60 protein-coding genes (1 of these 60 cut by a window edge) are annotated in these 55710 nt (G+C 55.6%); 29 read left to right on the forward strand and 31 right to left on the reverse strand.

What is annotated here, in order from left to right; genetic code table 11:
- The first annotated feature begins 26 nt into the window (after window positions 1-26).
- The 3 genes from VQ830_RS01360 to ubiA all read left to right on the forward strand — a co-directional run bounded on the left by VQ830_RS01360 (window position 27) and on the right by ubiA (window position 2985).
- Entirely contained in the window at window positions 27-1286 is a 1260-nt protein-coding gene (locus VQ830_RS01360; RefSeq protein WP_337266258.1) for a cyclopropane fatty acid synthase, read from the forward strand.
- An 87-nt stretch (window positions 1287-1373) separates the two neighbouring features.
- Entirely contained in the window at window positions 1374-1955 is a 582-nt protein-coding gene (locus VQ830_RS01365) for a histidine phosphatase family protein (protein ID WP_337266259.1), read from the forward strand.
- Window positions 1956-2028: 73 nt separating this feature from the next.
- Window positions 2029-2985, forward strand: a complete 957-nt coding sequence (ubiA, locus tag VQ830_RS01370; protein ID WP_337266260.1) for a 4-hydroxybenzoate octaprenyltransferase — start codon at window positions 2029-2031, stop codon at window positions 2983-2985.
- A 190-nt stretch (window positions 2986-3175) separates the two neighbouring features.
- Here the strand turns inward: ubiA and VQ830_RS01375 are convergent, their stop codons facing one another.
- A complete protein-coding gene (locus VQ830_RS01375; protein WP_337266261.1) occupies window positions 3176-3742 on the reverse strand; it encodes a DUF6101 family protein in 567 nt (188 codons plus the stop codon).
- Window positions 3743-4036: 294 nt separating this feature from the next.
- Between VQ830_RS01375 and VQ830_RS01380 the strand changes: the two genes are divergently transcribed.
- Window positions 4037-6256: a DUF1217 domain-containing protein gene (locus VQ830_RS01380; RefSeq protein ID WP_337266262.1), complete on the forward strand. Its 2220-nt coding sequence runs from the start codon at window positions 4037-4039 to the stop codon at window positions 6254-6256.
- Here the strand turns inward: VQ830_RS01380 and VQ830_RS01385 are convergent, their stop codons facing one another.
- Genes VQ830_RS01385 through VQ830_RS01395 form a run of 3 tightly spaced genes read right to left on the reverse strand, consistent with a single transcriptional unit; the run spans window position 6257 to window position 9350 of the window.
- Complete coding sequence (locus tag VQ830_RS01385; RefSeq protein WP_337266263.1) at window positions 6257-7687, reverse strand: FAD-binding oxidoreductase; 1431 nt, start codon at window positions 7685-7687, stop codon at window positions 6257-6259.
- Between the two features lie 18 nt (window positions 7688-7705).
- Window positions 7706-8677: an L-threonylcarbamoyladenylate synthase gene (locus VQ830_RS01390; protein WP_337266264.1), complete on the reverse strand. Its 972-nt coding sequence runs from the start codon at window positions 8675-8677 to the stop codon at window positions 7706-7708.
- Between the two features lie 46 nt (window positions 8678-8723).
- Entirely contained in the window at window positions 8724-9350 is a 627-nt protein-coding gene (locus VQ830_RS01395) for a DUF6656 family protein (protein WP_337266265.1), read from the reverse strand.
- Between the two features lie 311 nt (window positions 9351-9661).
- Between VQ830_RS01395 and VQ830_RS01400 the strand changes: the two genes are divergently transcribed.
- On the forward strand, window positions 9662-10906 hold the full coding sequence (locus tag VQ830_RS01400) for an aromatic ring-hydroxylating oxygenase subunit alpha (protein WP_337266609.1): 1245 nt from the start codon (window positions 9662-9664) through the stop codon (window positions 10904-10906).
- Between the two features lie 44 nt (window positions 10907-10950).
- Here VQ830_RS01400 and VQ830_RS01405 read toward each other — a convergent pair whose 3' ends face one another.
- Entirely contained in the window at window positions 10951-11979 is a 1029-nt protein-coding gene (locus VQ830_RS01405) for a glycoside hydrolase family 25 protein (protein WP_438617138.1), read from the reverse strand.
- Window positions 11980-12063: 84 nt separating this feature from the next.
- Between VQ830_RS01405 and VQ830_RS01410 the strand changes: the two genes are divergently transcribed.
- Window positions 12064-12795, forward strand: a complete 732-nt coding sequence (locus tag VQ830_RS01410) for a metallophosphoesterase (protein WP_337266267.1) — start codon at window positions 12064-12066, stop codon at window positions 12793-12795.
- A gap of 68 nt (window positions 12796-12863) precedes the next feature.
- Complete coding sequence (locus VQ830_RS01415) at window positions 12864-13343, forward strand: BA14K family protein (RefSeq protein ID WP_337266268.1); 480 nt, start codon at window positions 12864-12866, stop codon at window positions 13341-13343.
- 130 nt (window positions 13344-13473) lie between these two features.
- Here VQ830_RS01415 and VQ830_RS01420 read toward each other — a convergent pair whose 3' ends face one another.
- Entirely contained in the window at window positions 13474-14469 is a 996-nt protein-coding gene (locus tag VQ830_RS01420) for a transporter (protein ID WP_337266269.1), read from the reverse strand.
- Between the two features lie 352 nt (window positions 14470-14821).
- On the opposite strand from VQ830_RS01420, the gene VQ830_RS01425 reads away from it, so the two are divergent.
- Both VQ830_RS01425 and VQ830_RS01430 read left to right on the forward strand, forming a co-directional pair.
- Window positions 14822-16600 (forward strand): acyl-CoA dehydrogenase family protein, encoded by a 1779-nt coding sequence (locus VQ830_RS01425; RefSeq protein WP_337266270.1) that lies wholly within the window; start codon window positions 14822-14824, stop codon window positions 16598-16600.
- A 9-nt stretch (window positions 16601-16609) separates the two neighbouring features.
- Window positions 16610-17371, forward strand: coding sequence for a crotonase/enoyl-CoA hydratase family protein (locus VQ830_RS01430; RefSeq protein ID WP_337266271.1), 762 nt, complete (start codon window positions 16610-16612; stop codon window positions 17369-17371).
- 15 nt (window positions 17372-17386) lie between these two features.
- Here VQ830_RS01430 and VQ830_RS01435 read toward each other — a convergent pair whose 3' ends face one another.
- From VQ830_RS01435 to VQ830_RS01465, 7 genes are all read right to left on the reverse strand, one after another.
- Entirely contained in the window at window positions 17387-18646 is a 1260-nt protein-coding gene (locus VQ830_RS01435) for a class I SAM-dependent RNA methyltransferase (protein ID WP_337266272.1), read from the reverse strand.
- Complete coding sequence (locus VQ830_RS01440) at window positions 18643-19386, reverse strand: TlyA family RNA methyltransferase (RefSeq protein WP_337266273.1); 744 nt, start codon at window positions 19384-19386, stop codon at window positions 18643-18645. The genes VQ830_RS01435 and VQ830_RS01440 overlap by 4 nt, the downstream gene beginning before the upstream one ends.
- Before the next feature lie 98 nt (window positions 19387-19484).
- Window positions 19485-21401 (reverse strand): 1-deoxy-D-xylulose-5-phosphate synthase, encoded by a 1917-nt coding sequence (dxs, locus tag VQ830_RS01445; RefSeq protein ID WP_337266274.1) that lies wholly within the window; start codon window positions 21399-21401, stop codon window positions 19485-19487.
- Window positions 21402-21534: 133 nt separating this feature from the next.
- Complete coding sequence (locus VQ830_RS01450) at window positions 21535-22455, reverse strand: pirin family protein (protein WP_337266275.1); 921 nt, start codon at window positions 22453-22455, stop codon at window positions 21535-21537.
- A gap of 176 nt (window positions 22456-22631) precedes the next feature.
- Window positions 22632-22760: a hypothetical protein gene (locus tag VQ830_RS01455; protein ID WP_337266276.1), complete on the reverse strand. Its 129-nt coding sequence runs from the start codon at window positions 22758-22760 to the stop codon at window positions 22632-22634.
- Window positions 22761-22803: 43 nt separating this feature from the next.
- The gene (locus VQ830_RS01460) at window positions 22804-23055 is read right to left on the reverse strand and encodes an exodeoxyribonuclease VII small subunit (RefSeq protein ID WP_337266277.1); all 252 of its coding nucleotides are present in this window, start codon (window positions 23053-23055) and stop codon (window positions 22804-22806) included.
- A gap of 2 nt (window positions 23056-23057) precedes the next feature.
- A complete protein-coding gene (locus tag VQ830_RS01465) occupies window positions 23058-23993 on the reverse strand; it encodes a histone deacetylase family protein (RefSeq protein ID WP_337266278.1) in 936 nt (311 codons plus the stop codon).
- 193 nt (window positions 23994-24186) lie between these two features.
- Between VQ830_RS01465 and VQ830_RS01470 the strand changes: the two genes are divergently transcribed.
- A complete protein-coding gene (locus VQ830_RS01470) occupies window positions 24187-24588 on the forward strand; it encodes an acyl-CoA thioesterase (RefSeq protein ID WP_337266279.1) in 402 nt (133 codons plus the stop codon).
- A 97-nt stretch (window positions 24589-24685) separates the two neighbouring features.
- Here the strand turns inward: VQ830_RS01470 and VQ830_RS01475 are convergent, their stop codons facing one another.
- The 3 genes from VQ830_RS01475 to VQ830_RS01485 are packed head-to-tail and all read right to left on the reverse strand — an operon-like array spanning window position 24686 to window position 26562.
- Window positions 24686-25252 (reverse strand): biotin transporter BioY, encoded by a 567-nt coding sequence (locus tag VQ830_RS01475; protein ID WP_337266610.1) that lies wholly within the window; start codon window positions 25250-25252, stop codon window positions 24686-24688.
- Window positions 25253-25258: 6 nt separating this feature from the next.
- A complete protein-coding gene (locus VQ830_RS01480) occupies window positions 25259-25888 on the reverse strand; it encodes an energy-coupling factor transporter transmembrane component T family protein (RefSeq protein WP_337266280.1) in 630 nt (209 codons plus the stop codon).
- Window positions 25885-26562, reverse strand: coding sequence for an energy-coupling factor ABC transporter ATP-binding protein (locus tag VQ830_RS01485; RefSeq protein WP_337266611.1), 678 nt, complete (start codon window positions 26560-26562; stop codon window positions 25885-25887). The genes VQ830_RS01480 and VQ830_RS01485 overlap by 4 nt, the downstream gene beginning before the upstream one ends.
- 155 nt (window positions 26563-26717) lie before the next feature.
- On the opposite strand from VQ830_RS01485, the gene VQ830_RS01490 reads away from it, so the two are divergent.
- A complete protein-coding gene (locus VQ830_RS01490; RefSeq protein ID WP_337266281.1) occupies window positions 26718-27908 on the forward strand; it encodes a winged helix-turn-helix domain-containing protein in 1191 nt (396 codons plus the stop codon).
- A 36-nt stretch (window positions 27909-27944) separates the two neighbouring features.
- On the opposite strand, the gene ribB is transcribed toward VQ830_RS01490, so the two are convergent.
- Together ribB and aroC are read right to left on the reverse strand one after the other, a co-directional pair.
- Window positions 27945-29048, reverse strand: coding sequence for a 3,4-dihydroxy-2-butanone-4-phosphate synthase (gene ribB / locus VQ830_RS01495; protein ID WP_337266282.1), 1104 nt, complete (start codon window positions 29046-29048; stop codon window positions 27945-27947).
- On the reverse strand, window positions 29038-30156 hold the full coding sequence (gene aroC, locus VQ830_RS01500; RefSeq protein ID WP_337266283.1) for a chorismate synthase: 1119 nt from the start codon (window positions 30154-30156) through the stop codon (window positions 29038-29040). Before aroC ends, ribB begins: the two co-directional genes overlap by 11 nt.
- Before the next feature lie 250 nt (window positions 30157-30406).
- On the opposite strand from aroC, the gene VQ830_RS01505 reads away from it, so the two are divergent.
- Window positions 30407-30667: a DUF1344 domain-containing protein gene (locus tag VQ830_RS01505; RefSeq protein WP_337266284.1), complete on the forward strand. Its 261-nt coding sequence runs from the start codon at window positions 30407-30409 to the stop codon at window positions 30665-30667.
- A 45-nt stretch (window positions 30668-30712) separates the two neighbouring features.
- Here the strand turns inward: VQ830_RS01505 and VQ830_RS01510 are convergent, their stop codons facing one another.
- The 4 genes from VQ830_RS01510 to VQ830_RS01525 all read right to left on the reverse strand — a co-directional run bounded on the left by VQ830_RS01510 (window position 30713) and on the right by VQ830_RS01525 (window position 34239).
- Window positions 30713-31303, reverse strand: coding sequence for a histidine phosphatase family protein (locus tag VQ830_RS01510; RefSeq protein WP_337266285.1), 591 nt, complete (start codon window positions 31301-31303; stop codon window positions 30713-30715).
- Window positions 31304-31331: 28 nt separating this feature from the next.
- Entirely contained in the window at window positions 31332-32150 is an 819-nt protein-coding gene (gene fabI, locus VQ830_RS01515; RefSeq protein ID WP_337266286.1) for an enoyl-ACP reductase FabI, read from the reverse strand.
- 227 nt (window positions 32151-32377) lie between these two features.
- Window positions 32378-33529, reverse strand: a complete 1152-nt coding sequence (locus VQ830_RS01520; RefSeq protein ID WP_337266287.1) for a DnaJ C-terminal domain-containing protein — start codon at window positions 33527-33529, stop codon at window positions 32378-32380.
- A gap of 245 nt (window positions 33530-33774) precedes the next feature.
- Complete coding sequence (locus tag VQ830_RS01525; protein WP_438617149.1) at window positions 33775-34239, reverse strand: RT0821/Lpp0805 family surface protein; 465 nt, start codon at window positions 34237-34239, stop codon at window positions 33775-33777.
- A 59-nt stretch (window positions 34240-34298) separates the two neighbouring features.
- Here VQ830_RS01525 and pdxH point away from each other — a divergent pair, with 59 nt between their 5' ends.
- Window positions 34299-34922, forward strand: coding sequence for a pyridoxamine 5'-phosphate oxidase (gene pdxH / locus VQ830_RS01530; protein ID WP_337266288.1), 624 nt, complete (start codon window positions 34299-34301; stop codon window positions 34920-34922).
- 43 nt (window positions 34923-34965) lie between these two features.
- Here the strand turns inward: pdxH and VQ830_RS01535 are convergent, their stop codons facing one another.
- Window positions 34966-36000 carry a polysaccharide deacetylase family protein gene (locus VQ830_RS01535; protein WP_337266289.1) on the reverse strand — a complete coding sequence of 345 codons (1035 nt, stop codon included), beginning with the start codon at window positions 35998-36000 and terminating at the stop codon, window positions 34966-34968.
- 309 nt (window positions 36001-36309) lie between these two features.
- Between VQ830_RS01535 and VQ830_RS01540 the strand changes: the two genes are divergently transcribed.
- Both VQ830_RS01540 and VQ830_RS01545 read left to right on the forward strand, forming a co-directional pair.
- Window positions 36310-37626, forward strand: coding sequence for a serine hydrolase (locus VQ830_RS01540; RefSeq protein WP_337266290.1), 1317 nt, complete (start codon window positions 36310-36312; stop codon window positions 37624-37626).
- Between the two features lie 120 nt (window positions 37627-37746).
- Entirely contained in the window at window positions 37747-38052 is a 306-nt protein-coding gene (locus VQ830_RS01545) for a nucleoside triphosphate pyrophosphohydrolase family protein (protein WP_337266291.1), read from the forward strand.
- Window positions 38053-38080: 28 nt separating this feature from the next.
- On the opposite strand, the gene VQ830_RS01550 is transcribed toward VQ830_RS01545, so the two are convergent.
- The 3 genes from VQ830_RS01550 to VQ830_RS01560 all read right to left on the reverse strand — a co-directional run bounded on the left by VQ830_RS01550 (window position 38081) and on the right by VQ830_RS01560 (window position 40777).
- Window positions 38081-38575: a GNAT family N-acetyltransferase gene (locus tag VQ830_RS01550; protein WP_337266292.1), complete on the reverse strand. Its 495-nt coding sequence runs from the start codon at window positions 38573-38575 to the stop codon at window positions 38081-38083.
- A 9-nt stretch (window positions 38576-38584) separates the two neighbouring features.
- A complete protein-coding gene (gene tldD / locus VQ830_RS01555; protein ID WP_337266293.1) occupies window positions 38585-40000 on the reverse strand; it encodes a metalloprotease TldD in 1416 nt (471 codons plus the stop codon).
- Window positions 40001-40177: 177 nt separating this feature from the next.
- The gene (locus tag VQ830_RS01560) at window positions 40178-40777 is read right to left on the reverse strand and encodes an invasion associated locus B family protein (RefSeq protein ID WP_337266294.1); all 600 of its coding nucleotides are present in this window, start codon (window positions 40775-40777) and stop codon (window positions 40178-40180) included.
- Here VQ830_RS01560 and VQ830_RS01565 point away from each other — a divergent pair.
- The 8 genes from VQ830_RS01565 to VQ830_RS01600 all read left to right on the forward strand — a co-directional run bounded on the left by VQ830_RS01565 (window position 40776) and on the right by VQ830_RS01600 (window position 47499).
- Window positions 40776-41006, forward strand: coding sequence for a hypothetical protein (locus VQ830_RS01565; protein ID WP_337266295.1), 231 nt, complete (start codon window positions 40776-40778; stop codon window positions 41004-41006). The two genes, VQ830_RS01560 and VQ830_RS01565, sit on opposite strands and share 2 nt — an antisense overlap.
- Window positions 41007-41077: 71 nt before the next feature.
- A complete protein-coding gene (coxB, locus tag VQ830_RS01570) occupies window positions 41078-41971 on the forward strand; it encodes a cytochrome c oxidase subunit II (protein WP_337266296.1) in 894 nt (297 codons plus the stop codon).
- 14 nt (window positions 41972-41985) lie between these two features.
- Window positions 41986-43683, forward strand: a complete 1698-nt coding sequence (gene ctaD, locus VQ830_RS01575) for a cytochrome c oxidase subunit I (RefSeq protein ID WP_337266297.1) — start codon at window positions 41986-41988, stop codon at window positions 43681-43683.
- A gap of 58 nt (window positions 43684-43741) precedes the next feature.
- Window positions 43742-44695, forward strand: coding sequence for a heme o synthase (locus VQ830_RS01580; RefSeq protein ID WP_337266298.1), 954 nt, complete (start codon window positions 43742-43744; stop codon window positions 44693-44695).
- Window positions 44695-44832 (forward strand): cytochrome c oxidase system small membrane protein, encoded by a 138-nt coding sequence (locus VQ830_RS01585; protein WP_497812702.1) that lies wholly within the window; start codon window positions 44695-44697, stop codon window positions 44830-44832. The genes VQ830_RS01580 and VQ830_RS01585 overlap by 1 nt, the downstream gene beginning before the upstream one ends.
- A gap of 11 nt (window positions 44833-44843) precedes the next feature.
- On the forward strand, window positions 44844-45440 hold the full coding sequence (locus VQ830_RS01590; protein WP_337266299.1) for a cytochrome c oxidase assembly protein: 597 nt from the start codon (window positions 44844-44846) through the stop codon (window positions 45438-45440).
- Window positions 45441-45500: 60 nt separating this feature from the next.
- Window positions 45501-46379 carry a cytochrome c oxidase subunit 3 gene (locus VQ830_RS01595; protein ID WP_337266300.1) on the forward strand — a complete coding sequence of 293 codons (879 nt, stop codon included), beginning with the start codon at window positions 45501-45503 and terminating at the stop codon, window positions 46377-46379.
- A gap of 88 nt (window positions 46380-46467) precedes the next feature.
- Window positions 46468-47499 carry a glycosyltransferase family 4 protein gene (locus VQ830_RS01600; RefSeq protein ID WP_337266301.1) on the forward strand — a complete coding sequence of 344 codons (1032 nt, stop codon included), beginning with the start codon at window positions 46468-46470 and terminating at the stop codon, window positions 47497-47499.
- A 33-nt stretch (window positions 47500-47532) separates the two neighbouring features.
- Here the strand turns inward: VQ830_RS01600 and VQ830_RS01605 are convergent, their stop codons facing one another.
- Window positions 47533-48183: a chloramphenicol phosphotransferase CPT family protein gene (locus tag VQ830_RS01605; protein ID WP_337266302.1), complete on the reverse strand. Its 651-nt coding sequence runs from the start codon at window positions 48181-48183 to the stop codon at window positions 47533-47535.
- Window positions 48184-48315: 132 nt separating this feature from the next.
- Between VQ830_RS01605 and VQ830_RS01610 the strand changes: the two genes are divergently transcribed.
- The 6 genes from VQ830_RS01610 to VQ830_RS01635 all read left to right on the forward strand — a co-directional run bounded on the left by VQ830_RS01610 (window position 48316) and on the right by VQ830_RS01635 (window position 52509).
- Entirely contained in the window at window positions 48316-48699 is a 384-nt protein-coding gene (locus VQ830_RS01610; protein ID WP_337266303.1) for a DUF983 domain-containing protein, read from the forward strand.
- Window positions 48692-49462, forward strand: a complete 771-nt coding sequence (locus tag VQ830_RS01615; RefSeq protein WP_438617139.1) for an SURF1 family protein — start codon at window positions 48692-48694, stop codon at window positions 49460-49462. The genes VQ830_RS01610 and VQ830_RS01615 overlap by 8 nt, the downstream gene beginning before the upstream one ends.
- 69 nt (window positions 49463-49531) lie before the next feature.
- A complete protein-coding gene (ispH, locus tag VQ830_RS01620) occupies window positions 49532-50533 on the forward strand; it encodes a 4-hydroxy-3-methylbut-2-enyl diphosphate reductase (RefSeq protein ID WP_337266304.1) in 1002 nt (333 codons plus the stop codon).
- 134 nt (window positions 50534-50667) lie between these two features.
- Complete coding sequence (locus VQ830_RS01625; RefSeq protein ID WP_337266305.1) at window positions 50668-51633, forward strand: homoserine kinase; 966 nt, start codon at window positions 50668-50670, stop codon at window positions 51631-51633.
- Window positions 51630-52070, forward strand: a complete 441-nt coding sequence (gene rnhA, locus VQ830_RS01630; protein ID WP_337266306.1) for a ribonuclease HI — start codon at window positions 51630-51632, stop codon at window positions 52068-52070. The genes VQ830_RS01625 and rnhA overlap by 4 nt, the downstream gene beginning before the upstream one ends.
- A 130-nt stretch (window positions 52071-52200) precedes the next feature.
- On the forward strand, window positions 52201-52509 hold the full coding sequence (locus VQ830_RS01635) for a Dabb family protein (RefSeq protein ID WP_337266307.1): 309 nt from the start codon (window positions 52201-52203) through the stop codon (window positions 52507-52509).
- A 56-nt stretch (window positions 52510-52565) separates the two neighbouring features.
- Here VQ830_RS01635 and VQ830_RS01640 read toward each other — a convergent pair whose 3' ends face one another.
- The 4 genes from VQ830_RS01640 to VQ830_RS01655 all read right to left on the reverse strand — a co-directional run.
- Window positions 52566-53468, reverse strand: coding sequence for a metal ABC transporter solute-binding protein, Zn/Mn family (locus VQ830_RS01640; RefSeq protein ID WP_337266614.1), 903 nt, complete (start codon window positions 53466-53468; stop codon window positions 52566-52568).
- Window positions 53469-53479: 11 nt separating this feature from the next.
- On the reverse strand, window positions 53480-54352 hold the full coding sequence (locus VQ830_RS01645; RefSeq protein ID WP_337266308.1) for a metal ABC transporter permease: 873 nt from the start codon (window positions 54350-54352) through the stop codon (window positions 53480-53482).
- Window positions 54349-55086: a metal ABC transporter ATP-binding protein gene (locus tag VQ830_RS01650; protein ID WP_337266309.1), complete on the reverse strand. Its 738-nt coding sequence runs from the start codon at window positions 55084-55086 to the stop codon at window positions 54349-54351. Before VQ830_RS01650 ends, VQ830_RS01645 begins: the two co-directional genes overlap by 4 nt.
- A gap of 441 nt (window positions 55087-55527) precedes the next feature.
- A protein-coding gene (locus VQ830_RS01655) for an inorganic phosphate transporter (protein ID WP_337266310.1) crosses the window boundary here: on the reverse strand, window positions 55528-55710 show its end. It continues 1407 nt past the right edge of the window; only the last 183 of its 1590 coding nucleotides appear in the window; its start codon lies off the right edge, out of view; its stop codon occupies window positions 55528-55530.

Genomic DNA, 55710 nt, shown 5'->3' on the forward strand with positions numbered 1-55710 from the left:
TGTCACATACATGCGAGGCCTCCCCCATGGCGTCGGGATTTCTTGGACTTATTCGGAAGCTGGTTCGCAAGGGTAATCTTAAAGTCACCCTTGCTGATGGTGAAACACATGTCATCGGCGACGGGAGCGGCAAGCCTGTTGCCGTCCGGTTCGCCGATGAAGAAGCCGAAAGAATGATCCGAAGGGATCCGACTTTGAAGCTCGGCGAAATGTATATGGATGGCCGTTTCATCCTTGAGGAAGGAGACATCTATGACTTCCTCGAAACGGTAAAGCAGAACACCATCGATGAGATATTCGATATTCCAATGGCCGCTCTGCTGATCGGGCGTATTGCCATTCAGCAGGTGAAAAGTCGCGTTCCTATCAATCGCAATAAGCGGAACGTCGCTCATCACTACGATTTGTCGGAGCGCCTGTTCGAACTTTTCCTCGATGAGGATTGGCAATATTCTTGTGCCTACTTCGATCCGCCAGGCATCTCGCTCGAGGAAGCGCAGGTGGCCAAGAAGCGCCATATCGCGGCGAAACTTCTCCTCAAGCCTGAACATCGCGTTCTGGAAATCGGCTCGGGTTGGGGCGGCATGGCAATGTATCTTGCCGAGGCCTATCCGGGGCTTGATGTCACCGGTATCACCTTGAGCGAGGAGCAACTGAAAATCTCGCGTGATCGCGTGATTGGTCGCGGCCTGTCAGACAAAGTCCGGTTTGAACTTCAAGATTATCGAACGATGATCGGTCGCAAATTCGACCGCATCGTGTCTGTCGGTATGTTCGAGCATGTTGGTATCGGCCATTACGGACAGTTTTTCCGAAAGGTCCGTGAGTTCCTCGCCGACGACGGCGTCATGCTTTTGCATTCGATCGCGCGTCCGAAACCGAGCTTGGGAACGAATGCCTTCATCGAGAAGTACATCTTCCCCCAAGGCTATGTGCCTTCGATCGCTGAAACGCTACCGTTCATCGAAAAGAATGGTCTGCTGATCCGCGACGTCGAGGTTCTGCCGCTACATTATGCCTATACTCTGCGTCACTGGCGAGAACGCTTCGTTGCAAACAAGGCCGCGGCGGTGGCACTTTACGACGAACGCTTTTTCCGGATGTGGGAATTCTACCTCGCCGGTTCGGAAATCGGTTTCCGCTGGGATGAACTTTTCATCATGCAGATCCAGATTTCCAAAAACCAGTTCGCCACACCGCAAACTCGCAACTATATTGCGGAGAACGAAGCGGCACTCAAGGCGTTTGAAGCAACGCGTCGTCCGCTTCAAAAGGTCATTTTATAGGCAGAGCAAGACAAGCTCTGTCTGAACCTGGCGTCTCTGATCGGCGTTTAGGGCGATTAGACAGAGCCAGTATGCAAGGAGCCGCTCATGGCCAAGAACTACCCGACGATTCATCTCGTTCGTCACGGGGAGACAGAGTGGACTTTATCCGGTCGGCACACAGGTCGCAGCGATATTCCGTTGACGGCACATGGAGAAGAGGTTGCACGGGCGCTTGCCGGTCGGCTGGATGGCTTGGACGTGACCACAGTTTGGAGCAGCCCTTCGCAAAGGGCGCGTCGTACGGCCGAGCTTGCTGGCTTCGGCGAACAAGCTCAGATAAAGGCGGATCTCGCAGAATGGGATTACGGCGCCTACGAGGGGATCACGACAAAGCAGATTCTGTCGAACCGTCCGGATTGGCAGCTATTCCGCGATGGATGTCCCGACGGAGAAGCGGCAGCCGATGTGGGCGCACGCGCCGACCGGATCATCACCGAAATCCGGCTGGCCGATTCACCGGTGCTGATTTTTTCAAGCGCGCATTTTCTCAGAGTCCTCACAGCCAGATGGCTGGGCTTACCTCCGGAAGGAGGGCAGTACTTCGTCCTCGATACCGCCAGCATCAGCATTCTAGGCTATGAGCACGACCTCAACGAGCCGGTCGTCCGACGCTGGAACAGCGTTTAAAATGATACCGGGAAATGGTCGCTGGCAACCGAGCCGCCTTGACCCGCAGCGAACCTGATCACATAGATACGCCATGCAAGAGATCGGCGGAATAAACGGGCGCGTCGCGGATGCGCCATCCGACAATTGGGTCTACAGGGCGCTGCCGCCTTGGCTGTGGCCGCATGCGCAACTGGCGCGTTGGGACCGGCCAATCGGCTGGCAGCTTTTGCTCTGGCCTTGTCTGTGGTCACTCACTCTGGCGGCCAATGTCGCGGCCGAGCAGCAGTCGTTTGTCGGTTGGACCTATGTCTACCATCTTTTTCTTTATTTTATCGGCTCTGTCGCAATGCGCGGCGCCGGCTGTACGTACAACGATTTGGTCGATCATAAGATCGATATGGCCGTTGCGCGCACACGATCTCGCCCACTGCCGTCAGGTCGCATCTCGCGTGCGCAGACGAAGGTTTTCATTGTTATACAGGCTTTGATCGGCCTTGTGGTGCTTTTGCAGTTCAACTGGTTTGCCGTCGGACTGGGTATCCTTTCACTGGTAATTGTTGCCTTTTATCCCTTTGCCAAGCGCTTTACAGACTGGCCTCAGTTTTTCCTGGGATTGGCTTTTTCATGGGGTGCGTTGATGGGATGGGCCGGCTGGTTCGGTTCTTTGTCCTTATCCAGCCTTTGCCTTTATGTTGCATCCGTGCTCTGGACGATCGGCTACGACACCATTTACGCGCATCAGGACCGTGAAGATGATGAGCTTGTCGGCGTGCGCTCGACAGCGAGGTTGTTCGGGGAAAAGACACGTCAATGGCTGATCGGGCTCTACGGCGCGACCCTTGTCCTGATGTTGCTGTCTTTTGTGCTGGCTGGTGTGAACATCGTCGCCTATGCAGGTCTGCTGCTCGCCGCTCTTCTGTTCGGCCGACAAATTACTCGTCTTGATATCAATGACCCGGACGAATGCTTGACCCTTTTTAGGTCAAATAACAGGGTCGGGCTTGTTCTTTTCCTTGGCTTGTTCGCAGCGTTGGTCGTTTCTCTTTAACGCCGTCGAACAAAGCCTGAGACGGATCGGCGCGTCTCTCCATCAAACGTGAGATTTGGCAGGCGAGGCTTGATCGGTGTGAGCCTCTGCAACTGCTATCGCGCCCGAATGTGATCATTCGAGCGCGATAGAAATCAATAGCCTTGAAAACAAGTGTCGCTTGTGCAGGAAGGTCGCCGGCACATGGAGATCAGCTTCTTGCGATGATCTCGCGTCCTTCGATCTTCATGCTGACGCCGAGCTTCCCCGTGCGACGACGCACCAGGAACCGTGGTCGCCGGTTTGCAAAGTAGGAGTGCCGACGTCTTGGCTGAACACGCGCTGTGCGAAGGTCCCCGATATGATCTTCTAGCGGCCTTGCGACACCGTCCGCTTCGATCATGAGCATCGGAATATGGAAGGCCTCCGACCAGCCGCGCCAGTCCGCAGCGATATCGGCGAGATCATGGGCCACGAGCAGCGGGATACACAGCTCGGGATCATCGTGATGCAGTTCGAGAGTAACCGTAACTGCCCCATTGCCGTGATCGATCGCTCTGGCGGCCACGCCCTTGAATGCGCGTTTGGGCAGAGCAATGGAAAGAGGAAGCCCACTCGACGGAAGGATTTTGCGGAGAACTGCACCGCGTTCGTCGATTGTTATGCTCACATCGCCGGCTGAGCCCTGAATGGCGTAGCTCACCTGCTGGGGAAAGCGCAGTGGATCGAGACGGAATTTCGTACGCGCCCATACGGGCTTCATAACGCTATTTGTCATGTTCATTCTACCCTTGTCTTACCTGAGAGCCGTGTCCGGTCTTCTCCTGGGGCTTTGCGCCCTCTATGGCCTCACATTACGCACCGCCTCTTCCGTACCGCTTAAAAATTGCAGTTAAGAAAGGCTTGCCTGGATGGATGGTTATCAAAACCCAATCCGGCAGGGTTTCCGGAAGGTGAAGATGTTGTTGCGGCAAGAAGAGCTAATATTGGTAAGCCAGAAGTAAGCTTTCCTTGGCAAAATAGGACAGATTCAGCCCGCGCGGGCGCAAGGAACAGACGCAGGAACACCGCCATGATTTCGGCCTCCATGGGCTACAACATCTTGACGTCCAATATGAAGCAGAGCCTTGATCGCGTGGCCGATCAAGCGTCTGTCAAGCGCGAAGCCGATTACTACAAAGCCAACATCAACAATGTGAAAACCGTTGATGACTTTCTCGGTAATTACCGGCTCTACAGCTATGCGATGAAGGCCTATGGCCTTGAAGGCATGACCTACGGCAAAGCTTTCATGAAAAAGGTGCTGGAGAGCGACCTTACTGATTCAACCAGCTTCGCAAACCGACTGAACGATCCGCGCTATAAGCAGTTTGCGGCAGCGTTCAACTTCGTGAGCAATACCACGACACCGCAAAGCGACAGCCAGGAAGAAGATCTCACCGATCTTTACACGCAGTCGTTTGCCAATGATGCAAAAGCCGCGGACACCGAAACCACCTATTACGACAACAATATCTCCGACGTGAAAAACGTATCGGACCTGATCGGGGACGATCGCCTGCGTACCTACGTCTTGAAGGCGTACAACATCGACCCGACCTATGCCTCGAATGACTTTTTGACCAATGTGCTCACCAGCGACGTCAACGATCCAAATAGCTTCGTCAATGTCAACGGCGACGACAAGTACAAGGCGCTTGCCAAGCAGTTCAACTTCAAGGCGGATGGAACGGTTAATGGAGCTGCACAGACCTCGGATCAGCAGGCAGCGGTAGAGGAACAGTACAACCTGACTGTGCCTGCGGCACTGATCACGAGTTCCGATAGTTCGAGCGAAGTGCGCTACACCAGTGCAACGGCCGCCGATTACAATAAAACCTACTATCAAAAGACCATTGCCGGCGTCACAACTGTCGATGACCTTGTCGCCGATGATCGGCTCACGTCGTATATCAAGACTGCCTATAGCCTTGGTCAGGACTTTAGCAATGCCGCTCTCAAAAGCGCTCTCACGGACCCGACCTACGCGAGGCTGCTAGGTGTGTCGGACCTAAACCAGGCGTTCAATTTCGGATCCGACGGCAAACTAGAGTCAGGAGCGACTGCTGCTCAGACCACAGACCAGGCAACGGGAACATCTGACAACTACATGGCCCGTTATGATGATTTGCAGCAGGAGGAGATCAGCGCCGCCGTTGCCAATTACAAGAAACGGATGACCTCGACAAACGTCAAGAACATCAACGATTTCATGCAGAGCAACGCCGCCTTCGTCGCAACGCAAGCTGCCGGTCAGACGGTCAACGGCGCTGCAGATATGCCAAGCCCTTACGAAATGGCGCTACGTGCCTATGGTCTCACGCAGGATGACGTTCCCCGCTCGATGATGCGCAAGCTTCTTCAAAGCGATCCATATGACCCCAAGGGCTATGTGGCTTCTTTGAAGGATGATCGCATTACCAACATGGTTCGTGACTTTAACTTTGGCTCCGACGGCAAGATTTCGTCCGAACTGCAGCCTATCGCGCCGGCAACGATTGCGAGCTATATCAGCAGCTACAGTTCGCGCACGACGATGGGCATCGATAACTCCGCGTTGCAAGACAAGGCGACGAAGGACGCAAAAACAGCTGCGACCGAGTTCTCCAAGGACATCGGTGCCGTTAAGTCGTTGAGCGACTTCCTCGCAAATAGCAAGTTGACCGATTTCGTGCTTAAGGCGAACGGTCTGGATCCCAAGGCCTACAACGCGGACACTTTGAAAAAGATCTTCACCTCGGATCCAAGCGACTCTAAGAGCTACTTAAACACGAAGGCTGACGCAAAGTTCAAGGATATCGTTGCGGACTTCAACTTCGATACATCCGGTAATCTAACGCGTGCCAAAACGGGCACGGTGCAAAACAGCGGTGCGCTCGACCGCACCCAGCAGAACTATTTAGAGCAGACTCTCGAAAGCCAGCAGGGCGATACCAACGATGGCATCCGCCTGGCGCTCTATTTCAGCAGGCAGGCTCCGAACGTCACGTCCTACTATTCGATCCTCGGTGATTCGGCCCTCTACAAAGTGGTTCAGACGGCCTTTAACTTACCCGCCGCGATGTCAAACATGGATACGGACCAGCAGGTTTCCACGTTGAAGAAGTTCTTCAGTATCGATGACCTTCAGAACCCGACGAAACTGGACAAATTGGTCAAACGCTTCACCGCAATGTACGACTTGCAGAACAGCACAAACAACTCATCCGCGCTGACGATCCTGCAGTCCTCCTCCGTCGGCTCGACGTCATAGTCAAGAAATAGCAAGAACCTTTCCGGGGTTCATTATGTTGGCCGGGTCGAAACTGGTTTTGATCCGGCGCATCAGATCGATTTCGATCGGCGAGCGGATCGAGGCCAGTTCATCGCGCTTCAATTGACCTATTCCGTGTTCGGCTGAAATCGATCCGCCATACTCGAGCACGATGGCGTGGACGATTGTGTTGATTTCTCGCCAGCGCCCGATGAATGCGGCCTTATCGGCACCGATCGGCTGCGAGATGTTGTAATGAATATTTCCGTCACCCATGTGGCCGAAGGCGCAGATGCGTGCATCAGGAATTGCTGCAAGAACGGCTGCGTCAGCTCTGTGCATGAAAGCCGGTATCTTTGAAATAGGCACCGAAACATCGTGCTTGATTGACCCTCCCTCTGGCTTTTGTGCGTCCGACATGCTCTCGCGCATATGCCAAAGAGCCTTTTGCTGTTGGACGGAGGCAGCGATCGCAGCGTCTTCAATCAATCCTGCTTCAAAACCTTGTTCGAGCAGAGACGTCATCATGCGTTCGGCGCTGTCCGCCGAGTCGGAGGTGGAGATGTCGATCAATGTGTACCACTGATGCTGTCCTGCAAGCGGATCGCGTACTCCCTCGATGTTACGGGCGGTGATTTCGACGCCGAAGCGCGGCATCAATTCGAAGCCGGTCAGGCAGGTGCCGCAAAGGCGCGCAGCAAGTTCGAAAAGTGCGAGTGCGTCTTCGACCGATGCAAGGCCGGCAAAAGCCACCTGATGACCGAGGGGCTGCGGGAAGAGGCGCAGGACTGCCCCCGTAATGATGCCGAGCGTACCTTCCGCGCCGATGAAGAGGTCACGCAGATCGTATCCGGTATTGTCTTTTTTCAATCGTCTTAACCCGTTCCAGATTTCTCCGGTAGGCAGCACAACCTCAAGACCGAGACAAAGCTGGCGCATATTGCCGTAAGCCAGAACGGCCGTGCCGCCGGCATTCGTCGCCAAGTTCCCGCCGATCCGGCAGGAGCCTTCCGAGCCGAGAGACAGCGGGAATAAGCGTTGTTGGGCTTCGGCTGCCTTTTGGACATCAGCAAGAATAGCGCCGCCATCGGCGATCAAAACATTCGCGACCGGGTCGATGTCGCGGATCTTATTCATTCGCTCCAGAGACACGATGACGTCTCCACCGGTTTCACGCGGTGTCTGACCACCGACGAGGCCGGTATTGCCCGTCTGCGGTACGATTGGTGTCCTCGTTTCAGTAGCCAGCTTCATGATTGCCGACACTTCATCGACGCTGCCTGGTTTGAGCAGGAGAGAAGAACGGCCTTTGTAAAGCCCGCGGTTTTCGGCGAGATGCGGTGCAAGATCCGCTTCTGCCTGAATGGCATTTTTCTCGCCCACAAGCTGAGTAAAGCGATGAATAAGATCAGGGGCTAAGGTCCCGCTCATGACGCAAATCCTTCTTGTTCAGCGAGGGGCGGCAGCTCTTCTCAGCCGGTCGTTGATCGCTTCGCCAAGGCCGTGATCTGGAATAGGCGCAACAGCGATCCCTCGAGCCTTGCTAGCGTCCGCTTGCTTCATCATGGAAAATAGGTTGGCGGCAGCCTCGGCGAGGTTTCCCGACGGACTGAGATTGAGAACGACAAGGGCTGAATCGCGATTTTTTATCTCGCTCTGCCCAAAGTCGATAAGAGCTTCCTGCGTGCCGATTTCGCGCGCATCCAGGCGAATGTCGCTCTCGGGCGCATAATGAGAGGCAAGCATTCCGGGTGCTTCGATGGTGGCAGATGCACCAGCATTGCGCGTGACGGAAATTCCGGTCAGACGTTCTATCTCGTCGACAGCAAGTCCGCCTGGCCTTAACAACCGGATCGTTTCGCCCTCGACCTTGATGATCGTCGATTCCACGCCGACCGACGCCATCCCCCCATCCAGGATCAGCTCGATCTTGTCGCCGAGATCGGCCTCGACATGATCTGCTGTTGTCGGACTGATCTTACCCGACGTGTTGGCACTTGGCGCTGCGAGCGGTCGGCCATAGGCTCGGATCAATTCACCGGCGAACCCCTTCGGCACACGAAGCCCAACGGTGTCGAGGCCTGCGGTCGCGAGCGGGTGAATGCCGCTGTCTTCTTTGAGAGGCAACACGAGGGTGAGGGGCCCCGGCCAGAAAGCCGAGGCCAGTTTCCGGCTCAAGGGATCGAAAACGGCATAGCGTTCCGCCATCGTAATATCGGCCATATGGCAGATCAGCGGGTTGAAGCGTGGCCGGCCCTTCGTCGTATAGATGTTCGTTATTGCCGCTGGATCCGTGGCATCAGCCGCAAGACCATAGACAGTTTCCGTGGGCATCGCGACGGGACGTTTAGCCGCGAGCACGCTGCACGCCGCCGTGATCGCGTCTTGTCGCTGACCTTTTATGTCAATCCTTTGTGCCATGGCCCATTCCTTTGAGGATTGTCCATAGGCCTTTGAAAGGATGGGATCAATATCGCATCTGGCGGATGATCGCGCGCATCTGCTCGTTTCGCGCACCGAGCATCAGCACGTTTTTGATTGCCGTGGAGGGATCGTGCGTTCGAAACAGCAGGCCATTGCCCCGTATCGAACGGTCGATCGTCATCCGGGGCCTTTCTTCATCCTGCTGCTGCGTCGCCTTCATCGCAATCGCGAAATACATGCGCGAATAATGCAGATCTATGTCCTTGAAGAAGTGCTCTTCGTGATCGCCAAGCTCGGCATAGAAATTGGCAATGTAAAAGGCCCAGCCCACATCGTCATATTGCGCGAAGCGAGATCTGGCAGCTGTCACATGGCAGTAACCCAGATGCGGACTACCATCCAGAACATGGGGAAGGATGAATTTCGGAAAGCGGATGGCTTGGTGGAAGCTGTTGATGTTTTCGTAGGTCTTCACGCCGGCTGCTTCGAGCCGCTTGCCCGTCTTTTCAGCCACCTCTTCATAGGTGAGATAACGTCGCTCCTCGGTATTCCAGTGCCGCTTGTGGCGGTCGATCCGGCCTGTGCGTAGAAATTCGGAATGCACCGCTTTGGGAGCAGATACGTTCTGCCGATTCACTTCATTCATAGCGAAGTAGCGTAGCTTTGCCATCGCTTGGTTCCTTTGCCGCCCAGAAATGCTAAGATATGCATTCTTGCTTAAGGTGCTGTTAATTTGTCCCCTCTGCCAAATGTCGCAAATGCGACGGTCATGCAGGATGTGGGTGAACCGGGCGGTTGCGTTCAGGTCCGGAAAGAGAGGGATTGACGTGCTCATATATCTTGTCGTCAATGTCGAAGCCGATGTCGCAGAGCAGCAATGTGGCCGACGCAGCCTCGGGTAATAATTTTAACCAGAGAGCGCCTGTATGAGAGGCGGCCGCGTTCGGTGAGGGGGCGGCGATGTGGCAGAAGGACAAGGCAATGGATATTCGCAACAACGTCCTGCGGCAGCTGAAAAATCGCCGACCGGAAATGAGCCTGGAAAGGCCGTTCTATGTCGATGAGGACTATTTCAAGCTCGACATGGAGATGATCTGGTATCGCGATTGGCTTTTCATGGGCCATGATTGCGAACTGCCCAAGCCTGGTGCCTATTTTACGGTTCAGATCGGCGACTATCCCATCGTTATCGTGCGTGGGCGCGATAATGTCATTCGCGCATTTCATAATTCCTGCCGGCACCGTGGCTCACGCGTTTGCACGAAGGATCACGGTTCGGCCACGCGGCTTGTCTGTCCTTACCACCAATGGACCTACGATCTCGATGGCAAGCTGGCCTTTGCCCGTCATATGGGCGACGACTTCGATAAAAGCGGTTACGGGTTGAAGCCTGTCCATTGCGAGAGCTTGGCAGGTTACATCTTTATCTGCCTTGCAGATAAGGCCCCTGATATCCAGCCGCTTCGCGAGCTGGCTTCGCCCTACATGCTCCCGCATAGGCTCAGCGAGGCGAAGATCGCCTATGAAAGCACCATCATTGAAAAGGGCAACTGGAAGCTCGTTTGGGAGAACAACCGCGAGTGCTATCACTGCGCAGCGAACCATCCAGAACTATGCCGGACCTATCCCGAAGCGCCAAGCGTAACCGGGACAGATGGCGGCGCGGACGTTCCTGAAATTGCCGATCACTGGTCGCGCTGCGAGGCCACCGGCTTGCCGAGTCGTTTCCAGATCTCTCCGGACGGTCAGTTCCGCGCGGCACGCATGCCGCTTCTTGAAGATGCGGAAAGCTACACGATGTCCGGCCGTCCTGCGGTCAAGCGTGGCCTCTCGGACAGCGTGACACTCGATCACATCGGAACCATGCTGTTGTTCCACTATCCCACGACGTGGAACCATCTGTTGGGCGATCATGCCATCTCGTTCCGCGTTCTGCCGATCAGCGCCAACGAGACTGCAGTAACGACGAAGTGGCTCGTTCATAAGGATGCGGTCGAAGGTGTCGATTACACGATCGAAGACCTGACCCATGTGTGGACAGAGACAAACGATCAGGACCGGCGCATTGTGGAAGAGAACGCGTTCGGGATCCATTCACCGGCTTATGAGCCTGGACCTTATTCAGAGGTGCATGAAGGTGGCGTGATGCAGTTTCTGGAATGGTACACGCTGTTCATGACGACGCGGCTGCAGGGTGATCAGGCCAAGCTTTCCGTGGTCGCCTAATCAAGTCAGAGGGCGGGCGGTTGATCTCCGCAAGGAGAGACGCTCTAACGCCCAACATCCTGTAACATGAGATCTCTGCTCCCTGGCAGCGGTTGCGGCGGATTAACCGCCGCGACCGGAGGCGTCAACGCGGAGATGGAGGCTGTCTTGATGGTGTCGTCTGTCAGCGAACAAAGGGCTGGCGCGGTTTGCGGCTGGTCCTTCTCGCGGTCGGCCAGCAGAAGGTCATCCTTGGGCGGCAGTAAATCGCCCTGCGGCCAGAGCCGAGCCAATTCTTCGCGACTGACGTTGGCAACACTGACATCGATATCCGGTAAGGTGCCGGGAACGCGATAAAGGCACTTTTGCTTGTCGCAATTTGCGCCTGCCGAAAATTGCCAGAGGAAATAATTATCCCAATTGCCTGAAGGAAATGCGCCGCCGGGATCCGGCCGGTAGCGGGCGTACCAAAGCGGCAGCCGCGCAAGCAGCGGATACTGCCGCGCTGCATCCGAGATCGCCTTGGCCGTTTTGTGGTTGGTGTAGAGGATCGGATAGCGGCCGGTTCTTGTCTTGATATGATTGACGAAGATCTCTGCGTCTTCAAAGGACATGAATTTGTCCGGATCGATGCCCTCGATATCGAGAACCATCAGTTCGTCGGGGCGCGGGTCGGCGTAATCCAGGTAGTGATTGGCCTGCTCGATCGGATTTCCCGGTCGGCCCAGATGATAGGCACCCCAGAGCAGCCCCAGACTGCGAGCTAAAAGGCGACGCGTCTGATAAAGTTCGCGGCTGATTGCGTATTTGCGCCAAATGGTGCGGCAGTGGGCCGGCGTGTCGCCATTAAACTTGCCCTTGCAGCTGAAGCTTTCGGGAAGTCCGTCGGATGCCTTTGAAATGAAACCAGCAATCCGCTTGTCGGTCACCATTGCTGTCCAATCGACAATGTTCAACTCGTAGGCGTCGATGATCAAGGCTTTGGAGGGGTCTTGCCAAGCAAGTGATGGCCCAGCGGCGAGGCTCTGCATCGGCGCCGCCAAAAGCAACGCTGCAGCCTGTAAGAGAAAATTTCCTATCCAAGATCGCCCCATTGAAAGAGCGTGCCTATTCTTGGTTAATTCACCGTTAATTGCGACAAAATCTAGAAGTAGAGCGCGACAGGAAGGAAGCAGGAAATGATCATTGCACAGGTGAGCGACATCCATGCCAACCCTTCTGGAGGCGAGATTGCGCGCTTCTCTCGCGCGGTTGATTGGCTGTGCCAGACGAAACCGGATCTTGTGGTTTTGAGCGGCGATCTTGTCGACGAGGGGTGGAACGAAGGCTATCGGCTTATAGGGACCATTGCTGCAAAGCTCCCGTGTGAAGTGGTGTGTATGCCAGGGAATGCAGACGATAAGCGACAGGTCGCGCTTCTCTCTGCTGGCAACGGTTGGCAGAAACATGGTGCAGGGTTCAACATTGCAAAGACTGTTGGTGAGGCCTTAATTGTGTGTCTCGATACCTGCGTTGATACGCATGCTCATGGCGATCTTACGCCGCATCTGGCCTGGCTGCGCTCAACACTGGACGGTGATTTGGAAGGTACGCCACTGATCTTCACACATCACCATCTTTTCCCATGCGGTATTGATCGCTTAGACGATGCAATATGTCTTGGCATCGACCGACTGAAGCTGTTGATGCGAGAAACCGCAAGGCGGCCACTGGCATTCTGCAGCGGGCATGTCCATCAAACGATGACAAGCTGTGTTGAAGGGATACAAGCCTATATCTGTGGATCGATCTGTCACGCCAATCCACTTCTTTGGTCCGAGGTGCAGAATACACCCTCAATCGATCCGCCTATGCTCATGATGTACCGGCTTCAGGATCAAAACCTTGTGAGCGCAGCGATCGCTGTCTGAGAATCTGGAACCTTCTTCAAGAAGGCACGTTCCTGCGCTTATTCAAGTTCTTGCCTAGGGAGATCAAGATGTTTCGGGCATTGAAAAAGACATTTGTTGTTGCGTTGTCCATTGCCACGTTTGCCACCGGTGTCGTTCCCGCGATGGCGATGCCGCTGCCTTCAGGTCCTAAACTTGAAGTGAATGCGGCGGATCAGAATGTCCAGAACGTCCAGTATCGCCGTTATTATCGCCCAGGCTGGTACCATGGTTATCGCGGGTATCGTTACGAAAGATACGGCTACCGCCGTCATGACGACGGATATTGGTATCCCTTTGCAGCCTTCGGCGCAGGTGCGTTGCTTGGCGGCGCGCTAGCAGCCCCTCGATACTACGAGCCGGCACCTCGTTACTATACGCCGGCGCCGCGCACTTATGTACCTGCCGGCGGTATCAATCCGCGGCACGTTGCTTGGTGTGAATCGCGCTATCGGTCATATCGCGCCTATGACAATACCTTCCAGCCTAACTCCGGTCCCCGGCGTCAGTGCTATTCGCCGTACTTCTAAGGAGCCGGCCATCGCGGCCGTAGGGTGGCTATAGCCTCATCCTTCTGCTTTGGAAGAACAGAGCGCACAGATGAAAAGAAGCGCAGCGCGTCCCACGGAGGCGTTGCGCTTTCGTCTTTTGGCTGTTCGTTCACAGAATGCGCACGCGCCGCAAAAGCCACCAGGCGAAAAGAATAGAAGCGACAATCAAACCAACGGCATAGCTCGTCCCGTGCGGAGAGTCCGCAAAGGGGAGATGAGCCGTGTTCATACCGAAGAAGCCGGTCACGAGGGTGGGTGGAAGCAAAAAAGCCGTCATTAGCGATAAAATATAAAGATGCCGGTTTGTTTCCGAGGACAGCTTTGAATCGATTTCTTCGTGCAGCAATCGGGCACGGTCCTGCAGCGCATAAATATCGTGATCGACGGATTCGAGCCGCCCTGTCAGTCGGCCAGCCACGTCTTCAAAGCCAAACGGCATTTCGTCCTCATCGGAGGCGGCAGCCCTGCGCATCAAGGAGAGCACGGTGCGCAAATGCCTGTGAATGCGTACGACCGTCCGACGCAATGGCGCGAGACGCCGTCGCTCATCGCGCGGCGTTGCGTCATAAACATAGTCCTCGATTACATTCAGTTCGTCTGTGAGTTCGATAACGATGGAGATCAAAGTTCGCTGAAATTCGATGACGAGGGCTTCGAAGACGTCGACGGGTCGTTCGAATTTAGCGGGATATTTCTCGATCAGCACACGCGCACTATCGACACTGCGCAGCGGCTGTACGCGGCTCGTGATAATAAACCGGTCAGAAAGTGCGAAGTGAAGCGCGCCGAGGTCGGCGGTATCGCGGTCAAATTCACGCTGGCAATCAATTAGCGTTCCATAAAGAAGTTGTTCGTCCACCGTCAACTGCGCATGCCGGTCACGTGTTGTCAGTGTACTGCGTGCGTCCTCGTTCAACCCTTCAATCAAATTAAGAAGTGCTGGCACCCGTACATCGGTCAAGTTGAGATGCAGCCAGTAAAAGCCTTCCGATTGCTGAAGTTCACTAAGGCTGGCACTGTTTGGAAGACGGACGGCGCCGAATTTATTGGGTCGAAATTGATAGGCCCAGACGAGACCGGGTATCGCGACGGGTATTGTGTCCATGGACGCAGTGTTCCTGGGCTGGGCATTAGACATATGATCCAACATTGCGACTTTCCCTCCCAAAAGCAAACTGACATCCTTTGTGACAGCTCTTCTTAGCTTGCTTATGTCAATTCGCTGGACCTTTCCTCCTCTGCTGGGCGGGGACAGAAGCTTATAAAAATTTGACGTTTACGTAAAAATCAATTAGCTCTCCAGATGGAGGATCAGGCAGCGCAGAGGCGCGGCCGAAAGGCATCGGCGCCGCAATCCTGAAGGACTGATGGAAAGCTGATGCTGGTATCAAAAGATTTAGGGCACCCTATGTGCATCTCGTTAGATGTACAGCGCGCTAAGGAACGAGGAGACGTTGATGTATCGGGCCCCAGTCGAGGAAATCGCCTTTACTTTGAAGCATGTTGCAGGTCTTGGGGATGGGCTCGCTCAGGGCGTGTTCGGTGATCTCTCCGAGGATCTGGTCGATGCTATCCTGACGGAAGCAGGCCGTTTTGCGAGCGACGAGATCACGCCGCTGGCTGAGGTTGGGGATCGCCAGGGCGCCCGTCTGCAAGATGGAAAAGTGGTTCTGCCAGACGGCTGGGGAAAGCTCTATCAGGATTGGGCAGCCGGCGGCTGGAATGGCCTGACGGCATCTGAGGAGTTCGGTGGCCAAGCTTTGCCGCATATGCTCAATGTCGCCGCTCTCGAAATGTGGAACAGCGCATCCATGGCCTTCGCGCTTTGCCCGACCCTGACGATGGGCGCGGCCGAAGCGCTTGCCACTCATGGCAGTGAAGCTCTTAAAACTATCTACCTTCCCAAGATGGTGTCGGGAGAGTGGACCGGCACGATGAACTTGACGGAACCACATGCCGGATCAGATCTGGGCGTTCTCAAGACACGTGCTGAGCGTCGCGATGATGGCAGCTACCGTATTTTCGGGCAGAAGATTTATATCACTTGGGGCGAGCACGAAGCTACAGAGAACATCATTCATCTTGTTCTTGCGCGCCTGCCGGATGCACGGGCCGGAACCCGCGGCATCTCTCTTTTCCTCGTGCCGAAATTCCTCGTCAGCGAGGACGGTTCACTTGCAGAGCGGAACGATCTCTTCTGTCACTCGATTGAGCATAAGGTCGGGATCCACGGTTCGCCAACATGTACGATGATTTATGGCGACGGTCGCTTCGGCTCTGAGAAGGGCGCGAAAGGCTGGCTGATTGGCGAGGAGAACAAAGGCTTGGCATGCATGTTCACCATGATGAACAATGCACGCCTTGCGGTCGGCATGCAGGGCGTTGCCATTTGCGAAGCCGCGACACAAAAAGCGATTGCCTATGCCAAGGAACGGACGCAGGGCAAGGCTCCAGGTTGGAGCGGTTCCGGAATGAGCCCGATCATCGAGCATCCGGATGTCGCCCGCATGCTGCTGACGATGAAGGCCTTGACGCAAGGCGCGCGCGCCATCAGTTACGCTTGCGCGCATGCTATCGACATGTCGCATCGAGCTTTCGACGATCGGCGTAAATGGCAGGAAAGGGCGGCGCTCCTGACGCCAATTGCAAAGTCGTTCTCGACCGATGCAGGGGTGGATGTCGCCTCTCTCGGCATTCAAGTCCATGGCGGTATGGGGTTCATCGAAGAGACGGGTGCGGCGCGTTACTGGCGCGATTCGCGTATTGCGCCGATATACGAAGGCACGAACGGTATCCAGGCGATCGATCTTGTCACGCGCAAGCTGCCTTTGTCCGACGGCGAAGCTGTGCGCAGCCTGATCATGGAGATGCGCGCTGTCGCAGAGGCCGTGAAGGGCAGCAATGAAATCTCTTTGGGCAACACAGCCGAAAGATTGGAGGCGTCGATCGACGACCTGCAGGCATCGACTGAATGGCTGCTGGCCCAACTCGCTGAGGGTAAGCCGAGCGAAGCTCTTGCCGGTGCCACGCCTTACCAGCGCCTATTCGGCCTTGCTCTGACCGGTTCATATCTTGCCAAAGGCGCACTGGCTGATGACGGTGAGGGCAGGAATGAAAAACGTGCCGCCCTCTGCCGTTTTGCTGCCGATAATCTTCTTCCGGAAACGACAGCCTTGCGGGAAACGGTGACAAAAGGTGCAGTCAGCCTCGCAGCGGCTCGCGCGGTTCTCGCCTGAGGAGAAAAAATGAGCGCTCCAATTCTTATTGAGAAACCCTCTCGTCAACCTGGTGTCTTGTGCATCCGCTTCAATCGACCAGAGAAAAAGAATGCCATCACGGCGGCGATGTATCGCGCCATGGTCGATGCTCTCCAGGCTGCCGAAAACGAACAGGAAATTCGCGCCGTTGTCTTTCTTGGCTCCGAGAATTGCTTTTCTGCGGGCAATGACATCGGAGATTTTCTGGCTGCTGCCGCGGGCGGGAAACTCGGTCAGGACATCCTCGATTTCCTGCATGCGCTGGTCGACTGCAAAAAGCCACTCGTCTCCGGTGTCGATGGCTTGGCCATCGGTATCGGCACGACCTTGCATCTCCACTGCGACCTGACGATTGCGTCTTCGCGCAGCCGCTTCCAGACGCCTTTCGTCGATTTGGCCCTCGTGCCGGAAGCAGCCTCAAGCCTGATCGCGCCGCGCGTGATGGGTAACCAGCGTGCCTTCGCACTGCTTGCTCTGGGTGAGGCGTTTTCTGCCGAGGAAGCCAAAGACGCAGCTATTGTGTGGAAGGTCGTGGAGCCTGATGAGGTCGAGCGCGAGGCACTCGACGTTGCGATGCGCCTTGCGTCAAAACCGCCGGAAGCTTTAGCCATTGCCCGACAGCTTCTCCGTGGCAACGCGGGTGAAATTCATCAGCGCATCGATGATGAGGCTATGCATTTCAGCGCACGACTGACGAGCACTGAGGCGCGCGCTGCCTTCGAGGCGTTCATGCGCAAATCGCGCCGCTGACGGGATGGCCCTTTTTTAGCTTGCGTTCTTTTCCAGTAGAGCAACCACTTCGACATGCGGGCTCCAAAGGAACTGGTCGATTGGCGTCACGCTTTTGATGCGATAGCCGCCCTCGATCAGGATCGAAAGATCGCGCGCCAATGTCAAAGGGTTGCAGCTTACGGCTGCGACGGTTTTGACCTTCGAGCGCGCCAACTCCCGGCATTGTGCCTCCGCACCTGCTCTCGGCGGGTCGAATACGACGGCATCGAAAATCTTCAATTCCGATGCTGTTATCGGTCGACGAAACAGATCGCGGCGTTCGGCCTTGACGGGCTTTAAGCCCTGCGTGTTGCGCGCGGCAAAATCGAGCGCTGCAAGGGCGCCAGCTTCGCTCTCGACGGCATGCACCATGGCGCGCTTCGCCAGCCGCAACGCAAACGTTCCTGCACCCGAAAAAAGATCTGCCACCTTCTTCGACTTGCCGCCATGCGCCATCACGAGATCGGCCATTGCATCTTCTGCGGGTTTGGTGGCTTGCACGAAGCCGCCAGCCATCGGTGCAACGGTAACGCCGCCGAAATCAACCTGCGGCTTTACCGGCTCGACAAGTATTTCTGTACCCAGGGAAAGGCGTGCAATTCCCCGCAACGCAAGAACGGTTTCTACAGCCTTACGTCTCTGCGCATCCGTCAGTTTAGCAATCCCGTCTACCGAAAGATCAAGGCCTGACTGTGTTTCAAGGACGGCAATCTTGAACGGCTCAGCATTGACGGCCAGTGCCGCTGCAATGGCCCGGATCGCGGGAAGCTGCGCCACGATGCCGGGCACAGCGATGGGACATTCTACGATCGAAACGATGTGATGGCTTTGAGCTTGGTTGAACCCCAGCAAAATGCCCTTTTCAGTTTTGCGCGCAGCCATGACCAGACGCCGGCGTTCGCCCGGTCGGGCGATGACAATCTCCGATACGTCCGTGGTTATCCCTTTGCTTTTGAGCGCGTCGATAACCAGCTGGCGCTTGAATGCATGGTAGGGAGCATCTTTAAGATGTTGAAGACTGCATCCCCCGCAGGCGCCTCCCTCGCCATCTGGACCGAAGTGCCGGCAGGCAGGTTCGCGCCGGTCCGGCGAGGCATGCGCGATCGACATGAGCGTGCCTTGATTGCCGACTCGTGCGATCGCGACTTCTTCTCCAGGCAAGGCAAAGGGAATGTAGACAGGGCCATTGTCTTGCACGGCGATACCGTCTCCGTGCTGGCCAAATCGCTGGATCTTAACTGTTTCGGTGCTCAAGGCTTTGTTCCCGCAAGTAGAAATTCATGATTGCCGTCGCCACCAACTATCGGGGACGGCGCAAGTCCAAGGCTTTGCCATCCCATTACGTCTGTAAACCAGCTTTCAAGGCCGCTCGCGACGATTGGGCCGCTCGACGGATCTTTCAAAAGGCCGCCTTTCCCGATGGCTTCCCGACCAGCTTCAAACTGCGGTTTGACAAGCAAAACGGCGACTGCGCCGGAAAGGGCAAAGGACAAGGCTGGCGCCGTAGCAAGTTTCAAGGAAATAAAGGATACATCCGAAACAATGAACTCAGGAGACTCTGGCAAATCTTCCGGAGCGAGCGCACGGGCATTGAAGCCTTCAATATTCGTGACACGCGGATCATTGGCAATGCTGGGATGCATTTGTCCATGCCCGACGTCAATGGCGGTGACATGGGCGGCGCCGTATTCGAGAAGAACCTGTGTAAACCCGCCCGTCGAAGCGCCGATATCCAGACAGTGCCGCCCTTTTGGATCAAGGTTGAAGTGATCAAGCGCGGTTTTAAGCTTAAGCGCAGCCCGCGATACATAGCCGAGAGCCGGATCTTCGATGCCGACTTCGACATCCTCAGGAACGAGCTGTCCAGCTTTGCTCGCAACTATGCCGGCAACTTTAACGGTTCCCCGTTCAATCGCATCGCGAGCGCGTGAGCGACTGGAAAAAATCCCGCGCTGCACGAGCAACTGATCAAGACGAATGTTGTGTGTGGACATGCGCTGTCCATGACGGGCAAATGGCTCGGATGCAAGCCTTTATTCTTGAGGGGGACCGAATCAGCGACGAACGGCGGAGCAGCCGTTCATTACGACAGTTATCCTGCCGCTCCGATTTTCCGATCCTGACCGAGCGCCTTGAACACGGTGGCGACGATCCCAGCGCGATCAAGCCCTGCCTTCGCATACATGACTTCAGGCTTTGCTTGCTCCATCCACAGATCCGGCAGCACCAGAGAGCGGATCTTCAAACCAGCGTCCAGAAGTCCCTCAGAGGCGAGAAACTGCATGACATGGCTGCCAAAGCCACCGATCGAACCTTCCTCAATCGTCAAAACGATCTCGTGGTGGCGCGCCAACTGGCGGATCAGATCGTGGTCGAGCGGCTTCGCAAATCGCGCGTCGGCCACTGTCGTGGAAAGGCCGGCGGCATCAAGATCTTCTGCAGCAAGCAGAACATCGGCGAGGCGCGTTCCGAATGAAAGGATCGCGACCTTTGCGCCTTCCTTCATGATGCGACCCTTTCCGATCTCCAGAATTTCGCCGCGTTCAGGCAGGTCGACACCAACGCCTTCTCCGCGAGGATAACGAAACGAGATTGGCCCGGCATCGTAGGCTGCTGCCGTGCGCACCATATGTTTAAGCTCGGCTTCGTCTGCCGCAGCCATCACGACCATTCCCGGCAAGGCCGCCAGAAAAGTTGTGTCAAACGAACCTGCATGCGTCGGGCCATCGGCACCGACAAAGCCGGCGCGATCGATCGGAAAGCGAACAGGCAAACCTTGGATTGCCACATCGTGAACGACCTGATCGTAGCCTCGCTGCAAGAAAGTCGAGTAGAGCGCACAGAAAGGTTTGAAGCCCTCCGATGCAAGACCGGCCGCGAAGGTCACGGCATGTTGCTCCGCGATGCCAACGTCGAAGGTTCGCTCCGGAAAAACCTGCTGGAGTTTGTCGAGCCCGGTACCGGAAGGCATGGCAGCGGTGATTCCAACGATCTTGTCGTCGCGCCGCGCTTCTTCTACCAACGCTTCCCCGAAAACAGCAGTATAGCTTGGCGCATTCGGCTTGGCCTTCGCCTGTGCGCCGGTGATGACATCGAACTTGTTGACGCCGTGATATTTATCGGCAGCCGCTTCGGCAGGCGGATAACCCTTGCCCTTCTGCGTCACGACATGAATCAGAACCGGGCCGCGGGCATTGTCTCGGACATTCCGCAGCACAGGCAAGAGGTGATCGAACGAATGCCCATCGATCGGTCCGATATGATAAAAGCCCATTTCTTCGAACATCGTGCCGCCGGTCACATAGCCGCGCGCATGTTCGACGGCGCGCGTGATGGCGCGATCAATCGACTTGCCAAGATAGGCCGTGAGCTTCTTGCCGAACTCACGGATTCCCATATAGCTGCGGCCCGAGGCGAGGCGAGCGAGATAGGCACTCATCGCGCCAGTGGGCGGGGCGATGGACATGTCGTTGTCGTTGAGAATAACGATCAGCCTGGCGTCCAGTGCGCCGGCATTGTTGAGTGCCTCATAGGCCATACCTGCGGACATTGCGCCGTCGCCGATGATGGCAATGACACGGCGCTCGCTTTTCGCAAGATCGGCTGCGACTGCCATGCCAAGGCCGGCAGAGATCGATGTCGAAGAATGGGCCGCGCCGAAAGGATCATATTCGCTTTCTGCGCGTCGCGTGAAGCCAGAAAGGCCGCCTTCCTGCCGCAATGTCTGAATGCGATCCCGTCGGCCCGTGAGGATCTTATGCGGGTAACATTGATGTCCTACGTCAAAAATCAGCCGGTCGTCAGGCGTGTTGAAAACTTTGTGGACAGCAATCGTCAATTCGACCACGCCAAGTCCGGCTCCAAGGTGTCCACCAGTCTTGGAGACCGCGTCGATCATCTCGTCGCGGACCTCCCGTGCCAATTGCGGCAGATCGCGATCTTCGATCTTCTTCAGGTCGGCAGGAATGGAAACAGTGTCCAGAAGCGGTGTCTTGTACGATTGTGTCACGGGCGAACGCCCTTCCTTTTTGTCATTCTTATCTCGGTTTATGCGATCAGATTGCTGTGAAACAAGCCTATTTCAAGAACCGCCTGGAGTTTCTTTTTTGTGTACGAATACAAGACGGGGGAGTTTTCGTCGATCATTCTGGCAGAGGGATGAATTCTTCCTCATCGCCAGGCACGATATCAAAGCGCGCTGTGCGCCACTCTTCTTTCGCCTGTTCGATCCTTTCCTTTGATGACGAAACGAAATTCCACCAGATGTAGCGTCGAGAGGCAAGTGGAGCACCACCGAACAGCATGATGTGGCAACCGGTTTCATTGCTTTTGATCGTCACATCGTCTCCTGGCCTTACAACCAACAGACGGTCGGCATCGAAGTTGTCTCCCGCAATGGTCAACGAGCCTTCGAGGATATAGATCGCACGCTCTTCATAGCCAGCCGAAAATTGAAATTTCGAAAGGGGATCCAACCTCAGGTCGACATACAGTGTATCGCTTAGCGTCGAGACCGGAGATACAAGACCTTCAAATTCGCCGATGATCAGTCTTCCTTGTGCGCCTCCAGCAGCGAAGACGGGCATGTCATCTCGATCCGTATGTGAAAAGCTAGGATCGATTTCTTCGCGTCCGTCGGGCAACGCAAGCCAGGTTTGTACGCCGGAAATTGAAAGAGGTTGTCCACGCGAATTCTCGGGCGTTCGTTCAGAATGAACGATACCCCGGCCAGCCGTCATCAGATTGAGATCACCGGGTCGAACAACGCGTTCCGTGCCGAGACTGTCGCGATGCTTAATCTCGCCGTCAAAGAGGTAGGTGACGGTCGAGAGGCCAATATGCGGATGCGGGCGCACGTCGAGAGCGCTACCCGCTTTCAAAAGTGCCGGCCCCATTCGGTCAAAGAATATGAAAGGGCCGACCAACCGACGCCGGCTGCTTGGCAAAGCACGACGAACCTCGAACCCGCCTATATCGCTCGTGCGCGGGATGATGAGCTTCTCGATGGCATCGGATGAAAGGGCATCGCCAGCTGTGGGATCTTCACCGGGAAAGAAAGACATAGACCGTGCCCCGTCTCGCGACCACAGATTGCTGCGCCTGCAGCCCGAACATTCGAGCTTGCTCATGCAAAGTGCTTAGACGAAAACAACCTTCCGCACAAATGTGAAGAAGGAACTCTACTCTAAGCGGCCTGATAAAGGTCTCTTCAGGATGGTGATGGCGACGATGCCCTCTTTTACGAGGTGGTCTCGCCCGGCGTGAAGCCAAGCAGATAAACAGCTGCAAGCAGAACTGCGATAATGAAGATGACAATGACGAAGGTCGTCATGCCACGGCGAGCTTTGGGAGAGGTGTCTTTAGGCATGCGCGGTTAATGCCGCGACATGCCTTTTGTTCCCTTCGGATCGTTATTCTCCGTCCAGTGGCTCGACGCTTTGTGGCTTTCCGGAGCGATCGAGGCGTATCTTTTCGATTCGATTTTCGGCGGACGTGAGCAGCATTTCGCAATGCTTCTTCAGCGCTTCGCCACGCTCATAGATCGAGATGGATTCGTCGAGCGCCACGTCTCCGCGCTCCAGACGCGCAACGATGCTTTCCAGTTCGGCAACTGCCTTTTCAAAGGACAGTTCCGTGACGTCGGTTCCGACGCTGCCAGTCATACTCAACCTTTCATCATTCGTAAAATATGCAATCCCGCCGATTCGGCGAGGCCTTCAAGATCATAGCCGCCTTCAAGCAGGCTGACGACCCGGTTGGAGGCACTTTGATCGGCGATCTCCAGAAGACGTCCTGTTGCCCAGTCAAAGTCCTCACCGACGAGATTGATCTGCGCAAGCGGGTCCCGATGATGCGCATCGAACCCGGCCGAAACGAGCAGAAAATCGGGCCGGAAATTTTGAAGCGCGCTGAGCACGCGAGATTTAAAGGCCTCTCTGAAGTGCTCGCTGCCCGTGTTTGGAGATAAAGGCGCATTGACGATATTGCCGTGGGTGCCCGTTTCGTCCTTTGCGCCAGAGCCTGGGTAAAGCGGTATCTGGTGTGTCGAGCAAAACAGAACCGAGGGATCGTCCCAGAAAATGTCTTGGGTTCCATTGCCATGATGAACATCCCAGTCAACGATGGCGACACGCTCCACCCCATAGGTTTTTTGGGCATGGCGGGCCGCAATCGCAACATTATTGAAAAAGCAAAAGCCCATTGCCTTTGTTTTTTCAGCGTGGTGTCCTGGCGGACGTGACGCCACGAAGACATTGTCCGCAGCTCCTGAAAACACGTCGTCGACGGCAGCAATGGCTCCGCCCACACCAGTCAAAGCCGCTTGCAGGCTCTTTGGCCCAGCATAAGTGTCGGCCTCAAGTTGATGAATTTCGCCCTCTTCCTCGGGAATTTGCCGCATGACGGCGAAGAGATGCTCTTCCGGGTGGGCCAAAAGGACGGCATCTTCGTTCGATTGCGGTGCTTGCTTTCGATCCAAGCGCGCGAAATTCGGATGTTGGAGAGCAACCTCCAAAGCGCGCAAACGGTCAGCGCGTTCCGGATGGCCGGCCGGAGTGGTGTGTTCCAGAAAGACCGGATGTTCGTAAAAGCGTGTGGTCATTGCTGCAATTTATCCTCACCCTGCGTCATCATCCATTCCACATGTTGTCGATATCAAGGATTTCAACAGCTACAAGCAGGTCTGCTTTATTTACCTAATCAGAAGAAGACGTCGTCCCAGTAGAAGGCTTCGATTTACAACATATCACTTGCCCGCTAAGCCTAAGATGCGGCTTTTTGTTGGGGCTTATTCAATGGCCGAAGAGAGATATTTGCCTTTATCCGAAATGGCTGTTCCCTTTCATGATGTCGACATGAACGGGAGCATGTTTCTGGCCTCCTATATCACCTATGCAGAGGCCGCCCTGGAAGCATTCTGGTCGCGTCGTCCTACGAGTGGCGTCGAGCCACATTACACCGTCAGCAAAGTCTCGCTTACGATTAGAAGGCCATTGGCTCATCGCGATCCGGTACGCTTCGTACCTTCCGTCGATAAGATCGGCATACATTCAGTCGGCTTCATGGTGGTCGCGGAAAGCAGGCAAGAAACGGCAGCCGAGATCGAAATCATCTGGCAATCCCGAGACCCCGACGACGGCAGCTTCATGGCTCTGCCAGAGGAGACGCGGGACTGGCTCTACGGTTTTCTCGTCTGACCGGCGGTGTCCCCTAACTCAAGGTTCGGGACACAAGCTGGAGTGATGTCCCGATCTTAGTTGATCTTCGCGAGCTTTATGGGAGCCAAGCGCTCAATCAAGCTTTGCTGCGCGGCAGCAGGGGATAGCCAGCAAGAACGGCGCGTCCCGCCAGCGCGGCGATGAACGCTTTAACGACATCGACCGGGATAAAAATCATGGAGCTCTTGAAGGCGGCGACAAAGCCCATCTTCGCTGCAATCGAAAGATACACGATGCCGCAGCCGTAAAGCACGAGGATGCAGCCAAGGACACTTGCAAGGAAGAAGCTCATAAGCTGCTTCATATCCGAGGTCGCAGGATCAACGAGGCTTTCGGAGGCAAGGCCGGTCAAGTAGGCCGCTGGCAGCCATCCGAGCAGAAAGCCGGCGGTCGGTCCCGCAAAAACGGCCAAGCCACCGCGTCCGCCTGCAAGCACCGGCAGGCCGATCAGGACAAGAAGCAGAACAATCAGCACGGCAATTGCCGCGCGCTTACCGCCGAGGATGACACCCGCCAGCATAACGCCGAGCGACTGCGCCGTGATTGGAACGGGGAAAAAGCCAAGTTCGATTTTCGGTACGAGCCCAAGTGCCACGATGATGGCGGCGAAAAGGGCCGCGAGAACGAGATCACGGGTGTTCAGCATTGGCTAGTTCTCCTCTTTGTTTTTCGTTACCGCATGCCGTCTAATTCGTCTCGCGTCAATCGCGGAAGCGACATTATCTGCGTCCTTGAGGGTCAAGATGATGAGCGGTACGAGAAGGCTGAGAGGGCGAAGCCGCAGGCCGCGCGCCGTATGGGCGTCGCGAATGGCCTCATACCGTGTGAGAATATCGGGCACGAAGCGTATGACGAGACCAATTGCCAGCCCTACGTCACTCGCACGCAGTAGACCAATCTTTTCAAGAGGATAAGCCAGTCGCGTTATCTCATCGATGAAATCCGTCACCTTGGTTGTCGCTGTCACGGCAGCGGCAAATACCATTAGCGTCGTCAGCCGCAGTAGCGTCATCAATGCTTCTTGCCACGGATTGAAGGCGAGGCTGAAGATGGCAACGATCAAGATTGTGATGAAAACCGGGCGCAACATCGCCAAGGCCGCGCGAAGGGGAAGGCCAATGCTCGCAAAAATCAGAACTGCGACTGCGCCAAAGGCGACAAGTACCAGAAGATCGTCCGTCAGGAAAATCCCAACGCCAAGAATGGCGAGAACGAACAGCTTGAGGCGAGCAGGTAGCCGGTGAAGCCGGCTATGACCTTCGACATAAAGAGACTTCATGCCAATGCGATATCCCGGTAGCGGTTCACCGCATCCCGACCTGGCGCATCGGCGGCAAGCCGCCCTTGGTCAAACACCAGCACACGATCGAAATCGGCAACTAGGTCAAGATCATGGCTGATGACGATAATGTTCTCTGGAAGGTTGGAGATGATGCTGGCGACCTTCTGTCGGTTTTTCAAGTCGAGCTGATTCGTCGGTTCGTCGAGGATGAGAAGGGCGGGTTCGGTCGCGAGGACTGAGCAGAGCGCCGCAATCTGCAACTCGCCGCCTGAAAGCTCGTGGGCGCGACGATCTCCAAGGGCTTGTGCGCCGAAACGGCCCAGCACCCCGTCGATACGCGCGTCAAGCTCGTTTTTGGCTACGCCGCGCGCTTTGAGACCTAACGCGATATCTTCGCGAACGATCGGCAGGATGATCTGGTTTTGCGGTGACTGGAAGATGAAGCCGATATCGGCGAGGGCGCCGTTCGCATCGGTCGTATCCTTCCCGTTCACCATGACCTTTCCACTGGTCGGCTTGACAAGGCCGTTGATCATGCGGGCAAAGGTGGTTTTGCCGGATCCGTTCAACCCGATGACGCCGATGCGATTTTCGGTCAACAAAAGAGAGAGAGGCTGGAGAGCAACCTTTTCCCCGTATCGAACTTCGGCCTGTTCGAAGCGTATCTCCAAGGCTGCGTTCTCCAGCTCGATTGATATGGCGCGACTGTTCAGCGCATCGCCTGTCATAGAGCTTGAACTCGCTAAGGCCAAGAAAAAGGCGGATGCGTACCGCGATAGATTCCATTTCGGGTGGATAAAGCGTTTCTTCCGCTTAAAGTGACGGCATGACCACATTACTTCCAAATGCCGTCGCCCGTCGTGTTTTCCTGGAACGACAAGGCCTTTCTGCGCCGCCAAGCCGACTCCTTACGAAAGTTGGGCTGCTCGGACTTATCGAGGACATAGGATTTGTCCAGGTCGACAGTATTCAGACCGTCGAGCGCGCGCATCATCAAATTCTCTTCTCACGCAACCAGACCTATCGCAGAGAGCATTTGACGGAGCTTCTGGAAAACGACAGACAGCTTTTCGAGCACTGGACGCATGATGCAGCCATCTTGCCGAGCGCCTTCTTCAAATACTGGAAGCATCGCTTTCGGCGTAAAGAACAAGATCTGCTGGAGCGCTGGCGCAAGTGGCGCGGCGAGGGTTTTGAAGCTGCCTTTGCGGAGACCTACGAGCGGGTTGCCAAAGGTGGTCCGATCACCTCCCGAGAGGTCAAGGCCGAAGATCACGTGTCGGGCGGCTGGTGGAACTGGCATCCAAATAAGACTGCGCTCGAATACCTCTGGCATACGGGACGTCTTTCAATTGCAGGCCGCGCGAACTTCCAAAAAATCTACGATCTGACGGAGCGCGTAATACCCGCGGAGTTTTTAATGCCCGAAGTTAGCCACGACGACTTTGTCGACTGGTCTTGCCGAAGCGCACTGCAAAGGCTTGGCTTTGCAACACATGGGGAAATCGCTGCGTTTTGGGCACTGATCTCACCGGAAGAAGCGCGGCTGTGGGTGGAGCAGCATCGGGATGAACTTGAACCCGTTTTGATCGAGCCGGCGCTGGAGGGCAAGCCGCGAGCTGCCTATGCTTTCAAAGACTTCGGCGAACAGGCATTCGACGCGCCTTCGCCACCGGCCCGCCTGCGCGTACTCAGCCCATTCGATCCGATGATACGCGACCGTGCTCGCACTGAGCGCTTGTTCGGCTTCTTCTACCGGATCGAGGTTTTTGTACCCGAACCCAAGCGCCAATACGGCTATTATGTTTTTCCGCTATTGGAAGGCGATCGGCTGATCGGTCGTATCGACATGAAAGCCGATCGAAAATCCAACATTCTGTCGGTCAAACGCCTTTGGCTTGAAAGGGGCGTGAGACCATCCTCAGGACGAATGGCCCTTCTTGCCTCGGAGCTTGGTCGGCTTGCAAAATTTGCTGGCCTGGATGAGGTCGTCTACCAGGACGGCTGGCAGGGTTGAAGAGGTCCTGCCAGGGATTTGTTACCGAGGTGAAAGTCAGCAGATCTCCGTCTTAGAGATTTCGATGCCGAAACCCTGAAGGCCGACATAATGGCGTTCGCGGCTTGTCAGCAACTTTATCGAGGTAACGCCCAAATCCTTCAGAATCTGCGCGCCAAGCCCGATCTCCAGCCATTCGCTTTCGCGGCTACGCGCTTCCGCATGATCTTCCCGGTTTTTTCGCAGGTTTTCGCGACCGCGACCCTGGTTCCCGACGCCGACGGACCCCTCTCGAAGATAAACAATGATGCCACGGCCTTCTTCCGCGATCTTTTGCATATAGCGATCGACTGGGCGTGCCTTGCCAAACAAGTCATCGGCGACGTTTTCCGGATGAAGCCTTACGGGAATGTCGATGCCATCGCGAATGTCGCCGAAGACCACAGCGAGATGCTGCATCGGGTCCCAGGGCAGGGAATAGGTAGAGGCTTTCGCGCGTCCAAAAGGTGTCTCGACGTCGAAACTCTCTCCGAGTTCAATCAGCGTTTCCTTGCGCTGCCGATAGGCAATGAGATCGGCGACCGAGACCAACTTCAGGCCATGCGACGCTGCGAAGCTGCTCACTTGCTCTCCGCGCATCACCGAACCATTGTCATTGACGAGTTCGCAGATCACGCCGATCGGCGGCAAGCCGGCAAGTTTGCAAAGATCTACGGCTGCTTCCGTGTGCCCCGACCTCATCAACACGCCGCCTTCACTTGCGATCAGCGGGAAAATGTGACCCGGACGAACGAAGTCATTCGCGCCGACATTCGGGTTGGCCAGGTTACGAACGGTCAGCGTGCGATCATCAGCTGAAATGCCTGTTGTCGTACCGTGCTTGAAGTCGACGGAAACGGTGAAGGCGGTTTTATGAGCTGAGTCGTTCTCTGCCACCATTGCGTTAAGGTTTAGCCTTTTGGCTTCCGTACGCGGCATCGGCGTGCAAACGATCCCGGATGTGTGGCGCACGATAAAGGCCATCTTCTCCGGCGTGCAATGGACAGCCGCAACAATCAGGTCGCCTTCATTTTCGCGGCCGTCATCATCGACGACCACAACGATTTCGCCGGCCTCGAAGGCGCGAATGGCGTCAACGACGCGCTTTTGATCAAAAGGCATGATGGTTTCCCTCTCTGTCGCGGCCCGTCTGGCCCCGGTCTCGAAGATAATGATCGGCAATGGCGCATGCGATCATGGCCTCTCCAATGGGTACGGCGCGAATGCCAACGCACGGATCATGGCGACCTTTGGTGCGAATATCCACATTCTCGCCGTCGGCATTGATCGAGCGCCGCTCGGTCAGGATGGACGATGTGGGCTTGATTGCAAACCGCGCAACTATCGGCTGACCTGTCGAGATTCCGCCCAAAATGCCGCCGGCATTGTTCGATAGGAAAAGCGGGCGTCCATCATTTCCCATCCGCATTTCATCCGCATTTTCTTCGCCAGTCATCTCTGCTGCGCCGAACCCGTTGCCAATCTCGACACCCTTAACGGCGTTGATCGACATGAGACCGGCGGCGATATCCTGATCGAGTTTAGCATAGATCGGCGCACCAATCCCAGCCGGCACGCCCTCGGCGACCACTTCAACAACGGCGCCGATCGAAGATCCATTTTTGCGGATTTGATCGAGATAATCTTCCCAGACCGGAACGATGGCGGCATCAGGGGAAAAGAACGGGTTTTGCGACACCTGATCCCAGTCCCAGTTTCTGCGATCGATGCGATGCTTGCCGATCTGCACCAGAGCGCCGCGAACGATCATATTGGGAACGACAAGCCGGGCGATTGCGCCAGCAGCTACACGGGCGGCCGTTTCCCGCGCTGAGGAGCGTCCGCCGCCGCGATAGTCGCGAATGCCATATTTCACGTCGTAGGCATAGTCGGCATGTCCCGGGCGATATTGACGAGCGATTTCACCATAGTCCTTGGACCGCTGATCGGTGTTTTCGATCAGCATGGATATTGGTGTGCCCGTTGTCACGATCGTTTCTTCATCAGCCTCGGTCATGACCCCTGAAAGAATTTTGACCAGATCGTCCTCGCGGCGTTGCGTGACGAAGCGCGACTGTCCAGGCTTCCGCTTATCGAGCCAAGATTGAACGTCGGCGAGCTTGAACTTCAGGCCGGGGGGGCAACCGTCAACGACACAACCGAGGGCAGGCCCATGGCTTTCACCCCATGTAGTGACACGAAAGAGATGACCGAAACTATTATGCGACATGAACCAAAACCGGATTGCGCGGGCGGGCGGCCACGCTTTCTTGTTAATTTGGCTTTCTCTTAAGGGAAAAGTCGAGGTGACAAAAGACTTTCTTTGTTCTGGCGCAACGCGGATGCAACAGGCCAGTATGGTTAAAAAGCGATTCATCAATTAGGCGCGAAGTGCCAAGTTTCCGGGCAAATTCCGCCATATTCCCAAGGCTATTTAAGCAAAATCGAATCAAACCCGTTTTATGGTGAGGAGTGCCATCATGCGTTTCGTCGTTGCCGCGCTTTTGGCCACAGCGAGCTTTCTTTCCCCGATCAGCGGTTTCGCTGAGAGTGCGGACGTCGAATCCGTGATCCGAAAGATCGATATGAATACCCACAGCATCACGCTTGAAGACGGCAAAACATATCAGGCCTCAGAAGAATTTGACTTTGAGGGCTTGAAGGCGGGCGTGAAAGTGATCGTCTTTTACACTGAAGTCGATGGAAAACGTGTCATCAACGACCTCGATATCGTCAAGTAGTCAGATGATCGGCGAGCGTTAACAAGACGGACCGATCATCCGGCCTCAGAGCCAGCTGATTTCGCCAGCATCTCTGTCTATCCGCAAAATCTTATCCTGAGGAATGCTGCCTTCCGCGGCGTCGTGGTCTGGAACATTGGCCAGCATACGGAAGAACGTTCTGATAACGCCGCCATGGCTGACGCACACTGTCGGTCTTTCAACCGACTTCAGCCATGAGCCGGTGCGCCAGGAAAGAATTTCGTAGCTTTCGGCATCGTCCCCAGGCGGAATGAAATGCCACTTGTTACACGCCCGCTCTTCGACGCCACGGCGGTTGTCCACCTTGAGTTCTTTGATCGTTGAACCTTCCCAGCTCCCGAAGGACACTTCGATCAGTCTGTCGTCGGTACGGTAGGCGAGGGGATCAAGGCCCATGGCCTTGCGCAGGATTTCCATCGTCTCACGCGTGCGGCCAAGCGGGCTTGCCACGAAATCGAAGTCGCGATGTCGTTCGCCGAGCAATGATGCGAGGAACAGGCCGTTGGCTTCTGCCTGAGCACGGCCAACGGCATTCAGAGGAATGTCCTTCTGGCCTTGCAGACGGCGCTCAGCGTTCCAATCGGTCTGTCCATGACGGATCACATAGATCAGCACTGCATTGCCCCATGAAAGGCCAGCTTCATCAATCCTTTACGACGGAAATATCCGGCGCATCGACCGCCTTCATACCAATGACATGGTAACCGCTATCGGCGTGATGGACCTCGCCTGTGACCGAGCGTGAAAGGTCAGACAGCATATAAAGCCCGACATCGCCAACTTCCTCGATCGTTACCGTCCTGCGTAGCGGCGCATTATATTCATTCCACTTCAGAATATATCTGAAGTCGCCGATACCAGATGCCGCCAATGTCTTGATCGGGCCGGCGGATATTGCGTTGACGCGGATATTCTTGGGGCCGAGGTCAACAGCAAGATACTTGACGCTTGCTTCAAGTGCAGCCTTCGCAACGCCCATAACGTTATAGTTCGGCATAACCTTCTCTGCACCGTAATAGGTGAGCGTGAGAAGCGAGCCGCCGTCGGTCATCAGCTTCTCGGCGCGCCGTGCCACCGATGTGAAGGAGTAGACCGAAATCTGCATCGTCTTGGTGAAATTGTCCGGCGACGTATCGACATACCGTCCAGTCAACTCATCCTTGTCGGAAAAACCAATGGCATGCACGACGAAGTCGATCTTGCCCCAAAGTTTGCCGACATGATCAAAGACCGCGTCAATAGTCGCCTCGTCGGAAACGTCGCAATGGCCGGCAAGGACCCCACCGACCTCTGCGACCAGTGGCTCGACGCGTTTCTTCAGCGCATCGCCCTGATAGGTGAACGCAATTTCGCCGCCCTGGGCATGAATAGCCTTGGCAATACCCCATGCAATCGAACGGTTGTTGGCAACACCCATGATGATGCCGCGTTTTCCAGACATGAGGCCGGATGCCTGAGCCATGTTTGTTCCCCTAAAGAATTCAAGTGGATTTGCCTATGGCATAGGCCGATCCGCGGTTCAAGCTGAACAGCAATCATCAACTGTTAGGAACCGTAACAAACCTTGCGCCGGATCGTCAGGCGAAAGTTGTCAATCGAAAGGCTTGTCCATGGAGCGTGCAACCTTTGCTTTCAGCTTTTCGGTCGACATAGCCTTTCCAGGAAAGATGAAGCCGCGAAAGTTTATAACTAAAGATAGAGGCCGTTTTTCATACTGCGCATGAGATCGGTCATCTTATCGTCAGGCTTCTCCCACAGAACGATGCGAAGCTCGACGACAAGGTCACCCCGCTCGCTTGCCTCGTTGGGCAGCCCTTTTCCGGGAATGCGGATAACCTTGTCCGATCCCGACCAGGCGGGAATATCGATTTTAAGAGAATCCGTCGGCCCCCGAACTTCCGCCTGCATGCCGAGGACGGCATTATCGATACTGACCGGCAGTATGGTATGAACGTCATAGCCGCGCACGGTCATGTCGGCGTCCGGTGCGACCTTCAACGTCACGACGGCATCGCCTCGCGCCATGCCAGGCAACTTATAGCCCTGTCCTTTCAAGCGGATTTCGCTGCCCTCTGTCATGCCAGGGGAAAGAGTAAGGGTCGCCTCTCTATTATCGTGCAATGGCACGCTCACGCGCGCCTGCTCCATAATCTCCTGGATGGTCACCGTTGCGATCGCCAATTCGTCTGGCGCTTTTTCGGGCAGCGGTGCAGCGCCGGTGATGCGCCGAACCAGCGAGGTCAGAAGAGTAAGCGGCTGAAGAACGCTGGGAGGCGGGGCAGCCTGATCGCTGGCTGGCGCGTTGTCGTCGGCGGATGGTTTTTCTTCCGGCGCGGCAGCGCTTGCTGTTTCTGCCTCAGGACCTGCGGGACGACCTGCCGAGGACGGTCTTGCCCTGCTGCCGGACGTGGCGCGGCCGGAAAAGCCGAACATACGTTCCACAACTTCTTCGGCTTCCACGGTTCCCGTCTGTTGCTTGGCAGCTTCCGCAGCGGCCTTCTGTGCCGCGGCTCTGGCAAGTTCTTCCATGATCCGCTCGGCATTTTCACGCGCCGCTTTGGCACGTTCGGCCGCTTCACGTGCTGCCTGCCGTTGTTGCATGATCGTAGGCTCGTCGCTTTTCGGCTCGGCCATAGCCGCGGCCCGATCGACTTGCCGCCGCTTTTTTGGATCTTTTAGCAGTTCGTAGGCGCGACCGATCTCCATAAAGCGCGCATTGGCATCCGGGTCACCCGGATTGTGATCGGGATGGGCTGATTTCGCCAGACTACGCCAGGCAGCCTTGATCTCAGCTTGATTTGCGTCGCGTCGGATTCCCAGGACTTTGTAAGGGTCACGCATATATCAACCACCGGCTCAGCGACCTACGCAGTTTCTATAGCGTATGCCGACAAAACAACTCTTTCGGCGCGTTCCGGTTCAAAACGAAAGCGCGCGTTCAAGCGGAATGGTCGAGGAAAACTGCTAATCAGTCGTTAGCTGGCGGTCTTTCCGCACGTGTTCTGCCGGAAATGGTTAGCCTTTTGCTAAATATTGATTGATCGATGTTCATAAAGAAGGCCGAACGGGCTTGTTCGTGGCCTTCATCAACCCTGCTGCTGAAAACTCATCAGTTGCCAATTCCCGCTATTGACGAGACATGTCTTGCCAGCAAATTTCGCAATGCCAACATAAGAATGCCGGGTTGTCGTGAACTGCCGACAAATGACGCCGGAATCGTTATTCTCAACGATCTTGTCGATAACTCCAGCGCTTCCTGTCGAGGCATTGGCCCAGGCGAGCGGCTGGCCCGCCGTTTTGGAAATATCTGCTGAAGTGACAGCATTCCCGACCGTCACCTCGTCGGAAATCGAGTCACTGGTTGGCGCAGCTTGAGGAATGGTGGACGTTTTGACCGAACGATCTACCTGCGTGCGGGAGAACATGTCCAGGCCGCTCGTCGTGCACCCCGGCAGAGCGAGAACCGAGATACCCGCGACAAAAAGGACCCCATAGCCAAAAGGCCGGCCATTTTTATGGAGAAACCTCTTTTTAATGACTAGTCTCCTCAGTGCTGTCCAGTTACGTGCGGCTGGGCAAATCAACTTAAACCCGAGGCATTTGAACTAATATGTCGGAAAACGAGTTAACAACCGGTGACTTTACCGATCGAAACGAGCCTTTTGCTATTTTTGCAGATTGGCTGAACGAGGCTCAAACTTCGGAAATCAACGATCCGAACGCTATGGCCTTGGCGACGGTGGACGAAGAGGGTCTTCCCAATGTCCGGATGGTTCTGCTGAAGGGATTCGATCATCACGGCTTCGTCTTTTACACAAATTTTGAAAGTCAGAAAGGCCGAGAAATCCTCGGACAGAAAAAAGCTGCTCTTTGCTTCCATTGGAAGTCGCTACGGCGGCAGGTTCGGGTGAGAGGACCCGTCGAGATTGTTGCCGATGACGAGGCCGATGCCTATTTCCAAAGCCGTCCGCGCGGCAGCCGCATAGGCGCGTGGGCATCCAAACAATCTCGCCCTCTGGAAAGCCGGTTCGCATTGGAAAAGGCGGTTGCCGAATTCACGGCCCGCTACGCTCTCGGGGAAATTCCGCGTCCGCCGCATTGGTCTGGGTTTCGTATTCGCCCGACCTCAATCGAGTTTTGGAAGGATGGAAAATTCCGGCTCCATGATCGGATCGAGTTTCATCGTCCTGATCCTGCGTCGGGTCATTGGGACAAAGTCAGAATGTACCCATAGGGCTTGCGCCGCTCGATCGGATCAATCTGAGCAGGAGGAGTGCTCAGCGGCCCATCAATTTGAGCGGTATGCCGGAAGCAAGGGCGGCGACATAGCGGGGTCTTTGATAAAGGCCGTTGATCGACATGCGTGGCAGATAAGTCATCGCGGCTTTGTCGTTGATGATCCCAGGCTGTGTAGTCACGGCAAGTTTGAAACCGGCCTGGGCGGCAAGTCCGCCGTCCCGTTCGGTTGCAGCTTCCTTCGTCCCATAGGGAAATGCAATCGAACTGGGCCGACGCCGGGTCAGGCTCTCAAGGTAATCTGCGGATGCCTGCATTTCCTGAAAGGCATCTGCCGGCGGTAATCGGCCAACAGCGCGATGCGACATCGTGTGCGCTCCGAAGTCCACCAGCGGATGTTCGGCGATTTGCCTTAACTCCAGCGGTGTCATGACGAGGTCGTCAACAAGGGATATGGGTTCAATACCGCATCGAAGAGCGAAGGTATCAAGCTGCGCCACACGCTCAGCTTCGTTACCTGCATGGACAAAGCCCGCAAACCGAGAAAATAGATTGGTCTTTTCCGCTGATGTTGTGGCCTGCAGTTTCTCCAGGCCCTCGCCAAAGTCGAATTGAATATCGCTTGTTTCATTGAGAAGCTTGCTCAGCGTCTCCCACCACAGGCTATGAGTGCGCTCTGCGAGCCCGCCCGCAATGAAGATGGTGAACGGGCATTCATGCCGTTCAAAGATCGGGGTCGCATACTGTTTGTTGTTTTTGTACCCGTCATCGAGCGTGAAGACTGCAAACGGGTTCTGCGCATCGGCCTTCGAAAGATAATCAGGAACCTCTTGCAGCCTGATAAACCGATAGCCATCCGACTTTAGCCTACCCAGTAGGCAGTCTAGGAATTGCGGCGTGATTTCAAGATGCGCATTTGGATTGAAAGTGCGCTCGATATGTGGCCTCACATGATGAAGCGTGAAGATAACGCCGCGGCCGCGTGCCTTTGAGAACGTGTTTAGCTTGTGAGCGAGATGCGAAATCTCAAGCCCGGCAGTGATTGCCGTCAGCCGCATGCGCTGTTTCAGTTCCATTATCGTTCTCATCATCTCTGGCTTTATGTTGATTTACCCAAAGATCGCTTAAGAGTGCCTAATGACACAGGTCGAGGCTGGTCATTCGTTCTGCGGGATGGGATTTCGACAAGCGCTTCGCCGGGTCTAACCACCGAGAAACGCTTGAGTTGAATGTTTCTTTGTGCGCCATTAACCCGGACTTAACCTAACCCGCAGAAATTCCCTATGATTCATCTCCGTTGCCGCAAAGTTGCGCCATATCGACCGCATGTGTTGCAAAACGGGACAAGCATGTTCGGCAACTTGCCGGCGATCGAGGGAAAGTGCATGAGAAAGCTGTTGGCTGCGTTGATGACTGCTGCAATGACGATTGCCGCACCCGTTATGGCCTCCGCCGGCAGTGCCTCGCTCATTCTCGATGCGCGCAACGGCAGAATTCTGGCATCTGAAAATGCAGATGCCATCAATCATCCCGCGTCATTGACGAAAATGATGACGATATACATGGCCTTTGATGCCATGAAGCGTGGCAAGCTCGGCTGGAATACGCCGATCACGGTGTCGAAATATGCTGCGACGCGTCCGCCGACAAAGCTCGGACTGAAACCAGGCGGCACCGTGACGGTCCGTGAAGCGATCCTCGGTATGATCACGAAGTCGGCGAATGACGCAGCAACGGCACTTGGCGAAAAACTTGGTGGATCGGAAAGCGACTTCGCGCGCCTGATGACGCAAAAGGCGCGCTCTCTCGGTATGACCCGCACAGTTTTTGTCAATGCATCCGGGCTGCCAGACAATCGTCAGGTGACGACGGCGCGTGACATGTCGACACTTGCTGTTGCCTTGATGCGTGATTTTCCAAGTGAATATCGTCTTTTCTCGACGGAAAGCTTCAATTTCCGCGGACGGACCATTCATGGCCATAACAATCTGATGTACCGTTATCGGGGCATGGACGGGATCAAAACCGGCTATACGAATGCGTCCGGTTTCAATCTTGTCAGCGCTGTCAGGGACGGGAACCGCCGCGTCATTGGCGTTGTCATGGGTGGACGAACTGCACGTAGCCGTGACGCCTATATGGCTTCCCTTCTTGACCGCTACATGAGCCGGGCTTCTGCCGGCTCTTCTCTGGTCGCGAGCGTCGGAGGCCGTCGTACTGTCGAAGTTGCTTCCGCAGCAGAGGACAGCGATGTGCCGATGCCGGTCGTTGCGCCGCGTCTTGAGGAAACTACGACTTCTCCTCAGCCAAAGGCTCTTGGCTATCTTTCGACTGCCGCTATTCCCCAGGGAACCGTTCCCCTAGACCGCCCCGCGGATCTACCGGAAATCGCCTCTGCCAAACCATTTGCGGCGGTCGATAGCGATGCGACGGGATCTCTTTCTTCAGTAGCCGGCTGGCAAATTCAAATTTCGGCCGCACCTAGCGAAGATGCAGCCCATGCCCTTCTTTCCCAGGCGCAGTCTGAAGGTGGAGCGGCCCTGAAATCCGCGTCACCCTTCACGCAGTCGGTCGGTTCCGGATCTCGCAAAATCTATCGCGCGCGCTTCGTTGGCTTCAAAAGCCGCGAAGCTGCCAACACGGCGTGCGAAGCGCTCAAGCGCCGTTCCTACGACTGCATGCTGTTGCCCAGCAAAGGCTAATGGCGACGGCTTGCTTTTACTCAGCAGCGATGCCGTGTCCGCTTGCCGCAGCGAGCAGGCGAACCCGCTGGACGATCAGACAGGAATCGGTCACTCCTTGAGAATAAAAGGAGAACGAAAATGCTTGCTCAGTTGTCCAGCCAATTCGAATTGGCTTCCAAATCCTATGCCGAAGCCTACGAGATCATGCGCGACGATGATTGGTTTATCCTGCAGCTTCAGGAGGAACTGGGGGAACTGGTTCAAACTTGGAACAAGTGGACGGGCAGGGGCCTTCCGAAAGGCAAGTCGCGCGACGAACTATCACGCGCTCTCGCCGATGAAACGGCTGACCTGCTCGGTCATGTTCTTTTATTCGCACGTCAAAACAATCTCGATCTCGCACCGGCCATTGAGCGCAAATGGAAGTTTAAGCCGGTCTGCTAGACGTCCGTCTTGCAGGAAATCGAGACGGTCAGGCCTGGATGTGGCGATGATAGAACTTGCTGTCGACGGCCATCACGGCGAAACTGCGTGGCAGCTTTTCCCGCCCGATTTCGACAAAGCCGTTCTTTTCATAAAAGCGGTGTGCCGCCAGGAAATGCTCTGTCGTACCCAAAAAGATATCGCGCAACTGACGAGCGTTCGCGTGCAGAAGCAGCGCATCCAGAAGCTGGCGCGCGATGTTATGCTGCGGCCCGCGCATCGCCTCCAAAACGAACATCTTTCGTAAAGCCGCCTGTCGTTCGCCGATGTCTTTGAGACCCAAGGTACCGACGATTTCTCCGTTATGCTCTGCCACCCAGAACTGGCCGTCACCCGTCTGATAGAAGTCGGGGATAACCCGCAAGTCCGGCTGGGCGTCGGCGGTAATCGGTACTGAGAATTCATCACGCTGGATGGCAAGGATCATCGAAATGACACTATCCGCATCGGCTTCAACAAATGGGCGAATGGTGATCTCGGTCATTGACGCTCCCTAGGCTTTCGTACCGCCAACAGTAACTTGGTCCATTCGCAAATGAGGCTGACCCACGCCGACAGGTACCCATTGGCCAGCCTTGCCACAATTGCCGATACCCGTATCCAATTTGGTATCATTGCCGATCATCGACACGCGCTTCATTGCATCGGGACCGTTACCGATCAGCATGGCGCCCTTGATAGCAGGTCCGATCTTCCCATCTTCTATGAGGTAGGCCTCGGTGCATCCAAACACGAACTTTCCAGAGGTGATATCCACTTGGCCACCACCGAACGACACGGCGTAAATGCCCTTCTTGACGGAGGCAATAATCTCCTCCGGTGTCTTATCGCCGCCGAGCATATAGGTATTCGTCATTCTTGGCATCGGCACATGGGCATAGCCTTGTCTGCGACCGTTGCCGGTCGCGGCCATTCCCATCAAGCGCGCATTTTGGCGGTCCTGCATGTAGCCGACCAGCCGCCCGTCCTCGATCAGGACATTGTAGCCAGATGGCGTACCTTCATCGTCGATGGAAATGGAGCCTCGCCGAGCGTCGATGGTCCCATCGTCGACAACCGTCACGCCCTTAGCCGCTACCATTTCGCCTAGCAAACCGGCAAAAGCCGAGGTCTTTTTACGATTGAAGTCGCCCTCAAGACCGTGGCCCACGGCTTCATGCAGCATGACGCCAGGCCAGCCTGAACCGAGAACGACGTCCATCGTGCCCGCCGGCGCATCGATTGCTTCGAGATTGACCAGTCCTTGACGCAACGCTTCATCCGCGCCAGCCTGCCAGTTGTCTGTCGCGATAAACTCGGAAAAACCCGTCCGTCCGCCTATGCCGTAGGACCCGCTTTCCTGACGGTCGCCGTCTCCGACAACCACGGAGATATTCAGGCGCGTCATGGGTCTGATGTCACGCACGCGGTGGCCATCGGCACGTAAAATATCCACCACCTGCCAACTTGCCGCGACGGATGCCGTGACCTGCCGCACTTTTTCATCCTTACTGCGAAGATAGCCGTCGATCTCCGTCAACAGCTTAACCTTTTCTTCGAAGCTCGGAGCCCCGATCGGGTTCTCGTCGCTGTAGAACTTGCGGTTCGTGGGCTGCGGTGCTGCCGAGTAGTTGCCTGAATAGCCGCGAGTTACCGCACCCACCGCATCGGAAGCGCGCTTGAGAGCGGAAACAGAAAGTTCACCAGCGTGCGCATAGCCAACCGCTTCGCCGGCCACGGCGCGAAGGCCGAAGCCTTGATCCGTGTTGAAGCTACCACCCTTCAGGCGGCCATTGTCGAACATCAATGACTCAGCCTGCGCATGTTCAATGAAAAGCTCTCCGTCGTCGGCGCCCGAGAGTGATTCTGCGACCAGTCTGCGCAGGGCAGCTTCGTCGGCATCGAACAGGGTAAGCAGGTCGGTATTCATCGCATGCTCCGCAGCTTCCGGAAATCCGTGCATATCTCGCCGAAGGCTCCGGCGGATACGATCCTATGTTCGATGTAGGCTGCCTTCGGCCACAGAACAAGCTGCCTCGAGCCGAAATGCACGGCGGACATTGTCCGGCGCTGCATTTCTTGTTTGCTCAACTATTGTTGGTCAGGCTCAGGGCAGAGCGTCGTAGCCTTCCGCGAAGCCTTTAAGGTCAACCGGAATGCCGATACCTTCCTCCGGTGTCTGGAAGACGATGAAGGTTGCACTGGCACCGCTGCGCAGCGTCTTCAACAGCTCGTCCTCGAGAACCACTTCCGCATAGCAACCATCCGCAAAGCAGCGGACGAAGTAGGCGCGGCCAATATCCTTGCCGTCTACGTTAAGGCCAAGACCGTTAGGCAGCAGGACGCCAAGGGGAGCGAGCACGCGCAATATTTTTGACTTCCGATCAGCAGTCTTCAGAACTACCACAGAAAGCCCGACCTCCGGCCGATCCTCAGCGATGACGTTCTGCATCAGAGCGCATTGTTCAGTAGACGCGCCGGCGGGCTTGTCGCAGACAATCGACCAAGCGCCGTGATTGGACCGGACCGTTCCCGGGGCCTGAGGTTGCGCCTGGCCCGGCTTCACATCCTCCACGGGGGGCTGTGCGCCGCCAGATGGAGGCGCCATCTTCGATGGGGCCGACTGCGATTGCGCCCAGACCGGATTTGCTGCGGCGACAAGGCCTACAATCAAAAGAAACGACCTTGCGAGGGAAGGAAGACCCATGAAAACCTCTGGATATCGAATCGGTGCCGTATTCTTGCAGGCAGCCATCAAAAACGAAAAGCCATGCCAGCACAAACTGGGGAGTGCGGCAGAAATAGGACCTTGTCAACGCTTTGTCGCAATCTCCCAGCGGAAGAAAGCTGCTTTCCAAAGCGGTTTCTTATGCAAACAGGCAAAAATGCCGCATCACCATCTCTTCTGTTCTGTTGCGGTCGGTTCTAAACTATGATTTGAAACGGGAGAGAGGATGGCGAGATTCTGTGTCGCGTTGCGCAGCGTCGGAGCTTGAGGGAGAGACGTGTGATTAAGAAGGCTTATGCGGGTTTGACCGCGCTGGTCTGTCTTCTGTCCGCTACGAGCGGACATGCCGACCAACCGACCCCATGGGGAATGACGATGCAGCCGGCGGCAACGCCGATCATGCGCGAGAACACTTGGTTCGAGCACTATACGCTCTGGTTCATCGTGCCGATCACCTTGATGGTGTTGCTGCTCTTGATTGTCGTTTGCGTGCGTTTTCGCGCCAGCGCCAATCCTGTGCCGTCGAAGACGAGCCACAACACCGTGATCGAGGTCATCTGGACCGTGGGTCCCGTGCTCGTGCTGCTTTTCCTCGCTGTGCCTTCCTTCAATCTTTTGACAGCCCAGCTGACCTTACCTGAAAATCCGGATGTGACGATCAAGGCCACCGCAACGCAGTGGCAGTGGAATTATGAGTATGAGGGCAGCGGCGAGACGCCAGTTGCTTTCGATTCCTACCTTCTGAAGGATCCGGACCGTGCAAGTGCCGGCAAGACGGATCTTGCGACCTATCCACGCCTTCTCGCGGTGGATAATGAACTCGTATTGCCTGTTAACCAGACAGTTCGTGTCCTCGTGACGTCGGCGCCAACGGACGTGATTCACTCCTTTGCCATGCCTTCCTTCGGTATCAAAATCGATGCCGTTCCCGGTCGTCTGAACGAGACTTGGTTCCGCGCCGAGCGTGAAGGTCTGTTTTACGGCCAGTGTTCAGAATTGTGCGGAAAAGATCATGCCTTCATGCCGATCGCGATCCGCGTCGTTTCTGAAGACAAGTATAGGCAGTGGCTAACGGCTGCGGCCAAGGATCTTCCAGGAGCATATAAGACGCTGATGGCGCAAACCGGACCGACGGCCCCGTCCGTTGATCTCGCTGAAAATACGGCTCGCTGAGGGGAGATCTCGACATGGCTGGAACTTCCACACATCACGACCTTCGTGAAGTCGTCCACGGTGACGGTGCGCACGCTTCAGGCGGCGATCATTCTCATACGCCCGGTTTTATGGATCGTTGGTTCTTTTCGACCAACCATAAAGACATCGGAACGCTTTACCTGATCTTCTCGATCATCGCCGGTATTGTCGGCGGGGCCCTGTCCGTTGCCATGCGCATGGAGTTGCAGGAGCCTGGAATTCAGATCTTCCACGGTCTGGCTTCGATGGTCTATGGCTATCAAGGCGACGCCGCGATCGACGGCGCCAAGCAGATGTACAATATGTTCACGACAGCGCATGCGTTGATCATGATCTTTTTCATGGTCATGCCTGCGATGATCGGCGGATTTGCCAACTGGATGGTGCCGATCATGATCGGCGCACCAGACATGGCTTTCCCGCGTTTGAACAACATTTCCTTCTGGCTGATCGTGCCGGCCTTCATCCTTCTGGTCCTTTCGATGTTCGTGGAAGGCCCTGCGGGAGCTTACGGTGTCGGTGGTGGCTGGACGCTTTACCCGCCGCTTTCGACCTCCGGCCATCCGGGGCCGGCCGTTGACCTCGCGATCTTTGCGCTGCACGTCGCTGGTGCATCGTCGATCCTCGGCGCGATCAACTTCATCACGACGATCCTGAACATGCGCGCACCTGGCATGACGCTGCACAAGATGCCGCTCTTTGCATGGTCCGTCCTGATTACCGCGTTCCTTCTCCTGCTCTCGCTGCCGGTCTTGGCGGGCGGCATCACGATGCTTCTTACGGATCGTAACTTTGGGACGTCATTCTTCTCGCCGGAAAATGGCGGTGACCCGATCCTGTTCCAGCATCTGTTCTGGTTCTTCGGCCATCCTGAAGTTTACATTTTGATCCTGCCTGGCTTCGGCATTATCAGCCACATCATCTCGACCTTCTCGAAAAAGCCCGTCTTCGGCTACCTCGGTATGGCCTATGCGATGGTGGCTATCGGCGCTGTCGGCTTCGTGGTCTGGGCCCATCATATGTACACGACGGGCTTGTCTCTCGATACGCAGCGCTACTTCGTCTTCGCGACGATGGTGATTGCAGTGCCGACCGGCGTGAAGATCTTCTCCTGGATTGCGACGATGTGGGGAGGCTCGATCACCTTCCGCACGCCGATGATCTGGGCAGTGGGCTTCATTTTCCTGTTTACCGTCGGCGGCGTTACGGGCGTCCAGCTTGCTAATGCCGGTCTCGACCGTTCGCTGCACGATACCTATTATGTCGTCGCTCACTTCCACTACGTTCTATCGCTCGGCGCTGTCTTTGCGATCTTCGCGGCCTGGTACTACTGGTTCCCGAAGATGAGTGGCTACATGTACAACGAGTTCATCGGCAAGCTTCACTTCTGGGTGATGTTCATCGGTGTGAACCTCGTTTTCTTCCCGCAGCATTTCCTCGGCTTGCAAGGTATGCCGCGGCGTTATATTGACTATCCGGACGCCTTTGCTCATTGGAATTATGTCTCGTCGATTGGCTCTTACATCTCTGCCGTCGGTGTCCTTATTTTCCTTTTCGGTGTCTTCGAGGCTTTTGCCAAGAAGCGCGTAGCAGGCGACAACCCATGGGGAGAGGGAGCAACAACGCTGGAATGGCAATTGCCATCCCCGCCGCCCTATCACCAATGGGAGCAGCTTCCTCGCATCCGCTAGGAACAATTCATGCACCGGCTGCTGGAGTCGGTGCATGAGCTAAGCACTGGATAGAAGAATGACGGTAATCGACAATCATGATGCGCTTTTGCAAGAAGGCGATCTCAGCCTTTCCGAAGCCGGCGCTCGTGATTACTTCGAGCTCCTGAAACCACGCGTTATGTCGCTGGTGGTTTTCACGGCCTTTGCCGGCCTCGTGGTTGCCCCAGGCCACATTAATCCCGTCCTCGCCATCATTGCGATCCTGTGTGTTGCCGTGGGAGCCGGAGCATCGGGCGCGCTGAATATGTGGTATGATGCGGATATCGACGCAATCATGACGCGGACGTCGCGCAGGCCAATTCCCTCTGGTCGTGTGAGCCCGCAGGAAGCGCTGGCTTTTGGCCTAGTGCTTTCCGGATTTTCGGTTGCGATACTTGGCCTCGCAGTGAACTGGCTTTCTGCAGGCATTCTTGCCTTCACAATCTTTTTTTATGCCGTCATTTACACAATGTGGCTTAAGCGCTCGACCCCGCAGAACATCGTGATTGGGGGTGCTGCCGGAGCTTTTCCGCCCATGATCGGTTGGGCATGCGTGACAGGAACGATCACGATCGAGAGCATTGCGCTCTTCCTCATCATTTTCCTTTGGACGCCGGCCCATTTTTGGGCATTGGCTCTATTTAAGATGCGTGACTACGAGGCTGTCGGTGTTCCGATGCTGCCCAATGTAGCTGGCGAACGGACGACCAAAAATCAGATTTTGGTTTATGCGGTTTTGACCGTTCTGAGCGGGATTTCTCCTTCCTTGCTCGGTTTTGCGAGCCTTGGCTATGGTTTGGCTGCAGCCGTGCTTGGTGCGGGTTTCCTGCTCTGTTCGATTGGAGTTTGGCGCATGGCTGATGGCGACCAGAAGATGGTCCCTGCCAAGAAGCTGTTTGCCTACTCCATCGTCTATCTATTTGCGATCTTCTCTGCGCTTATGCTCGATCATCTCGCTGGCGTTCTAATGTCGGCGGGAGGTGCCGCATGATTGAAACCGTGAAGCTGACCGAGGCCCAGCGCAAATCCCGGCGCAACCGAAATATAGCCCTGGGAATTGTACTAGCGGCTATGGTTTTGCTTTTCTACGCGATTACCATCGTAAAAATGTCGGCATGGCACGCTTAGGGGGATAACAGGTGGAAAAGCAGACGCATAAGCCTCGCAATAACGCCGCCGTTGTTTTGATGTGTCTGTCTTTCGTCGTCGGCATGGGCGCTGCGACCTATGCTGCCGTTCCGCTTTATCGATTGTTCTGTCAGGTCACAGGTTATAACGGCACGACCCAGCGGGTAGAGCAGGCCTCCAACGTTATTCTCGACAGGAAAATGCGCGTCACGTTTGACGCGAATGTGGCACCTGGCCTGGAATGGGACTTCAAACCAGTTCAGCGCGAGGTCAATCCTCGTATCGGCGAGACCATCCAGGTTGAGTTTACGGCCGTCAATCGCTCGGATCAGCCACAATATGCGCAGGCGATATTCAATGTGACGCCTGGTGAGGCAGGAGCCTATTTCAACAAGGTTCAGTGCTTCTGTTTCAACGAGACCGTTTTAAAGCCCGGTGAGAAATTGACGATGCCGGTCGTGTTCTACATAGATCCTGAGATCACCAAGGCGGTTGAATCGAAGGATATACATACGGTGACTTTGTCTTACACTTTCTACCCGAAAGAAGCACCAAAACCGGTTGCATCGTCGGCTGAAAAGAAAGACGGTCATCAGAAGAGTCTTTGAGGAGGCGTGTCTTCGGCTTTTGCCGGAGACCGAAACAGGAAAGAACCGGGGGGTCCCGTTATGGCGGATGCGCATCAGAAGAACCACGACTACCACATTATAGCGCCGAGCCCATGGCCATTGATGGCCTCGATCGGTGCGCTGGTCATGACATTTGGCGGCGTAGGTTACATGCGCTATCTCAATGGCGGATCGCTGCATCTCTTTGGGATCGAATGGGCGACACCCTGGATCTTTTACATAGGCCTCGCCGTCATCCTTTACGTCATGTACGCTTGGTGGGCCGATACGATCAAAGAAGCCCATGAGGGTGCGCACACCCCGGTTGTCGCGCTTCATCTGCGCTATGGCATGATCATGTTCATCGCTTCCGAGGTGATGTTCTTCGTGGCATGGTTCTGGGCCTACTTCGACGCCAGCCTGTTTCCTCACGAAACCATACAAGCATCGCGCTTTGCCTATACGGGCGGCCAATGGCCACCGAAGGGTATTGAAGTTCTCGATCCCTGGCACTTGCCAATTTACAATACGGTGATCCTGCTTTTGTCTGGCACCACCGTTACCTGGGCACACCACGCTCTGCTCCATAATGACCGCAAGGGCCTCATCCAGGGTCTGGTGCTGACGATCATGCTAGGGGTGCTGTTCTCCTGCGTCCAAGCTTATGAGTACGCACACGCGCCTTTTGCGTTCCGTAACTCGATCTACGGTGCAACCTTCTTTATGGCGACCGGTTTTCACGGTTTTCACGTTTTGGTGGGAACCATCTTTCTGCTTGTCTGCCTGATCAGAGCTTTGAACGGTGCCTTTACGCCAAAGCAGCATTTCGGCTTTGAAGCTGCAGCCTGGTATTGGCACTTCGTCGACGTCGTCTGGCTGTTTCTGTTCTTCAGCATTTACATTTGGGGCGGCTGGGGTGCGCCCGTCGCTGCCGGCTAACGCAGAGCCTCAAGCCTTTATGTGTTCCAAAAGCGCCGTGCTTCCTCATTGGATGCTCGGCGTTTTGTTTTAGAGATCTCAGCTAATCATGACAATTTTCTATTTCATCAGCGACGATTACGAGCGCCGCACCGGTGGCTATGTATATAACGAGCATCTGGCCAGCTGGCTTGACGCAGACGGTTCGTTTCGCCGTCTCACGGTCCCCGTTTGCTTCCCCGAACCGGCAATAGAGACGAAGACAGCCGTCAGAAGTCTCTTTGCAAAGATCGGCTCGCAAGACCTCCTGGTCACTGACCATATTTATGGCTGCATGTTTTTAGATCTGCTCCAAAATAGACAGTTTCGGCTTGTCCTGATTTTCCACCATTCGCTTGCCGAAGAGAATAATACGGGCAAAAACCAGCGAGATGTCGAGCGGGCAGCATTGTCGCATGCGGATCTCGTGATTGCGACCTCCACCGAAAGTGGCAACTATCTTGCTCGGCATTACGACATTTCTTCCAAGAAAGTGGTCGTCGCGTTGCCAGGCAATGAAAAGCCGGAGATCACCGAAAAGCCGGCTCCCGGCGCAGGGCTATGGCGGTTCCTGTCTCTCGGGGCTGTTATTCCGCGCAAGCGCTATGAGTTTGCTATCGAGGCCCTGGGTGGATTGGCATCACGCAACTGGCACTTTGCGATTATCGGCAACACAACGCGTTATCCCAATTATGTAGAGATGCTTGAGGAACGCATCGAGCAATATAGTCTTTCGGGTAATGTTGAGTTTACCGGCGAACTTTCGGCAGAAGAACTCGAACAGCGTTGGCGCAAGGCCGACCTTTATCTCGCGTCTTCAGCCTATGAGGGCTACGGTATGTCGATCTCCGAGGCGATGTGCCGGGGACTGCCGGTCATTTCCACCGCGTCCGGCGCCGTCGCTGGATGGGCAGGTGAGGGCGCAATTATCCTGCCCGATGACGTTCCGGCATCGATGACCAAGGCGATCGTGCGTTTGACTGAAGAGCGTGGGCACTACGAACAGGCACGACAGGCTGCGATTGCCATGGCGCGGACGCTGCCAGGTTGGGATGAAACCATGCGCAAGGCGGGCTCGGCCATTCGCGACCTGAGCCCTTAAGCATAGCTTGAGCAAGTTGAGGCGCGCTCCGGCTTAGAGGCTGCTTTTGGAAGCGGCAATCCGTTCTGCGGCTGATGGCGACGGGATACCGCGCTGCAGACGCTCTGCGATCAATGCAGCACATTCATCTGGCGTTAAACGGGATGTATCGACTTCAAGGTCATAGACGCCGGGGATATGAACGGCCTCCTGCCATAACCGTACCGGTTCAGGGATGGTGCTCGCATCGCCGCCAACGTGATAAAGTTCCTCTCTCCCCGGCTGAGGAATGGCGCGTCGCTGCATGACCTCGTCGAGCGGGCATCGTACGCCGATAAGGAGAACAGGAAAGCCCTCGAGCCGACGCAGGCTATCGCGCAGTATGCCCAATGGCTGCGAGTAGTGATCGTGGTGCCCGATGTCCACGACGACATTTAGTCCGAGCCCCGCATGGGCGGCAACGGATTCGTAAAGCGCTGCATAAAGATAGGGCAGCACATCTTCAATATCGGGGCGCTCGCCGCCCGGGCGCAGACCAATACCAGGACGCAGGCGCTCGGGCGTCATTTCGTAATAGGCATCGACGCCAAGGTTTATCCACGGTTCCGAGGCGCTTGCCTGCATGGCCTTGGCGATGCTTGATTTGCCGCTTCGAGGTGCGCCATTGAGAATGACGATTTGAGCGCTGTGAGCACGAGTATCCATAAAAGCTTTTTCTTTTCGTTATTCAATTTAGGCGCGAATCGCTGCGCGAAAATCGCTCATGGCATTCCTGATGACAAGCATCTATGAAAGAATGATGCCGTACATACGGCGCTTTTGGAGGAGAGGAATCACATGAGCGGCGACGACGATAGCCGTTTTGCGCCGGTCGATCCGGTCAAGACCGGACTTCGTGGACTTTGTCCGAGGTGCGGGCAAGGTCGGCTCTTTTCCGGCATGCTTAGTCTCGCGCCGCGCTGTAATGCCTGCGGGCTGGATTATGCATTTGCCGATGCAGGCGACGGACCTGCGGTTTTTGTCATTCTTATTGTCGGCTTCATAATTATCGGGTCGGTTCTTTGGGCTGAGGTGACGTACTCGCCCCCCGTCTGGCTTCTTATTCTTCTTTTCGGTCCCTTGACGGTCATTCTTTGTCTCCTGACCCTGCGCTGGATGAAGGGTCTTCTGATCGCGTTACAGTTTCGACATAAGGCGCAGGAAGGCCGCCTCAGTGAATAAGCTTTTAGATCAGACAGTCCCGCCGATCGAAAAAAGGTCTGATCGGCGAAGCGTTCTTGCGGTCATCGGTGTGATCGTCGGTCTTGTCATTCTGCTGTCGCTCGGCACCTGGCAAGTCGAAAGGCTTCACTGGAAAGAAGGCCTTCTGGCTGACATTGCGGCTCGTCTCGCAGCTGAACCAGTCGAGCTCAAGCAGATCGAGCGATTGCATGAGAAAGGAGATGATATCGAATACAGGCGCATGTCTGTTTCCGGCCATTTCCTGAATGATCGGGAACGACATTTCTTCGCAACATGGCAGGGACAGACTGGCTTTTACGTTTATACGCCCCTTGAACTTCAGGACGGGCGCTACCTCTTCGTCAACCGCGGCTTCGTTCCCTATGAGAAGAAGCTTTCGCAGACACGACGGGAGGGCGAGGTCGAGGGCCAGATAACCGTGACGGGCCTTGCAAGGAACAAGCTTGCCGGGAAGCCCTCGTGGATCGTTCCGGACAATGATGTCGCCGGCGATATTTTTTACTGGAAGGACCTCGATGCCATGGCCGCGAGCACCGGTCTCGAAGCCGCGCGCGTCATCCCGTTTTTTCTGGATGCGGACGCAACACCTAATCCGGGCGGATTACCGGTTGGCGGCGTGACCCAGATTGATCTGCCAAACAATCATTTGCAGTATGCCCTGACCTGGTATGGGCTTGCCGCAGCGTTAGCAGCTATGGCGGCGGTCAGTTGGTTTCAGCGCAGGCGGCGAGCGGAGCCATAATCATAGCGTGGCTTCAATTCCGGCCTATATTGGGATAGACAGCCGCAATTGGAATTGATCGGGAACGAGATGACTATCGCTGCCAAACCTCCTTTGACCATCAGGCTCTGTGGACCACGTGGCTTTTGCGCCGGTGTCGACCGCGCGATCCAGATCGTTGTGCTTGCTTTGAAAGCCTATGGTGCTCCGGTGTATGTTCGTCATGAGATCGTCCATAACCGTTACGTCGTTGAAGGGCTGGAAGCGAAAGGCGCGGTCTTCGTAGAAGAGCTGGGCGAAATTCCAGAAGAGCATCGTAGACAGCCAGTTGTCTTCTCAGCCCACGGCGTGCCGAAGTCTGTCCCCGCTGATGCAGATGCGCGCAACCTCTTTTATCTCGATGCGACATGTCCTTTGGTATCAAAGGTTCACAAACAGGCGATCCGTCACCATCGCCAGGGCCGGCATGTTGTTCTGATCGGCCATGCCGGACATCCGGAAGTCATCGGGACGATGGGCCAGTTGCCCGAGGGCTCGGTGTCCCTGATCGAAACGGTAGAAGATGCCGAGACATACGCGCCTACCGATCCGAACAATCTCGGCTATGTCACGCAAACGACGCTTTCTGTTGACGACACAGCTGGTGTCATCGCCAAGCTGCAAGAGCGCTTTCCGGCGCTGACAGCGCCGGCTGCTGACTCCATCTGCTATGCGACGACCAATCGGCAGGAGGTCGTCAAACAGGCCGCGCCCGGCTGCGACCTTTTCCTCATTGTCGGCGCGCCGAATTCGTCAAACTCAAAACGGCTTGTCGAGGTTGCGCTTCGTGCCGGTGCCAAGAAGTCCCTGCTGGTACAGCGCGCATCCGAGCTTGATTGGGATGAAATCGGTCCGATTGCGACGGTAGGTCTATCGGCGGGAGCATCCGCACCTGAGGTTATCGTCAACGAGATTATCGAGGCGTTTCGCACCCGGTTCGCTGCCCGCGTCGAACTGGCAGAAACGGTGCAGGAAAATGAGCATTTTCTGGTGAACCGCGAATTGCGCAGCGTCGAACTAACCGCGGCAGACATGGCCTTTGTCAACGGCTGAATTATACCGCAAGAACAGGGCGTAAATCGCTGGGGACCATTGCGCCTTGAAAGTATCGACCTCTTGCCGTTTTTGTCGTCTGCAGGCAAAGCGTTGAACCATCGTCCGTCTTATCCGCATTGTGAGATTTCGTTTTGGCCGTTTACACCGATATTTCCGAAGATGACTTGAAGCGGTTTCTTGCGGACTATGATGCAGGCGAGCTCCTGTCGTACAAGGGTATTGCCGAAGGCGTCGAAAATTCCAATTTCCTGTTGCATACGACGCAGCACACCTTGATTCTGACGCTTTACGAAAAGCGTGTCGAGAAGAATGATTTGCCATTTTTTCTCGGACTGATGCAGCATCTTGCCGCGAAGGGCTTGTCTTGCCCCTTGCCCTTGAAGCGTCGGGATGGGGGGATGCTGGGTGAACTCTCCGGTCGGCCGGCCGCGCTGATTTCCTTTTTGGAAGGAATGTGGTTGCGCAAGCCGGAGGCAAAGCACTGCCGCGAAGTGGGCAAGGCGCTGGCCGCGATGCATCTTGCCGGCGAAAACTTTCCCATCCAGCGTGCCAATGCCCTGTCGATTGCTGGCTGGCGCGAGCTATGGGATAAATCGGAAGCGCGGGCTGATGAGGTGGAGACAGGCCTTTCGCAGGAGATTGAAACCGAGATTTCTTTTCTTGCCGAGCATTGGCCCTCGGAATTGCCGCAAGGGGTCATTCATGCAGATCTTTTTCCGGACAATGTCTTTTTTCTCAGTGACCGCCTATCCGGCCTGATCGATTTCTATTTTGCCTGCAACGATCTGCTCGCTTATGACGTTTCGATCTGCCTCAATGCGTGGTGCTTCGAGAAAGATGGTGCCTATAATGTCACGAAGGGCACAGCCCTTTTGGAGGGGTATCGCAGCGTACGGCCGCTAAGCGGCGATGAGCTTGCCGCTCTGCCGATCCTGTCCCGCGGCTCGGCACTTCGGTTCTTTCTCACAAGGCTATACGACTGGTTGACGACGCCGGCTGGCGCATTGGTCGTCAAAAAAGACCCGCTCGAATATTTGCGGAAGCTCCGTTTCCATCGGCAGATCTCCGATACGACCGAATATGGAATTTCCGCGTGAAGCAGGTTGATGTGTTCACTGATGGTGCCTGCTCAGGTAATCCCGGCCCAGGCGGATGGGGTGCGGTCCTGCGCTATGGCGAGGTCGAGAAGGAGCTGTTCGGCGGCGAGGCTGAAACGACAAACAACCGGATGGAATTGATGGCTGCAATCTCGGCGCTAACCGCGCTGAAAGAGGCTTGCCAAGTTAATCTCTATACCGACAGCGTCTACGTGAAGGACGGCATTTCCAAATGGATTCACGGCTGGAAGAAAAATGGCTGGAAGACCGCCGACAAAAAGCCAGTCAAGAATGCAGAACTTTGGCAAGCGCTGGAAGAAGCACGCAACCGGCATCATGTGACCTTGCACTGGGTCAAAGGACATGCGGGCCATGCAGAGAACGAGCGGGCAGATGAGCTTGCGCGTAAGGGCATGGAGCCGTTCAAAAAACGTTAGAACGCTTGCTGCTATGCCTTCATGAAAAAAGATGCTCTTGCTATCGCCTCTTAAGCGCAAAGATTTGGGAAAGCTTGTGTCTCGTTCGTTTCTCTCTATGCTCCCGCCGCAAAGAGAAGAGGAGATCTCGATGATCCTGCATTGCGTGTTTCTGCGGTTTAAGTCTGCTCTATCAGCGGACGAGAAGAAGGAGCTTCTGGAGGCTGTCAGTGGGCTGAAGGCGAAAATTCCGGGCATTGTCTCGGTTAGTTATGGCCCCAACGTTTCGCCTGAGGGACTGCATGGCGGGTTTGTCGATGGCTTCACGGTCACGTTCGAAAGTGTTGAAGCCCGCGATGCCTATCTTCCGCATCCAGACCATGTCGCAGTTGGCGAACGTCTGGTTGCGGCTACCGATGGCGGCCTCTCCGGCATCCTTGTTTTCGATCTGGAGATCTGACGAAGGGGACATAGGCGAAGCGGCGGCGCCTCTCAGCGCCGCCGCTTTCCATTCGATCAGCTGGACTTTGCCATGGCTGCTGCAAGCTGGTCGACGTTGTAACGGAACATTTTCTCGTAAGTCGGGGCCGGTCCCTTTGCAGGTGAGAGTGCCTCTACGTAAAGCTCGCCACCTGGTGTCGCGCTGGTTGCCTTTGCAATCTGTTTGACAAGGCGCGGATCGTTCGAATTCTCGAAGAAGTAGGTCTTCACTTTCTCTGTCTTGATCTGCTCGATAAGCTTCGACACATCGGCGGCCGAGGCTTCGCTCTCCGTCGAAATGCCCAACGGCGCAAGGAATGTCACCTTGTAGTCCCGGCCGAAGTACCCAAAGGCGTCATGGCTCGTCAGAACCTTTCGCCGATCCTCGGGGATCTTGTCGAGCTTCTCATGGGCGTAAGCGTCGAGCATATCCAGCTTTTTGTTATAAGCCTCAGCGCCGCTCTGGAATGCGGCTGCGTCGGCAGGATCTGCTTTAGCCAATGCCGTCTGGATGTTTTTAACCCAAACCTTGACGTTGGCTGGGCTGTTCCAGACGTGCGGATCGGTGATTGTTTTCCCGTCTTCTTCCATGGTCCGCAGGCTAACGCCTTCGGAAACCGTCACAGGTGTCCCTTTATAGCCGGAAGCGGTGATTAGACGGTCCATCCAACCTTCCAAGCCTTCGCCGCTGACGAACACGACGTCAGCAGCCTTGAGAGATTTGGCGTTGGCAGGCGTCGGCTCGAATTCATGGGGATCGCCATTGGGCGGAACAAGACTTGATACCTTCACATGATCGCCGCCGACTTGCTTCACAACGTCTGCAAGGACGGTGAAAGAGGCCACGACCTTTAGCTGTTCGGCCGAAGCGGGAAGGGCTGATGAGGCCGCGAAGGCAAGGGGAAGAGCCGCAGTAAGGAGCAATCGTCGTAGCATTATAAATTCTCCAATTATGCTTTGAGGTGGGAACGAGGAAAGGCGCGCCAGATCAGTCCTGAGGGCGCGAGAAAAATGGAAAAGCCATAGATGATCGCGGCGGTGATAATGATGCTGGGACCGGACGCGAGTTCAAAATGATAGGATGCGATGAGACCGAAATAGCCGGAAACGCCGGCGACAACAGCTGCTGTAACCATCATCTGCGGTAGGTTACGGGCCCAAAGCTGGGCGATCGCAGCGGGCAGCATCATCAGGCCGACGGCCATCAAGGTTCCAAGCGCCTGAAAGCTGGCAACGAGATTGAGCACCACAAGGAGGAGGAACAGAAAGTGATAGATTGCGCCTTTTCCCCCGACGGCGCGAAGGAAGCCGGGATCGAAGCACTCGACAACCAGTGGGCGGTAGATGAGAGCCAAAGCCAAGAGTGTCACGCATGTGATTGCACCGATCTGGTAAATGGCCGTCGCGTCGATCGCCAAGATCGTTCCAAACAAGACGTGCAGAAGGTCGATGTTGGAGCCGCGTAGAGATACGATGAGAACGCCGAGCGCTAGGGATGTCAGATAAAAGCTTGCAAAACTCGCATCTTCCTGCAGGACAGTGACGCGGCTGACAGCCCCGGATAGAAGCGCAACCGAAAGGCCTGCGACAAGCCCGCCTAAACCCATTGCAGTCAAGGACAGCGATCCAGCGATAAGGTAGCCGAGCGCAGCCCCGGGCAATACTGCATGACTCATGGCGTCGCCCACGAGGCTCATCCGGCGAAGAATTAGGAATACGCCGATAGGGCCGGAACCGAGGCCCAGGCATACGCATGCCACCAGAGCCCGCCGCATGAATCCATAGTCCACGAAAGGTGCGAAGAAGATGTCGTAAAAGGTCATGATGTCGGCTCACATACGCCCGCCGCATCGTCCCATTTTTCGGCCATGGCGCGTGCCCGAAGAAGGTTGGCGCCAGACATCACCTCCGGTGTCGCGCCCCATGCAATCAATTCGCGCGCTATCAGCAAGGTCTTTGGGAAGTGAGCGCGAACTTGCTCAAAATCATGGAGCACCGCGATAACCGTTCGTCCTTCGCCATGCCAGCGCGCGACGATCTCCAGGAGATCGGTCGTCGTTCGCGCATCGATCGCTGTGAACGGCTCGTCAAGCAAAATAACCTTGGCATCCTGGAGCAGAAGACGCGCGAACAATACGCGTTGAAATTGACCAGCGGACAAGGAACCCACGTGGCGTTTTTCAAATCCTTGCAGGCCTACTGCGCCTAGCGCCTCGACAGCTCGAACACGCGCTTGTCTTCCGATGCGTCCAAAGGCCCCGCTGGTGCGCCAGGCACCCAGAAGCACCGTATCCAAGACGGAGATAGGGAAACGACGATTGATCTCGCTCGCCTGCGGCAAATAACCGAGGTCGAGAGGCGCCAATCGATGTTCGACACGACCCGAAGCAGGTTTCAATTCGCCCATGATCGTTTTGAGCAGTGTTGATTTTCCGGCGCCGTTTGGCCCGGCAATAGCGGTCAAGCTTCCAGTATCGAAACTTCCGCTGACATGATGAACCGCCGGATGACGCTCATAGGCGACGGTCACATCTGCGAGACGTATTGCCTGGCTCATAGAAGGGCCACCGCCCAATAAATCGCAAGCCACAGGAGGCAAATAATAGCGATGATGGAAATGATACGTTCGGCCGCTGATCGCGATAACAAGCTAGCCCTGGACACAAAATTGACCTTCATGAAATGTAGCCGTACGTAATAACATTACGTGTTATGGTATAACAATTATGGCAAAAGAAAGGCTGTTTGCTGCAGGCGTTGACTGCATACAGACGAGCGGTGCGTACCGATCAGCTCACGATTGTGGCGGCAGGTGACTTGTCGGCAAATATGGCCGCTTACATGCGCCGTATCACACTGCAATGAGTGCCCCTCGACTGCGATCCCACGGCTCATGGCATTTGCGATGAAGAAGGGATCGCTCAAGTCTTTGAGGTAGGAAAGGCTGAGCGTTGCCTGGAGATAGCTCTCCTGGCAACGCGATGAGGGTTAGAAACCCTCAAAATACTTGGCGCAGGATGAGAAACAGCACGAAAGACAGCGCGATTGATGCAGGTAGGGTTAAAATCCAGGCTGCCGCCATGTTTCTCACCGTTGACCACTGCAGACCGGATCCGTTAGCGGCCATGGTCCCGGCAACGCCTGACGAAAGAACATGTGTCGTCGAGACCGGCAATCCCAG

Source organism: Oryzifoliimicrobium ureilyticum, from assembly GCF_037199735.1.
Classification (GTDB): domain Bacteria; phylum Pseudomonadota; class Alphaproteobacteria; order Rhizobiales; family Rhizobiaceae; genus Rhizobium; species Rhizobium ureilyticus.

What these genes read in the sequence shown, in the direction of transcription:
- VQ830_RS01360 (WP_337266258.1), top strand. Translation starts at nt 27, where the DNA reads ATGGCGTCGGGATTTCTTGGACTTATTCGGAAGCTGGTTCGCAAGGGT.
- VQ830_RS01365 (WP_337266259.1), top strand. Translation starts at nt 1,374, where the DNA reads ATGGCCAAGAACTACCCGACGATTCATCTCGTTCGTCACGGGGAGACA.
- ubiA (WP_337266260.1), top strand. Translation starts at nt 2,029, where the DNA reads ATGCAAGAGATCGGCGGAATAAACGGGCGCGTCGCGGATGCGCCATCC.
- VQ830_RS01375 (WP_337266261.1), bottom strand. Translation starts at nt 3,742, where the DNA reads ATGACAAATAGCGTTATGAAGCCCGTATGGGCGCGTACGAAATTCCGT.
- VQ830_RS01380 (WP_337266262.1), top strand. Translation starts at nt 4,037, where the DNA reads ATGATTTCGGCCTCCATGGGCTACAACATCTTGACGTCCAATATGAAG.
- VQ830_RS01385 (WP_337266263.1), bottom strand. Translation starts at nt 7,687, where the DNA reads ATGAGCGGGACCTTAGCCCCTGATCTTATTCATCGCTTTACTCAGCTT.
- VQ830_RS01390 (WP_337266264.1), bottom strand. Translation starts at nt 8,677, where the DNA reads ATGGCACAAAGGATTGACATAAAAGGTCAGCGACAAGACGCGATCACG.
- VQ830_RS01395 (WP_337266265.1), bottom strand. Translation starts at nt 9,350, where the DNA reads ATGGCAAAGCTACGCTACTTCGCTATGAATGAAGTGAATCGGCAGAAC.
- VQ830_RS01400 (WP_337266609.1), top strand. Translation starts at nt 9,662, where the DNA reads ATGGATATTCGCAACAACGTCCTGCGGCAGCTGAAAAATCGCCGACCG.
- VQ830_RS01405 (WP_438617138.1), bottom strand. Translation starts at nt 11,979, where the DNA reads ATGGGGCGATCTTGGATAGGAAATTTTCTCTTACAGGCTGCAGCGTTG.
- VQ830_RS01410 (WP_337266267.1), top strand. Translation starts at nt 12,064, where the DNA reads ATGATCATTGCACAGGTGAGCGACATCCATGCCAACCCTTCTGGAGGC.
- VQ830_RS01415 (WP_337266268.1), top strand. Translation starts at nt 12,864, where the DNA reads ATGTTTCGGGCATTGAAAAAGACATTTGTTGTTGCGTTGTCCATTGCC.
- VQ830_RS01420 (WP_337266269.1), bottom strand. Translation starts at nt 14,469, where the DNA reads ATGGACACAATACCCGTCGCGATACCCGGTCTCGTCTGGGCCTATCAA.
- VQ830_RS01425 (WP_337266270.1), top strand. Translation starts at nt 14,822, where the DNA reads ATGTATCGGGCCCCAGTCGAGGAAATCGCCTTTACTTTGAAGCATGTT.
- VQ830_RS01430 (WP_337266271.1), top strand. Translation starts at nt 16,610, where the DNA reads ATGAGCGCTCCAATTCTTATTGAGAAACCCTCTCGTCAACCTGGTGTC.
- VQ830_RS01440 (WP_337266273.1), bottom strand. Translation starts at nt 19,386, where the DNA reads ATGTCCACACACAACATTCGTCTTGATCAGTTGCTCGTGCAGCGCGGG.
- VQ830_RS01450 (WP_337266275.1), bottom strand. Translation starts at nt 22,455, where the DNA reads ATGTCTTTCTTTCCCGGTGAAGATCCCACAGCTGGCGATGCCCTTTCA.
- VQ830_RS01455 (WP_337266276.1), bottom strand. Translation starts at nt 22,760, where the DNA reads ATGCCTAAAGACACCTCTCCCAAAGCTCGCCGTGGCATGACGACCTTC.
- VQ830_RS01460 (WP_337266277.1), bottom strand. Translation starts at nt 23,055, where the DNA reads ATGACTGGCAGCGTCGGAACCGACGTCACGGAACTGTCCTTTGAAAAG.
- VQ830_RS01465 (WP_337266278.1), bottom strand. Translation starts at nt 23,993, where the DNA reads ATGACCACACGCTTTTACGAACATCCGGTCTTTCTGGAACACACCACT.
- VQ830_RS01470 (WP_337266279.1), top strand. Translation starts at nt 24,187, where the DNA reads ATGGCCGAAGAGAGATATTTGCCTTTATCCGAAATGGCTGTTCCCTTT.
- VQ830_RS01480 (WP_337266280.1), bottom strand. Translation starts at nt 25,888, where the DNA reads ATGAAGTCTCTTTATGTCGAAGGTCATAGCCGGCTTCACCGGCTACCT.
- VQ830_RS01490 (WP_337266281.1), top strand. Translation starts at nt 26,718, where the DNA reads ATGACCACATTACTTCCAAATGCCGTCGCCCGTCGTGTTTTCCTGGAA.
- ribB (WP_337266282.1), bottom strand. Translation starts at nt 29,048, where the DNA reads ATGCCTTTTGATCAAAAGCGCGTCGTTGACGCCATTCGCGCCTTCGAG.
- aroC (WP_337266283.1), bottom strand. Translation starts at nt 30,156, where the DNA reads ATGTCGCATAATAGTTTCGGTCATCTCTTTCGTGTCACTACATGGGGT.
- VQ830_RS01505 (WP_337266284.1), top strand. Translation starts at nt 30,407, where the DNA reads ATGCGTTTCGTCGTTGCCGCGCTTTTGGCCACAGCGAGCTTTCTTTCC.
- fabI (WP_337266286.1), bottom strand. Translation starts at nt 32,150, where the DNA reads ATGGCTCAGGCATCCGGCCTCATGTCTGGAAAACGCGGCATCATCATG.
- VQ830_RS01520 (WP_337266287.1), bottom strand. Translation starts at nt 33,529, where the DNA reads ATGCGTGACCCTTACAAAGTCCTGGGAATCCGACGCGACGCAAATCAA.
- pdxH (WP_337266288.1), top strand. Translation starts at nt 34,299, where the DNA reads ATGTCGGAAAACGAGTTAACAACCGGTGACTTTACCGATCGAAACGAG.
- VQ830_RS01535 (WP_337266289.1), bottom strand. Translation starts at nt 36,000, where the DNA reads ATGGAACTGAAACAGCGCATGCGGCTGACGGCAATCACTGCCGGGCTT.
- VQ830_RS01540 (WP_337266290.1), top strand. Translation starts at nt 36,310, where the DNA reads ATGAGAAAGCTGTTGGCTGCGTTGATGACTGCTGCAATGACGATTGCC.
- VQ830_RS01545 (WP_337266291.1), top strand. Translation starts at nt 37,747, where the DNA reads ATGCTTGCTCAGTTGTCCAGCCAATTCGAATTGGCTTCCAAATCCTAT.
- VQ830_RS01550 (WP_337266292.1), bottom strand. Translation starts at nt 38,575, where the DNA reads ATGACCGAGATCACCATTCGCCCATTTGTTGAAGCCGATGCGGATAGT.
- tldD (WP_337266293.1), bottom strand. Translation starts at nt 40,000, where the DNA reads ATGAATACCGACCTGCTTACCCTGTTCGATGCCGACGAAGCTGCCCTG.
- VQ830_RS01565 (WP_337266295.1), top strand. Translation starts at nt 40,776, where the DNA reads ATGAAAACCTCTGGATATCGAATCGGTGCCGTATTCTTGCAGGCAGCC.
- VQ830_RS01560 (WP_337266294.1), bottom strand. Translation starts at nt 40,777, where the DNA reads ATGGGTCTTCCTTCCCTCGCAAGGTCGTTTCTTTTGATTGTAGGCCTT.
- ctaD (WP_337266297.1), top strand. Translation starts at nt 41,986, where the DNA reads ATGGCTGGAACTTCCACACATCACGACCTTCGTGAAGTCGTCCACGGT.
- VQ830_RS01580 (WP_337266298.1), top strand. Translation starts at nt 43,742, where the DNA reads ATGACGGTAATCGACAATCATGATGCGCTTTTGCAAGAAGGCGATCTC.
- VQ830_RS01595 (WP_337266300.1), top strand. Translation starts at nt 45,501, where the DNA reads ATGGCGGATGCGCATCAGAAGAACCACGACTACCACATTATAGCGCCG.
- VQ830_RS01600 (WP_337266301.1), top strand. Translation starts at nt 46,468, where the DNA reads ATGACAATTTTCTATTTCATCAGCGACGATTACGAGCGCCGCACCGGT.
- VQ830_RS01605 (WP_337266302.1), bottom strand. Translation starts at nt 48,183, where the DNA reads ATGGATACTCGTGCTCACAGCGCTCAAATCGTCATTCTCAATGGCGCA.
- VQ830_RS01610 (WP_337266303.1), top strand. Translation starts at nt 48,316, where the DNA reads ATGAGCGGCGACGACGATAGCCGTTTTGCGCCGGTCGATCCGGTCAAG.
- ispH (WP_337266304.1), top strand. Translation starts at nt 49,532, where the DNA reads ATGACTATCGCTGCCAAACCTCCTTTGACCATCAGGCTCTGTGGACCA.
- VQ830_RS01635 (WP_337266307.1), top strand. Translation starts at nt 52,201, where the DNA reads ATGATCCTGCATTGCGTGTTTCTGCGGTTTAAGTCTGCTCTATCAGCG.
- VQ830_RS01645 (WP_337266308.1), bottom strand. Translation starts at nt 54,352, where the DNA reads ATGACCTTTTACGACATCTTCTTCGCACCTTTCGTGGACTATGGATTC.
- VQ830_RS01650 (WP_337266309.1), bottom strand. Translation starts at nt 55,086, where the DNA reads ATGAGCCAGGCAATACGTCTCGCAGATGTGACCGTCGCCTATGAGCGT.